Source organism: Paenarthrobacter sp. CC6 (assembly GCF_040560085.1).
In the GTDB taxonomy this organism is placed as follows: Bacteria; Actinomycetota; Actinomycetes; order Actinomycetales; family Micrococcaceae; genus Arthrobacter; species Arthrobacter nicotinovorans.
On the sequence record NZ_JARDAN010000009.1, the window covers coordinates 1 to 57,671 of the forward strand.

The window sequence follows — 57,671 nt, forward strand, 5'->3', positions numbered from 1 at the left end:
ATCCACTCAGGCTTACGTTCAACCGGAACCGCAGAATTACGCTGCTCAACGCGCAGCAACTTACGGCCTTCAGGTGCCAAGGTCACTGGAGTGCTCCTTCGGGGGTGGAAACGAGTGCTTCTTCATGCTTGCGGAATTCTTCCACGAAGCGGTCAACGATATCGGCGGGATTGATGGTCCGGCCGGTTTCCAGCGTCATGGTGGTGACGCTGGCGTCAGTGATTCCACAGGCAATGATTTGGTCGTAGGGTGCCAGGTCATTGCTGCAGTTGATGGCGACGCCGTGCATGGTGACACCCTCCAGGACGCGGATGCCGATTGCGGCTATCTTCCGGTCCGGTCCCTTGTCGTCGGCAAGGATCCATACTCCCGCGCGGCCCTTGACGGTGACGGCCTTGATTCCGTAGTCGACCATGACGGCGATCATGATGGCCTCGAGGCGCTCGACGTAGTCGCGGATGCCGGCTCGGTTTTTCAGTTTGAGGATCGGGTAAGCGATCAGCTGACCGGGACCGTGCCACGTCAGTTTGCCGCCACGGTCCACGGGAACAACGGGGGTTCCATCGAAGGGCCGCTCGTGATCTTCCGTGAGCTTGCCGGCAGTGTAAACGGCGGCGTGCTCCAGAAGCAGGACGGTGCTGTTCTGCTCACCCGCAACAACTTTGTTGTGGATCTCGCGCTGCAGGTCCCAGCCCTGTACGTAGTCAACGAAATCCGGGGCAAGACCCAGTTGTGAAAACTCAAGAGTCATGCGTTCAAGCTTAGACCCAGCAGGGGATTGCCCATGGTTTTGTGGTGAAGCTCTCAGTCGCATCACGTGCTGTCGTGACAAGTGCGACAACGGCAAAAGTGCCGTGGCTGTGGATAACTTCTGCAGAGAATCGCAAGGTCCGGTAGACCTGATCCATGGAAACTCTGGAAACCGCCAATGCCGTGGCACCCCTGCTTCCGGGCTACGAAATTTCCCGACTCCTGGGTCAGGGCAGCAGCTCCGACGTCTGGCTCGTCAACCGGCTCAGCGACCGGACCCTGTTGGCGGTCAAATGTCCGCGTGGAGAAGTGCAGGCTGAAGACTTGGGGAGCGCCGCCCGCGAGGTCACGCTGCTGTCGCACCTGGTGCACCAACATCTTGTGCGCATCCACGAGGTCCTCCCAGCGGATGATGGTTCCGGCGGGACGGCCGGGATCGTTATGGATTACGCCGCAGGGGGATCGCTGGCGAACCTGGTGCCGGGGAGGAAACGGTTGAGCGTTGGCGAAACAGTGACGGTGCTGACGCCCATCGCACAGGCGTTGGACTATTTGCACCTCAACGGCATTGTGCACGGTGACGTTTCGCCGGGAAACGTCCTGTTCACAGCGGTGGGCATGCCGGTCCTGGCGGATCTGGGCCTTGCAGTGAGGGTGGGGGATACGCATCAGAACCTTGATGCCGGAACCACGGGATTCAAGGATCCGTTCAGCCCGGTATCCACGCATGGGACCTCAGAACATGGGCTGCGGCCGCAACGGGACGTGTACTCCTTGGCGGCAGTCGGCTGGTACTGCCTGACCGGCGTCGTACCCGGGCCGCCCCAGGTGAGGCCACCATTGTCAATGCTGGTTCCTGACGTGCCGAAAGGCTTGGCCGCAGCCCTTGAGGCCGGGTTGGCACCGGACCCGCAGATGCGGCCGACGGCAAAGGAGTTCGGCACGGCTATCTTCAGGAGTGCTGCCCCGGAGACCCTTGACCTGTCCGGAGCGGTGCATGATTCCGTGATTCCTGAGTTGCTCACCCGGCGCGAAGTGCACGGTCGTCAGGCACGCCGGGCAAGCCGTGGGCACTCCTGGATGCGCAGGCTCCTGCCGTTGCCCCGGGTGGAGGGACAATCAGGAGCCCGACGGCCCGGTACCTCCAGGAGCGTCCTGGCTGTCCGCGTGGCTCTGGTGGGGGTGGGCGGCACGCTGATCGGCGTCATGGCTTGGAACCTGTGGCAAGGGGGTGGTCTCGAGCCAAGGAATTTCCAGGCTGAGCCAACGGCCAGCCCGTCTGCCGGTCCCGGTCCATCCATGGAGCCTGCAAAGGCGGATGATCTTCCGGAAGAGCTCGCCGGAGCCCTCACAGCCGATGATCCAGAGGTCGCTGTGGGTGCCCTCTCAGCTGTTCGTGACTTCGCGCTGAGGGAAGGGCGGCTCCAACTGCTGGACCTGGTCAATGCCCAGGGTTCCCCGGCTGCGGAGTCGGATCACGGGCTTCGCGAACAGCTGCGGCTGTCCGGCACGACGTTCGGGGGGTTCACTACTGAACTGTCGGGAGCATCGGTTGGCGCATCACCGGAAGTGGACCGCGTACAGGTAGACGTCACGGCCACGATCTCGGCTTATGAGGAACGTGATGCGTCGGGCGCGGTGGTCCGGACGCAAATAGCCGGCGCATCCCAAGCCCTTCGCCTGACCTTGATCCGTGCGGATGGACGCTGGTGGCTTACGGAAGTAGCCGGGCCGGGCAAATGACCGCATCACAGCCGGCCGTCCGGGAACCCTGCTGCGCTTAGTGGTCAGTGTCCCTACGCAGCCACTCCATGGCTTCGGCCAGGGACGGGTGTTGCCAGTGGAAGCCTGCTTCGGCCAGGCGGGAGGGCTCCATACGTTGGTTGGCCAGCACGAGTTCATCCGCCAGCTTCCCCAGGACAAGACGCAGGGCAGGGCGGGGCACCCGGCAAAACGCCGGCCGGTGATACGCCTTCGCCAGCGCCTTCACGATCGTGTTGACGTCAGCACTTTCCGGGGCGCAAACGTTGACCGGACCTTCGAGTCCGGACCTCAGGAGGAAAGCGAGGGCAGCTGCCTCGTCCTGCAGGGTGATCCATGGCCAGTACTGGCGTCCGTTCCCGAAAGGACCCCCGAGCCCAAGCTTCAACAGGGGGAGCAGGGGCCCCAACGCTCCGCCCGCGGAACTCAACACAACACCCGTTCGGGGAGTCACTACCCGGACGCCCGCCGGTGCCGTCCTGGCAGCGCCTTCCCACTCGACGCAGAGAGGGCCCAGCACGCCGCCGCCGGCTGGCGAATCCTCGCGGAGGACGCCTGTACTGTCCGCTCCGTAATAACCGGAGGCGGATTGGCTGATGAAGGCAGCGGGCGGGTTGGCAAGGCGCCCCATGGCCGCTGTGAGCGTGTGCGTGGTTTGCAGTCTGGAATCGCGGAGGACTTCGATCCGTTTCTTCGTCCATGGCCGGTCCCCGATGCCGGCGCCGGAGAGGTTGACCACAGCATCCACGCCATCCAGGACTGCTTCGTCCAGCTCGCCCTTGGCGGGGTCCCAGGTGAATTCACCGGGCGTGTCGGCGGGCCGGCGCACAAGCCGGACAACCTCATCGCCCTGTGCGGCCAATTGCCCGGCCAGGGCGGTTCCAATCATTCCTGAAGCTCCGGACATCACGATGCGCATGACCCATCTCACCATAAGGCCAACGTCTGGCGGAAACGCCTGTCGTTGCCGCCGAGGGCAGGTGCCTCTTGACTATGATCGAACAATGACCTCCTCCAGCTACCTCCGTTTCCCGCATGTGCACGGCGATCTGGTCACTTTCGTGGCCGAAGACGACGTCTGGGTCGCACCGCTCCAAGGGGGCCGCGCCTGGCGGGTCTCCTCCCAGCAGCTTCAAGCAAGGAACCCGCGGTTCACCCCGGATGGAAAACGGTTGGTGTGGACGGTCGTGGTGGGAACGTCCCCGGAAGTCGTCACGGCCAACGTCGACGGCGGAGGGTACCGGCAGCTGAGCTACTTCGGGCACAGCACCACGAAAGTCAAGGGATTCACGCCGGCGGGCCACGTAGTGGTTACCAGTGCCTTCCAGCAGGCGGAAGGCCGCCACACGCACGCCTACAGCCTCCCGCTCGACGGCGGCGCCGCCGTCGAACTTCCTTTTGGTCCGGTAGAGGCTGTTGCTTTCGGGCCGGAGATCGGCGACGAGAAGCCGGTGGTTCTGGCGAGCGTTCTTTCCCGCGAACCCGCCTGGTGGAAGCGTTACCGTGGCGGCACTGCCGGCAAGCTGTGGATCGATGCCGACGGCAACGGTGAGTTTGAACGGCTGATTCCGGAGATTGATGGAAACGTCACCGACCCCCTGTGGGTCAAGGGCAGGATCGCTTTCCTGTCGGACCACGAAGGTTACGGCAATCTCTATTCAGTCCTTCCCGATGGCTCCGGGTTGCTGCGGCACACGGATCACGAAGACTTCTATGTCCGGCACGCCAGCACGGACGGCCAGCGGGTCGTCTTCGAGTCTGCCGGCGAGCTGTGGGTCCTTCCTTCCCTCGATGCTGAGGCGCAGCCGGCCAAGCTGGAGATCTCGCTCGGCTCAGCTTCACCGGCGCGCCGTCCCGCACCCCTCAAGGCTTCCGCGCACCTCGGCGATGTCTTCCCGAATGCCGGAGGCACGGCCAGCGCCGTGGAAGCGCACGGTACGATTCACTGGCTTCGGCACAAGGACGGCCCCTCGCGGGTGGTGGAGGCCACGCCCGGTGTCCGCGCACGCCTGCCCCGTCCGCTCACCGACGGCAGGATCGCCTACGTGGCGGACCACGGGGGAGTCGAAGCGCTTTACATCAAGCGCATTGCGGCACGGCTGACTGCCTCGGTGGAGGTATCCAAGGATGCTGAGGCGCCGGCGCCGGCGAAGGAAGACGATTCCCTGCCGAAGCCGGTTTCCGCCTCAAACATTTTGGGACAACCGAAAGCGGCCGGGGAGGCAGCCGCACCGGTAACGCTTTCCGTCGCCAACGCCGACACTCCTGCCAATGCCGCGCCCTCGCCCGATACGGCCGCCGGCGTCTCTACCTCTGATGCAGTTCCTTCGCCTGAGGGCGCCGCCCAGCTCCGCATCGACTTTCCGCAGCCCACTCGAACCAGCGCTTTGGAGCCGAGCCCTGATGGCCGCTGGATCGCCGTCGGGACCTCCTTTGGTGATGTTTTCGTCGCTGATACGTCGACCGGGAAGCTGGTCAAGCTCGTCAGTGTGGGCGATGGCAGCATCGAGCAGTTCGCGTGGTCGGGCGACTCGCAGTGGCTCGCCTGGTCCGAACCGGTCACGTCCTTTGGCTCACGCAGCAAGTTGAGGATTGCCCGCCCAGGCGAGCCCAGCCCGGGCATCATTGATGTCACTGACGGCCGCTTCTGCGACGAATGGCCGAGGTTCACCCCGGACGGCAAATTCCTGGCATTCCTGTCCAACCGGAGTTTCGACCCCGTCTACGACGGTCACTCCTTCGACCTCTCCTTCCCCAGCCCCATCAAGCCGTACATGGTGGCGCTGGCGGCGGATACGCCGTCGCCGTTCGGACCCTCGGTAGATACGCTTGAGGATGCGCCGCTGGATGCCGGAAAGTCCGACGACGGCGACATCCCGGACGTGCGCGTGGATGCCGAAGGACTGGCCCACAGGGTCATCACCGTTCCGGTTCCGCAGGGTAACTATTCCCACCTCGCCGTCGGCGAGGGCGCACTGCTGTGGTTGGACACTGAACTTTCAGGCGTTACCGGCGAGGGCAAAGGCACGCCCCAGGATAAGAAGTCTGCGCCATCCTTGGTGCGTTATGACCTCGCCAAGCGCAAGTCCACCACCATCGTTCCTGCAGTGGACAGCTACCGGCTATCCGGTGACCTGCGTCGGGTGGTTTACATCCTGGACAAGAGCGTCACCTCGGTGCCCGCCGATAGCAAGGTGGAGGAGGATTCGGCAGAACACGTGAAAGTGGAGCTCAACAGGATCCGCGTGACCCTCGACCCGGTCGCGGCCTGGGGACAGGCATTCGATGAAGCCTGGAGGTTGCAGCGCGACTTCTTCTGGACCGCGGACATGGCAGGCCAGGACTGGGACTCCGTCTACAAGAGGTACCGGCCGATCGTGGACCGCCTCGGCTCCCATGACGACCTCGTTGACCTGCTGTGGGAGCTCCACGGCGAGTTGGGAACCTCGCACGCCTACGTGCGTCCGGCAGCCGTCAACGAACCGGGGCGGAATGGCCAGGGGCGGCTGGGTGCCGAGCTGCAGCTCAGTAGCAAGGGTTGGGAAATCACCCGGATCCTCGCAGGGGAATCATCGGATCCGTTGGCTACCTCGCCCTTAACGCGACCCGGTGTGGACGCGAAGGTGGGCGACGTGCTCCTGGCTGTTGACGGCGTCGGGCTTTCGGCAGCCTTGACGCCGGCGATGCAGCTGGTGGGCGCAGCAGGACGGACTGTGGAGCTGACGCTTCTGAACGGTGACGGACACGGCGGTTCCGCTGGCGCGCAGCGACGTGTGGCAGTGGTTCCCATCCGTGATGAGGAACGGCTCCGCTACCAGGACTGGGTGCGTGCGAACCGCAGGACCGTCCGTGAAGCTTCCAATGGCAAGTTCGGTTACCTCCACGTCCCCGACATGATGGCCAACGGCTGGGCCCAGCTCCACCGTGACCTGGATACCGAAACGGCACTCGACGGACTGATCGTGGACGTTCGCCGCAACCGCGGTGGACACACCTCGCAACTGGTCGCCGAGCTGATTGGACGCAAGGTGACCGGCTGGAGCATGCCGCGCGGCGAGAAGCCCCGGACCTACCCGGACCATGCACCCCGCGGACCTGTCATCATCCTGACCGACGAATTTGCCGGTTCCGATGGCGACATCATCACGCAGGTCTCAAAACTCAGGGGCATCGGGCCTGTCATCGGGACCCGGACCTGGGGTGGCGTGGTGGGAATCGACAACCGCTTCTCGCTGGCCGACGGTACGGGCGTCACGCAGCCCCGCTACGCCACCTGGTTCAGCGGCGGAATCGGCTGGGACGTTGAGAACCGGGGCGTTGAGCCTGACATCGAAGTACTTTTTCCGCCGCACGCGTACGCAGCCGGCACGGATCCCCAGCTCGAGTACGGTATCGGTGCACTCAAGGAAATGATCCAGGAGCTGCCTACCGACCGGCCCCCGCTGCGCGAAGGCTACCGGAAGCTGCGGCCGGAGCCGTTGCCTTCGCGGCCACAGGTCCGGAAGTAGAGAGCCTGGTAAGCACAAAGAACCCCGTCACCAGCTGGTGACGGGGTTCTTTTGCATCAAGCGCGGGGGTTCTGGCCCCTCTGCAATGCGCGCTTGCTGTGGCTACTCTGCGAGTGTTGCGTCCAAGGTGATTTCGATGCTGGCCAGCGCGCCCGAAACGGGGCAACCCGTCTTCGCGTCCTCGGAGATACGGCGGAAATCCTCTTGGGAAAGACCCGGAACCTTGGCGGTCATCGTCAGGTGGCTGCCGGTGATGCCGGTGCCCGGAACGAAGGTCACGTCGGCCTTGGTGTTGACTTCCTCGGCGGTGAATCCTTCACCGGCCAAGGCGTGGCTGAAGGCCATGGAGAAGCACGCGGAGTGGGCTGCAGCGATCAGTTCTTCCGGGCTGGTCTTGCCGCCGGACTGCTCCGTGCGGGCCTTCCAGGTGACATCGAACGTACCCAGGCCGGAGCTGTCCAGCGTGGTGTTTCCAGCGCCCTCAATGAGGTTGCCGTTCCATACCGTGTGTGCGGTGCGTGTTGCTGCCATGTCCACTCCTTGGGTCGTTATATTCCGGCACCCGGCCTCCGCCGCGTGCCACCGCTTTCAATCCTAGGGATTCGGTCCAAGGACTGCACGGTCATTCCGCTGTCGGTGGATTGTGACCCCCTAAACTGGCGCCATGGATACAAAAGAACACGTAACCGGCGTGCAACGCCGAGGCCCAAGAATCGCCTCGATCATGGTCAATGCAGTGGATGCGGCCCGACTCTCCGCTTTCTGGTCTGAACTGCTGGACATACCCGTTTCAGCGGAGCACGAAGGTTTTATCTGGCTGCGTCCAGCCGAACCGGGTTTTCCCCAACTGGCGTTCCAGCAGGTCAACGAACCTACCGAAGGACGGCGCCGGCTTCACCTGGACCTTCACGACGCCGATGCCGCTGCCTTGCGGCGAAAGGCGGAGTCCCTGGGCGCTACTTTCATTGAGGGGCACGACGTAGCGGATTTCCACTGGGACGTCATGCATGATCCTGAGGGAAACGAGTTCTGTATCGCCCAGGAGTAGCAGCGTACTTAACGGCGGAGGCCGTCCCACCGGGCTGTGCGCACGGTGGGACGGCCTCTTGCATCAGGATGCAGGCGTGGGAGCTAGTTCCAGAGAGTGGCGATTGCTATGTTCACCAAGGCAAGCCCGCCCACACCGTGAGCCAATCCGGTAGACACAGCTTCACCGTTCTTGACCTTGCGCGAGCCGATGACCGCCAGCACGGCCACGGCCACGGCAATGGCGAACTTGACGCCGAGCTTGAAGTAGTTGGGATCGGCGTCCGGCAAGAAGGGGATCACACCCATCATGGCGATGCCGGTCAGGAGCTGAAGGAACGCACCATCGCGCTGGCGCGGGTGGACGGTTGGCTCCCTGAGGGTGGCGATCCAGTAGCCCACGATCATGGCTGCGCCGACGATGTGCAAGAACACCAGAATGTTGAAGAGAATACTCATGGCCCTAGCTTATCCAGTCGGTTCTACGTCCTGTAGCAAAGCCACGCGCTGGTGTTAAAAGCGGAAGGGGCAGGTCCCCGGGTTTCCCCGGCAACCTGCCCCTTCCGGATCTGCGGGAGTACCTGCAGACGGAACTACTTAGAGACCGAGGTCTGCTTCGAACGCGCCCTCTTCAAGGCGTGCCTTGAGGGTCTGCAGGAACCGGCCGGCGTCGGCGCCGTCCACCAGGCGGTGGTCGTACGTCAGCGACAGGTACATCATGGAGCGGATGGCGATCGAGTCGTCACCGTTTTCGTCAGCAACCACAACAGCGCGCTTGACGATGGCACCGGTGCCGAGGATACCTACCTGCGGCTGGTTGATGATCGGGGTGTCGAACAGGGCGCCGACAGAACCGATGTTGGTGATGCTGAACGTACCGCCGGACAGCTCATCCGGGCCGATCTTGCCGTCGCGGGTGCGGCCTGCAACATCAGCGATCTTCCCGGCAAGGCCGGCGAGGTTCAGGTTGCCGGCGTCGGAGATGACGGGAACCAGAAGGCCCTTGTCAGTGTCGACGGCGATCGCCAGGTGTTCGGCGTTGTGGTAGGTGATTTCCTGCTTGGACTCGTCGTAAGCAGCGTTCAGCTTGGGGTGCTGCTTCAGTGCCTCGGCCACAGCCTTGGCGATGAACGGCAGGAACGTCAGCTTGACGCCGTTCTGGGCCTGGAACGAGTTCTTGGCCTTGAGGCGGAGCTTGGCGATCTTGGTCATGTCGACCTCGTGCACCTGGGTCAGCTGGGTGGAGACCTCAAGAGACTCGCGCATGCGGCGGGCGATGACCTGACGGATGCGGGGAGCCTTCTCCGTGGTGCCGCGCAGCGACGACGCAACGACCGGTGCAGCAGCCTTGGCTGCGGGCGCAGCGGCAGGAGCGGGGGCAGCCGGTGCAGCGGCAGCCTGCCTGGCTTCCGCGGCGGCAAGCACATCCTGCTTGCGGATACGTCCACCAACACCGGTGCCGGAGACAGATGCAATGTCAACGCCGTGCTGGTTGGCAAGCTTGCGAACCAACGGAGTGACGTAGCCGGATTCGGAGGAGCCAGCCGATTCGGCGGCAGGAGCAGCAGGTGCGGCGGCCGGAGCGGCGGCGGGAGCCGGGGCGGCGGCGGGAGCCGGGGCTGCTGCAGCGGGGGCAGGTGCTGCCGGTGCTTCTGCAGGAGCGGCCGGAGCCGGAGCGGCAGCAGGGGCGGCCGGAGCCGGAGCGGCAGCAGGAGCGGCCGGAGCCGGAGCGGCGGCCGGGGCGGCTGCGCCCGAGCCGATGATTGCCAGGACGGAACCGACTTCAGCAGTCTCGTCCTCGTTGACGCGGATCTCCTGGAGGGTACCGGCAACGGGGGAGGGGATCTCCGTGTCGACCTTGTCGGTGGATACCTCAAGAAGGGGCTCGTCGACCTCAACGGTGTCACCGACGGCCTTGAGCCAGCGGGTGACGGTGCCTTCGGTGACGCTCTCGCCCAACGCGGGGAGGGTGACTTCGTGGCCTTCGCCGGACGAAGCGGCGGGTGCTTCCGCAGCCGGAGCTTCTTCTGCGGCGGGAGCTTCTGCGGCGACCGGTGCGGCCTCTTCCGCGGGAGCGGCAGGTGCTTCCTCAGCCGGTGCCGCAGGTGCGGCCTCTGCAGCTGAGCCGGAGCCATCGCCGATGCGGACCAAGGGTGCGCCAACTTCAGCCGTCTCGTCTTCAGCGACGAGGATTTCTTCGATGACGCCTGAGATCGGAGAAGGGATTTCGGTGTCTACTTTGTCGGTTGAAACCTCGAGCAGCGGCTCGTCGATCTCCACCCGGTCACCAACCTGCTTGAGCCAGCGGGTGACGGTTCCTTCGGTGACACTCTCACCGAGGGCGGGCAAGTTAACGGATTCAGACATGTCGTCCCCGTTCTCCTTATTGATCTTTGTGCGGATGAATTCTGCTGGTCCGGGCCGGGTGCATCCGGCAGATTCCGCCGCATGCACCCGACCCGTTTGTCTTGGGTAAAGACTTAGCCGTGGAGCGGCTTGCCCGCGAGGGCGAGGTGGGCTTCGCCCAAAGCTTCGTTCTGGGTCGGGTGGGCGTGGACCAGCTGGGCCACGTCCTCCGGGTAGGCTTCCCAGTTCACGATCAGCTGGGCTTCACCGATCTGTTCACCCATACGTGAACCAATCATGTGGATACCAACTACGGGGCCATCCTTCTGGCGGACAAGCTTGACGATGCCGCCTGTGCCGAGGATGGAGCTCTTGCCGTTTCCGGCAAGGTTGTATTCCTGGGTCTGCACCTGGTCGTCGCCGAACTTCTCCTTGGCGGCCTTTTCGGTGTAACCGACCGTGGCGATTTCAGGTTCGCAGTACGTGACCTTGGGGATGTTTATGTCTTCGACGATGGCCGGGTTCAAGCCGGCGATCTCCTCGGCAACGAAGATGCCCTGCTGGTAGCCACGGTGTGCGAGCTGGACTCCCGGGACGATGTCGCCCACGGCGTAGATGTTGCCGACACCGGTGTGGAGGCGCTCGTTGGTGATGACGAAGCCACGGTCGATGGTGATGCCGGCTTCTTCGTAGCCCAGGTTGGCGGTCACGGGACCGCGGCCTACTGCAACGAGCAGGAGGTCTGCTTCGAAGGTCTGGCCATCAACCAAGGTGACCTTGACGCCGTCGTCGTTCTGCTCGACGCCCTGGAAGAAGATGCCCGTGGTGAACTTGATGCCGCGCTTCTTGAACGCACGCTCGAGGTTCTTCACGATCGAGGCGTCCTCGTTGGGGACCAAGGAGGGGAGGCCTTCGATGATGGTGACGTCCACGCCGAAGGACTTCCACACGGAAGCGAATTCGACGCCGATGACGCCGCCGCCGAGGACGATGGCGCTCTTGGGGATGTAGTCCATGGTGAGGGCCTGGTCGGAGGTGATGACCTTGCCGCCGATTTCAAGGCCCGGGAGCGACCGCGAGTAGGAACCGGTGGCCAGGACAATGTTCTTGCCCGTGTAAGCCGTGCCGTTCACTACGACGGTGTTGTTGCCCTGGAGCTTGCCTTCACCCTCGATAACGGTGATGCCCTTGGACTTGATGAGTCCCTGGAGGCCCTTGAACTTGCCGGCGATGATGCCGTCCTTGTAGGCGTTCACGGCCGACATGTCGATGCTGTCGAGCGTGACGTTCACGCCGTACTTGGCGGAATCGCGTGCATGGTCAGCCAGTTCGGCCGAGTGCAGGAGGGCCTTGGTGGGGATGCAACCATTGTGCAGGCAGGTTCCGCCGAGCTTTGCCTTTTCCACAAGGCCAACGGTGAACCCAAGCTGCACGGCCCGCAGGGCAGTGGCGTAGCCGCCGCTGCCGCCACCGAGTACCAGGATGTCGAATTCTTGCGCAGTTGCCTGATCGGCCACTAAAACGCTCCCTCGCGTGAATGATGACACGGGACTGCGTGCCATCTGGTCTTTGGAACTTGTTCTGCCGTGATTATGCCAGCACCTAAGTTCTCTTGCATTTGTGACTATCGAGTTCACCTTAGCGAACCACCTACCCATGCTCCACCCTCTGCGGGTGTTTGTGGAGCGCTTGTGTCGAGACTCACGTTCACTTGTGACACAGCGCTACACGCCGCATAATTCCGGGGTTGCGTGGCCCCTGCCGGGTCATCGCCCGGACCACGCAACCCCGGAGGAAGCGGGGAGTGTGCCGCTAGGCGGAAACCGCCAAAAGGTCCTCGGCGTAGGCAACCAGGGTGCGGACGGTGCATCCGGTGCCCTGCTTGGGTGTGTAGCCGTAGGGGCTGCCGTTGTTGAAGGAGGGGCCGGCAATGTCCACGTGGGCCCACGGGATCTGCTCGCCGGAATCGTCCTTGCCCACGAACTCGCGCAGGAACACCGCGGCGGTCATCATGCCACCGTTGCGCTCACCAATGTTGGCGATGTCTGCCACCTGGGAGTCCAGGCTTGGGCGGAGTTCTTCCGGCAGCGGCATCGGCCACACCAGTTCGCCTGCGCGGTCGGCGGCGGACTTGAGTGCAGCCGTGACGGAATCCGAACCCATCACACCAGCGGTGCGCAGGCCCAGGGCGATCAGCTGCGCGCCCGTCAGGGTGGCGACGTCAATGATCACATCCGGCTTCTCCAGGCTGGCGGCGACGAGTCCGTCGGCCATCACAAGGCGACCCTCGGCGTCGGTGTTCAGTACTTCCACGGTCTTGCCGCCGTGGATGGTGAAGACATCGGCGGGCCGCGCTGCGGCACCGGACGGCATATTCTCTGCGATGCAGAGCCAGGCGGTTGCCTTGATGGGCAGACCCAGCGAAGCCAGCGCCAGGACAGTATTAAGGACGACGGCGGCGCCCGCCATGTCGCTCTTCATGTCGCCCATGCCGAGGGCGGGCTTGATGGAGATGCCACCGGTGTCAAAGGTGATGCCCTTTCCGACGAGGGCAATCTTCCGGGTGGCCTTGGCGGGAGCGTATTCCACCTTGACCAGGCGCGGCTGGCGGGTGGAGCCCTTGCCGACGCCGAGGATGCCGCCAAAGCCCTCCTTCTCCAGGCGCTTCTCATCCCAGACGGTTACCTTGACCGGAAGGCCCTTGGCGAGTTCCTTGGCGGACTCGGCAAACGACTCAGGGTAGAGGTGGCTGGGCGGTTGGTTCACCAAGGTGCGGGTGGCGTTGACTGCCCTTGCCAGGACAACTGCCCGATCGAGCGCAGGCTGGGCCGTCTTTGCATCCACGTCAGAGAAGATCAGTGCCTTGGCCACCGGCGCCTTCAGGCCATCGGTGGAGGAGCGGTGCTCAGTGTAGGAATAGGCGCCCAAAGCGGCACCTTCGGCGACCGCTGCCACATCCGTGAGTGCCGGCGTCGGGAAAGCCAGTGTCACCGACGGCAGCCCTGCAAGCTGGCGCACTGCCGATCCTGCGGCCCGGCGCAAAGCCTCTTCGCTGAGGTTGCCGCCGTTGGCAAGTTTGCCCACGCCCGCCAAGACCAGAACTCCGGCGCCCGTTTCGGGCAGTCCGGGAAGGCGGTGCACCTGGTCGGCCGCGCCGCTGATCCCCAGGAGCTTCAGGGAGCCTGCCACAGACTCGGCAGACTTGGCACTGAGCGGATTGGGAAGCAGCACCGGCCCATCCGTGCCTTGTGCAACTCCGATCACGAGTGCGTCGCTGGGGGACTTTTTCAGGTCCTTGGCAATGATGCCCAGGATGATGTCAGTAGTCTTGACCACGAGGATGTGTCCTCACTTCTCTCTGCATTGCATGGCGGGGCCGCATGTTAGGCGGCCTGCCCCGGTACGCGCCCGACGTCCACGTGCGACGGCGGCCTTGGTCTTCAGGCCGGGCGTCACTGGAGGACGTCGGCCCGTTTCGATCGTAGTCTCTCAGCGACCGCTGACAGCAATTAAATGAGAGCTGCCGCACATCGGGGGCAGGAATGCCAGCTCCGCGTGCAGCGTTGTAACCATACAGACCATCCCGAACCACAGAACCGAACTTGCCCCGTGAAAGGAATACGCCGTGTTTGAACGGATATCCGGCACCCTCCTGGACCCTGAAGCGCTCTACGCGAGCAACATCGAGACCTTCCACAGCCCCGAATTGCGCGGTCTGGACATGGTCATGGGCTTCACGGGGTTTGCCGATGCCGGTCATGTAGTCCGGCAAATCAATGCGGAACTGTTGGACGAGCTCGATGCCGAGGTCGTGGCCATGTTCGACGCCGACCAGCTCATCGACTACCGCTCGCGCCGTCCCCACATCAGCTTTGTGGAGGACCACCTCCAGGATTACCAGGCGCCCAAGCTCGGCCTGTACAAGCTGACGGACGGGCTGGGACAGCCTTTCCTCCTGCTGGCCGGTTTTGAACCTGATCTGCAATGGGAGCGGTTTGCCCGCGCCGTGGTCGGAATCGTGGAGAAACTGGACGTCAACCTCGTCACGTGGATCCACTCAATCCCCATGCCTGTGCCGCACACGCGGCCAGTGGGTGTGACGGTGCACGGCAACAGGCCCGAGCTCATCGAAGGAATCTCCAGCTGGAAGCCCACCGTGGAGGTGCCGGCAGCCATTGGCCACATCCTTGAGCTTCGGCTCACCGAGGCCGAACGCAGCGTCGCCGGCTACGTCATCCACGTGCCGCACTACCTGTCCGAGGCCGAGTACCCTCCCGCGGCAGTGGCGGGCTTGGAATACCTCGGGGCGGCGACGTCCCTGATGCTCCCCACTGACCGCCTGCGCGAAGCGGGGCGGGAGGTTGGCCGGCAGATCGCTGAGCAGATCGCAGCTTCCGAAGAAGTGCAGGCGGTGGTGGCGAACCTGGAGACCCGCTACGACGAGAAATCCGAGGGAATCGTCCGCCGCTCCCTGCTTGCCGACGAGAACGACGAACTGCCCAACGCCGAGGACATCGGAGCAGCTGTGGAAGCGTACCTGGCACGTAAAGACACGCCTCAATAAATCAGCTTTATCCGTTGACCGGCATAATTGAGGTGTGACTTCTCCCCGCGCCTGGCTTATTTGGACCATAGGCATCTTCGCCTACCTCGTGGCTGTAGCGCAGCGGACTTCCTTCGGCGTGGCAGGTTTGGAGGCAACTGAACGGTTCCACGCCAGCGCCTCAGCCATCTCCTTCTTCACCGTCCTGCAGTTGTTGGTCTATGCAGGGCTGCAGATTCCGGTGGGCGTACTGGTGGACCGGTTCGGGTCGCGGGTCATGGTGGCCGGCGGTGCTGTCCTCATGGCCGCCGGACAACTCCAGCTTGCTTTCGCTGAGAGCATTCCCGGCGGTGTCCTGGGCCGCGTTCTCGTAGGGGCGGGCGATGCCATGACGTTCATCTCGGTAATCCGCCTTGTTCCCCTGTGGTTCGCCCCGGCAAGGGTTCCCCTGGTGACCCAGTTGACTGGCATGTGCGGCCAGCTGGGCCAGCTGTTCAGTGTGGTCCCGTTCGCGTTGTTGCTGCATTCTGCCGGATGGACGCCAGCGTTCCTGACACTGGCTGCGATGTCGGTGCTGGCAGTTGTCCTGGTCCTTTGCCTGTTGCGGGACGCCCCTCCAGGCCACCCCGCCAAGGCTTCGGCCCAAGGCCTGCGGGCCACGGGCGTTTCCCTGTCCAGCGCCTGGAAACAGCCCGGGACCAGGCTGGGCCTGTGGAGCCACTTCACCGTACAGTTCAGCGGCAACCTCTTTGCGATGACATGGGGATACCCGTTCCTGCTCTCAGCCCAGGGACTGGACGCCGGAACGGTGTCCGCCCTGATGGCGCTCTTCGTGGCAACGGCCATCGTTGCCGGACCAGGACTAGGACGGTTCGTCTCCAGGCACCCCATGCGCAGATCGGCAATGGTCCTTTTGATCACCACCGCCACGGCCATGGCGTGGGCGGCCGTGCTCCTTCTTCCTGAGCGGGCTCCACTCTGGCTTCTGGTTCTCTTGGTCGTGGTGCTTGCCATCGGTGGCCCGGGCTCCATGATCGGCTTTGACTTCGCCCGGACGTTCAATCCTTCACACCGGATCGGCACGGCAACAGGAATCGTCAACGTTGGCGGCTTCATCGCCGCCCTCATTGCCATCTACCTCATTGGCCTGGTGCTCGACCTCCTGAACGCCAGCGGATTCTCCGGCGGAGAGTTGTACGGCCTCGCACCGTTCCGGATTGCCCTCAGTGTCCAGTTCCTGCTGCTCGCGATCGGAACCGTCTTGATTCTGGTCACCCGGCGGAAAGTCCGGCGCCAAATGGCAAGCCAGGGCATCCACGTCCCACCATTGGCAACCGCGCTCGCAAGGCAGCGGCGTGAGCGCCTGGAGCGCCGGCGCGAGGCACGCTCCAAGGCGGCGGGGACTAGAGCGGCGGGGGAGTAGAAGGCGCGCAGCAGCCGCCTCCGCACCCTGACGGCTTTTCCACATAGCTGGGTTTGTGCCTGTTCCTTGTCTTCGCCGGTGCGCAGGCTTGAGGCATGACCACCAACAAAACTCTTAACATCCACCAGCCCGAAGACATCCTTGGCTACATACCCCACATGCTGGGTTATTGGCCCGAGGACAGCCTCGTGGCCATCACGATGCAGGGAAAGCTCCTGGGCGCAACCCTCCGGGTAGACCTGCCGGTGTTGTCCTCCCACGCAGCCATGGCCCGTTTCGCTGAACATGTGCGCCAGTATCTGATTGCCGATGAGGCTGCCAATGGCGTGGTCCTCGCCGTGTATACCGATGGCGGTTGGCAGGACGGCTCAGTGGTTGGCCGGATGACGCCCTTGCTCGATGCCCTCAGGGCCAGCCTCGACTGCGTCGATCTCTCAGTGCGTGACGCTTGGTTGGTGGGTGCCGAATACTGGCGGGGAGCCTACTGCGTCGATGAAGGCTGTTGCCCGCTTCCCGGGTTCGCCGTTGAACGGATCAAGGAAAGCCGGCTCAGTGCGGAATTGGTGTACCAGGGGAATGCCATCGGACCGTCCCCACGAAAAGGCTTTGAAGGGCTGGGACTCGCCTTGTCCGGCCCGCACGGATCCCGGGTATCGGAAGCGGAGGTGCAATTCGGTCAACAGATACTTGGCAGCTGGCGCAGCGAGGCCTGCTTCGATGCTGTCCTTGCTGTGTGGCGGTACGTCATGACCAGGGCCCTCCGGAATGCTCCCCTGGACCCGGCCGCTGATGCGACGCTCATCGGATTTCTTAGGACCACGCTGAAAGTGACGGCGTGGCGGGACGCGGTGGTGGTGATGGCCGCAGCCGGCACGGATGCTGCAAAGTCCGGCGCTGAAGAATTCGGACTCTTCGTCGAGGATGGGCTGGACAGCCCACCTTTTGATTCTCGGGAACTGGGCGTGCCCGATGTCGGGCCAACCACCGAAAACCAGTCGGGGGCCGCCCGTACTGAAGGATCCGGGGAGCCCGCCGACGTTTACACCTACGGCGATGTCCTGTTGGGCATGCATCCGGAGGTGCCCTGCTGGAGCGACCTCGACGTGCTGCAACAGGCCCTTGCCCTACTGACCATCGAGGGCGAGCTGGGAGAAGTGGCAGCCGCTGCGCTGACCCTGCAAGGGTGGATTTTCTGGTGCAGGGGCAACGGCTCCCTCGCACACGCCTGCCTGAGCCGGGCCGGAGACGCCCAGCCAGGCTACCGCTTGGCCGAGCTGCTCATGGAGATTCTGGGGGAGGGCGTTCTGTGTGGGTGGGCGCGCCGCCCCGACTCCGCATGGAAGGGGCCGGGCAATGCACCTGCCTAGTTTCCTTGGCACTCAACAGGCGTACGTTTCGCAAAACCGTGAGACAATGGATGCCGAGACCCGGTTGGGTCCGCGTTTGAATGCCTGGATGGGCCCGGAGACGGGAACAATCCAGTGTCGCCGGTAGTTGTAATCAAAGACTCTGCAGGCGGTGATCGCATTTGAAGTTGATCGCGGACTTGACAGGGTCATAGTGGTGTTGCCCGTATGGTGATTCCACAGACCGCCGCTAGAAAGGTTTTCTGTGACCCCGTCTTCCGTCGAGAAGGAACCCGCCGCCCAGGCCGAATTGTCCGCTGAGGAAAAGAAGGCGGCCACATCGGCAAAGCGCGCTGCGACACGTGCTGCCAACAAGGCTTCAGAGGGCGACTCTGACAAGCCTGCCCCGAAGAAGCGTGGACCCAAGCCCGGTGCGAAGGCCGCTGCCGAAGCAGCGAACAGCTCCTCCGCCACCGACGCCGAGGAGCCCAGCGCCGAGGACGAAGACTTCGACCCCGCAGCAGCGGAGGAAGTCGAAGTCGGAGACGACGACACCGAGGACGGCGCGACTGCCGCCAAAGACAAGGCTGCCCCGTCCGGCTCAGGCTTTGTCTACTCGGATGCCGATGATGACGACGCACCTGTACAGCAGGTCATGTCAGCTGGTGCAACCGCAGACCCCGTCAAGGACTACCTGAAGCAAATCGGCAAGGTGGCCTTGCTGAACGCCGAACAGGAAGTCGATCTGGCCCTCCGCATCGAGGCCGGGCTCTTCGCTGAGGAAAAGATCAACGCGGATGACGGGTCCATGGATCCCAAGCTCAAGCGCGAGCTCGAGTTCGTCATCCACGATGGCAAGCGTGCAAAGAACCACCTGCTCGAGGCCAACCTTCGCCTGGTTGTATCGCTCGCGAAGCGTTACACCGGACGAGGCATGCTGTTCCTGGACCTGATCCAGGAAGGCAACCTGGGCCTTATCCGCGCCGTGGAGAAGTTCGACTACACCAAGGGCTTCAAGTTCTCCACTTACGCCACGTGGTGGATCCGCCAGGCAATTACCCGTGCCATGGCTGACCAGGCCCGCACCATTCGTATTCCGGTGCACATGGTCGAAGTCATCAACAAGCTGGCCCGCGTTCAGCGCCAGATGCTTCAGGACCTGGGCCGCGAGCCCACGCCCGAGGAGCTGGCACTGGAACTGGACATGACACCCGAAAAGGTCGTCGAGGTCCAGAAGTACGGTCGCGAACCCATCTCGCTCCACACCCCGTTGGGCGAGGACGGCGACTCCGAGTTCGGTGACCTGATCGAGGACTCCGAAGCAGTTGTTCCGGCTGACGCAGTGAGCTTCACGCTCCTGCAGGAGCAGTTGCACTCAGTTTTGGACACCTTGTCAGAGCGTGAAGCAGGCGTGGTCGCCATGCGCTTCGGCCTCACTGATGGCCAGCCGAAGACTTTAGACGAAATCGGCAAGGTCTACGGAGTGACGCGTGAGCGCATCCGCCAGATCGAATCCAAGACCATGTCCAAGCTGCGGCACCCGTCCCGCTCGCAGGTCCTGCGGGACTACCTGGACTAAAATTCCAAGCAAGTGCGTCAGCACCAAAGCGGCCCAGTCGGTTATCCGGCTGGGCCGCTTTCTTGTTGACCGCCCGGACATCAATCCACGGCGGAACCGGCATTAAGCAGCGCCCTGTGGAAGCAGACGGATACAGCAAAAAGGACCCCTCCCGGTGGGGAGGGGTCCTTTGGCTCGATGTGGTTCCGGACTCTTGCCGGTTGCATTGTCCAGTCGACGTGTACGTTAGTCGACGGGTACGGGTGCCTTCTCATTGAGGCGCTCGGTCTCATCATGCCAGTCGGAAGTCATGGGCCGGAGCGTGGCTTCAACTGCACGTGCGTGGTGGCCGCAGAAGAGCAGCTCACCACCGGAGGACTCGAGTACAACGCGGACATACGCCTGGGCTCCGCAACGATCGCACCGGTCAGCGGCGTTCAGTGTGCGGTCTGCAACTGCTGTTGTCATGTCGGCCTCCTTAGTAGTTCTGTACATCCATATAACCAGCATTCGACGCAGATCCATGGCAAGGATGGGTCACTTTCGCTGTCCGCGTATCACATGTGCGTAACGTAACGATGCGGATCATCGGACGCCGGGAGTGGCAACCAGTACCTAAGGGCCGCGGCGGCTAGCCTAGTATGGGCAGTGTTTGCCTTGAATTACCAGCGAAATACCAGCGATATACGGCTGGGAAGCACCCTGAGTTATACCCCCGAAGGAGCACACCCCCACGTGGCACCGAGTTCTGAATACAACGCCCGGCATTTGTCTGTCCTGGAGGGCCTGGAAGCGGTCCGCAAGCGCCCGGGCATGTACATCGGCTCCACCGACTCACGTGGCCTCATGCACTGCCTGTGGGAAATCATCGACAACGCCGTGGACGAAGCCCTGGCCGGCTTTGGGCACGACATCAAGGTGATCCTGCACGCGGACAACTCAGTGGAAATCCATGATGACGGCCGTGGCATTCCCGTGGACGTCGAGCCCAAAACCGGCCTGTCCGGCGTCGAAGTCGTCTTTACCAAGCTGCATGCGGGCGGCAAATTCGGCGGCGGCTCCTACACGGCGTCCGGTGGCCTGCATGGCGTGGGCGCTTCCGTGGTCAATGCACTGTCCAGCCGCCTCGATGTCCAGGTGGACCGCGGCAGCAAGACCTATCAGATGTCCTTCCGCCGGGGTGAACCTGGCCGCTTCCTCGATGCCGGCTCCAAGACCGGACCTGATTCGCCGTTCGAACCATTCGTTGAGAATTCGGTACTGGACGTTGTGGGCAAGGCCAAGCGGGGCGTCACGGGAACCCGTGTGCGCTACTGGGCGGACCGCCAGATTTTCACCCCCGACGCGAAGTTCTCCTACGACGATCTGGTGGCCCGCGCCCGCCAGACGTCCTTCCTCGTGCCCGGCTTGCGGATCACGGTCCGCGACGAACGAAAGCTCGCCGGCACCCCCGGTGAGCACGGGGTCCACGAGGAAGTGTTCCACCACGACGGCGGTATCAGTGAATTCGTTGAATTCCTGGCAGCCGACTCCGGCGTTACCGATGTGTGGCGGCTTCACGGATCCGGGAAATTCAAGGAAACCGTTCCTGTGCTGGATGAGAACGGGCACAGCAAGATCGCCGAAGTGGAACGTGACTGCGAAGTCGATATCGCACTGCGTTGGGGGATCGGCTATGAAACCACCATGCGCAGTTACGTCAACATCATTGCAACGCCCAAGGGTGGCACGCACCAGTCGGGCTTTGAAGCTGCTCTCCTGAAGACCTTCCGTAAGGCCGTTGAAACCAATGCCCGCAAGCTCAAAGCGGGCAACGACAAGATCGAAAAGGACGACATTCTTGCCGGCTTGACGGCCGTCCTGACTGTTCGCCTGGCTGAGCCGCAGTTCGAAGGGCAGACCAAGGAGATTCTTGGAACCTCAGCGGTTCGGGCGATCGTTGCCAAGGTGGTTGAAAAGGAAATCACCGCACGCTTGTACTCGGCCAACCGTAATGACAAGGCACAGTCGGCCCTCCTGCTGGAGAAGATGGTCAGCGAGATGAAATCGCGCATCTCAGCCCGCGTCCACAAGGAGACCCAGCGCCGCAAAAACGCGCTGGAGACTTCGTCGATGCCCACCAAACTGGCTGATTGCCGCACGGATGATGTGGCACGGTCGGAATTGTTCATCGTGGAGGGTGACTCCGCGCTCGGAACAGCGAAGCTTGCGCGGTCCTCGGATTTCCAGGCGCTGCTGCCGATTCGTGGAAAGATCCTGAACGTCCAGAAGGCGTCGGTGGGAGACATGCTGTCCAACGCTGAGTGCGCTGCCCTGATCCAGGTGGTGGGCGCCGGTTCCGGCCGAAGCTTCGACCTTGATGCGGCGCGCTATGGCAAAGTCATCCTCATGACGGATGCCGACGTTGACGGTGCCCACATACGTACTCTGCTGCTGACGCTGTTCTTCCGGTACATGCGGCCCATGGTCGAAGCCGGCCGGGTGTTCGCCGCAGTCCCGCCGCTGCACCGCGTGGAAGTCATCAACCCGGGCCAGAAGGCCAACGAGATGATCTACACCTACTCCGAAGCCGAGCTTCACGTGCTCCTCGCGAAGCTGGTCAAGGAAGGGAAACGGTATAAAGAACCGATCCAGCGCTACAAGGGCCTTGGCGAGATGGACGCCCAGCAATTGGCGGAGACCACCATGGATCCCCGGCACAGGACCCTGCGGAAAGTCGGTATCGACAGTGCGCAGCGGGCGGAAGAAGTCTTCGACCTGCTGATGGGCTCGGATGTGGCACCACGCAAGGAATTCATCATCGCCGGCGCAGCAACCTTGGACCGGGAGCGTATCGACGCTTAGCCCCACCAGGGGATCACCGTGGCTCCCGGGCGGACGCTGCGTGGCTGGGGGCAGCGGCGGGCGCGGCGAACGCTGCCGCTCCCACCAGAACTGCTAGCGCACCCAGCCCCCAGGGCAGCCCTGCGGCAACGGCGATACCACCTACCAGTAACGGACCCCCGGCGTCGCCGAGTTCCCGCCCGAGCTCGGCCGAGCCCATGGTCCGGCCGAGCCTGGCCTTGGGTGTGGAATCTGCAAGATGGGCGAACGCGAGCGGCGTCGCCACGCCAATCCCGACTCCAATGAGCAAGGCCGCAGCGTAGATCCAGAGTGCCCCTGGCAAGGTGGCCGCGATCAGGATCCCCACGGCGATGCATGACAGTCCGGCGATCATCCCCGGCCTGTCGGTAAGTATGCCGCGATCCCGCAGGGCGCCAATACGTGGCTGGACTGCGGAGGACACAATGGCCAGGACAGTCACGACGGCGACGCTCCCGGCAGTGCCCAGTCCGTCCCTGGCGGCAAGGGCCGGAAGGAAGCCAACAGCAGCCCCGAGCGCCCCTGTGGCCGCTGCGAGCACCAGTGTGGAGCCCAGGAACGTCTTCCCGGTGCTCTGCCGCCACACGTCCGCCAGGGTGTACCGGGTCCTGGGCAATGGTTCCAAACGCGGCATGGAGATGAGGACCCATACGGCCACCACAAGGGCTACGCCGGACAGGACGGAGAACAGGAGCCCGAAACCGCCCGCCAGGATGGCAAAGGCGCCCAATAGCGGCCCCAGGGCGTAGCCGAGGCCTTTCCAGGAGCCGTAACGCCCAAAATAGCGGCCGGTATTGTTGCCCGCGAGCCGGGCGACACTGGCGGAGGAAGCCGGTGAAAAGGCCGATGCTGCCACGCCTTGACCGAGCCTGGCCGCGGCGAGCATGCCGGGTTGTTCAGCCCAAAGACCCGCCAAAGACGCGGCGGCGAAGGCCAGAAGCCCGCCCACGATCACCGGCTTGGGCCCGATGCGGTCGCTCAGTGCGCCGAAGACAGGCTTGAGGAAGACTTCGGCAACGTCATACAAAGCGAGCAGAATACCCAGTCCGAGAAGGCTCAGTCCGATGTCCTGGCTTTCGGCGCCAAGACCTGCGGCAACAGCATGCGCCCCGAAAGCTGTAGTGAAGCCCGCAGCATAAAGGGGCCACCGCTGGTAGGGAGACCTGCGCGCAGGGCCGGTCTTTTCGGGCGGATTCACGCCCCTAAATGTAACAAGGCGCTGTGGTGTCCTTAGGAAGCTGCGCTGCTGGCACTGTGGGCGGAGCCCATCCCTGCCGGCTAACCGAGCAGACCGGGCACAATCAACAGCGCTGTGGGAACGGCCAGCAGCATCGCCGAGGCAGCAAGGACCAGCACCCTCAGTCCCTTGGTGAGGGGCGGCTGCGGCGAGAGCAGCCGACTGACGCGTGACGCCGTCGTGCGCGGTGAATCGGCACCTCCGGTGGCGCTGACGCCGTTGCCTTCGACGACGGCGCCGCCACCTTTCAGTGCTGCGGCGCTGACGGCCGGCTGCGAGCTGCCGCTGGCAACGATGGCGATTGCCTTGATGAGCGTCCCTTTGCTTTCGGTCCGAAGCGCAACGTCGTCCGCCAGCATCTCGATCAGGGAGTTCACGGCTGTCTGGGCGAGGCGGGTTGTGGGAAACCAGGGGAGGGCCTGGCGCCAGGCAGCGAAGGCCCACAGCAAAAGATCGTGCCGCTGGGAAAGATGGGCGTTCTCATGGATGAGGACGGCCCGCAGCTCGGCTGGATCGAGTGCGGCCATGAGGCCATCGGACAGGACCGTGACCGAACGGGCGCCGCCGGGCAGGCAGTAAGCAACCGGGGACTCATGGTTGATCACGACGGTCCCGGGACCGTCGTCGGAGGGTGATGCCAGCAGCGCGAGAAGTTCCCGGTGCCGGCGACGCTGGCGCTCGATCTTGTAGTACGTCAGCAACAGGGTGAAAACGAGATGCGCGGTCAGGAGTGCGGCGGCGGAGAGGGCAAAAAGGTGCCAGAAACCCAAAGCAGTGGTGGGCTCATTATTGAACACCATTCCGGCCAGGCTCCTGAGGCCGGCAAGGAGGTTGTCGCCAATCGGTTCCAGACCGTAGACCAGCATGGCGCCGATCATCGACAATCCACCGGCAAGGGCTATGGCCTGCCACAGCACCATGGCGGTGAAGGGCGACCGTGCCGGCCACTGTGCGCGCGACAGCAGGACGGGAACCGGCCACGCCAGAATCAATGCCAGGACCGCAAGCAGGTATGAGGTCCAGAACATAGTGGCTAATTGTAGCCGAGCAGTTTGCGCAGGGTAGCGGCTTCACTTTCGGTGACGGAGCCGATGAAGCGGGCAAGGACAGCCTCACGGTCCGGAGCGGAGCCCAGGACTTCGTGCATCAGTTCCGCAGTGTGGTCGGCGCGGCTGGAGACTGCCTGGTAACGGTGCGGGCGTGTTCCCCGCTCGCGTTCCACCAGACCCTTCTTTTCCAGGCGTGACAGCACGGTCAGGACGGTGGTTACTGCCAGGTCTTTGCCTTGATGGCCTGCGGTGCCGTCGCCGGCCTCCGAGTCCTGCGCCAGAAGATCGCGCAGCGTATTGGCGGTTGCAGCTTCCTGGCCTGCCCAGAGCAGATCCATCACTGCCCGTTCCAGTTCCCCAAGACTTGCCATCGTTACTTCCCTACCTTCCGCTTCCTGCTGCAGGGTTACTGCCGCGGGGAGCGATGATCCAACATTCCACAATAAATCTACCGCTTTTCCTACGCTGATTCTACGTGAGGTAGAACTGTCGGCGCGCCGCCACGCCCGGTGGCCTCTTGCGCGTGGCCGATGCCACTTGAAGAATGGGTTTCGTTGCCCGGCATTTGTTCTACACTGTGTAGAAGAGAAGTTTTCTACGCCATGTAGAACTAACGTCATCGTACTTCGGTCCACCGCACAAAGGACAGCCATGGACGCCTTGGAAATCGCACGCTGGCAATTCGGTATCACTACCGTTTACCACTTCATGATGGTGCCCCTCACCATTGGGCTGGGTTTGGTCGTGGCCATCATCCAGACCATGTGGTACCGCACGGGCAAGCCCGAGTACCTGCGCATGACCAAGTTCTGGGGAAAGCTCTTCCTGATCAACTTCATCATGGGCGTGGCCACCGGCATCGTCCAGGAATTCCAGTTCGGCATGGCCTGGAGTGAGTACAGCCGCTTCGTCGGTGACGTGTTCGGGGCGCCCCTCGCTCTCGAAGCGCTGCTGGCATTCTTCGTGGAGTCCACGTTCCTTGGGCTTTGGATCTTTGGCTGGAAGCAACTGAAGCGCGGCGTCCACCTCGCCTGCCTGTGGATCGCGGTCATCGGCTCGGTCTTCTCTGCCTACTTCATCATTGTGGCCAACTCCTGGATGCAGCACCCCGTGGGAGTTGAAATGGTGGACGGACGCCCCGTCATGACCGACGCCTGGGCCGTCTTCACCAACAACACTGCCCTGGTAGCGGTGCCCCACACCCTGTTTGGTGCGCTGGCCGTCGCCGGAGCCTTCCTCCTGGGAATCGCCTGGTACCACCTGTGGCGTCGGCGCCACGATGGGATCGACACCGTGGGCAAGGACGGCCGGATCATTCCCGGTGATGCGCCGCAGATCCCCGGGCGGGACAAAGCCGACTACACAGTCTGGATGAAGTCCCTGCGCATCGGCGCCGTCGTGGCCATGATTTCCTTCGCAGGAACGGCCTTCACCGGCGACCTCCAAGGCAAGCTCATGTTCGAACAGCAGCCCATGAAGATGGCTGCAGCGGAAGCGGCCTGCCACGATGGAACAGGGTTCTCGATACTGAGCGTCGGAAACGTGGGCTCTTCCAACTGTGAAGATGTCGTGGCCGTCATCGAAGTGCCGGGCATCCTCTCCTTCCTGGCCAAGGGAGACTTCACCACCGAGGTCAAGGGAGTCAACAGCCTGCTCGGCGAGTACAAAGAGAAGTACGGCACCAATCTGCCGGACAACCCGCTCTACGGCGACCGTGCCGGACAGGAAATCCAATACGTTCCCGTCATGGAAGTGACCTACTGGGGCTTCCGCATGATGATCGGATTCGGCGGCGTCGCAGCCCTCGCCGCGCTGCTGGCCCTCTGGGTAACGCGTAAGGGCGTAGTCCCGGAGTCCAAGTGGCTCATGCGGATTGCGGTCTTCGGAATCCTGGCGCCCTTTGGCGCCAACGCCGCAGGCTGGATCTTCACCGAAATGGGCCGGCAGCCGTTCGTCGTTGCTCCTAATCCGGATATGAACGGCATCGACCAGGTCTTCATGTTCACCGCCGCTGCGGTGTCCCCAGGGGTCAGCGCAGGGGAGATCCTGACTTCGCTGGTAGTGCTTACGGCAATCTACGCGGTGCTGCTGGTGGTGGAAGTGAAGCTGCTGGTCAAATATGTCCGCGGTGGCGTTGCTTCCGCGATGCCGGAACTGGGGCATGGCAAAGACAAGGACGGGTCCCCGAACGGGGATGGCAAAGACAACGACACTCCGGACAAGTCCGGCGACGACGTCCTGGCATTCGCTTACTAGGAGCAGGGGAAACTGACAATGGAACTGTTGCCAACCATTTGGTTCGTGGCCATCGCCGTCCTGTGGACCGGCTACCTCTTCCTTGAGGGCTTTGACCTCGGCGTGGGCATGCTCATGAAGCTGTTCGCACGAAACAACACCGACCGCCGGGTACTGCTGAACACCATCGGTCCGGTCTGGGACGGAAACGAGGTGTGGTTGCTGACCGCAGCCGGCGCTACCTTCGCCGCCTTCCCGCTCTGGTACGCGTCTCTGTTCTCCGCCCTCTACCTGCCGCTCCTGGCAGTCCTGGTTGCCTTGATTTTCCGGGCCGTTGCCTTCGAATACCGGGGCAAGGTCGATTCCGAACGCTGGCGCAACCGCTGGGACTGGGCCATCGCCGTCGGCTCCTTCGTTGCCGCTTTCGGCATCGGTGCAGCACTTGCGCTCACCACCACGGGCCTGCCCCTGAACGCCAACGGAGACCGGGAGGGCGGCCCGATGTCCTGGTTCAGCGGCTACGCGCTTCTGGGTGGCTTCGGAGTGGTGGCCTTCGCCCTGGTGCACGCCCTGGCATTCCTTGCCCTCAAGACCGACGGCGAGGTGCGGCACCGTGCCCGCCGCTGGTTTGTGCGGTTGGTCCCGGTCGCGGTTCTGCCGATGTTCGGGTGGATGGTGGCAGTCCAGTTCCTCAGCGGCAAGCCATGGACGTGGGCTCTGGTAGCTGCCGCCGTCATCGCAGTGGTCCTGGCCTGGGCACTGGCCCGCGCAGGCTCCGAGGGACGGGCCTTTGGAGCCCTGGGTGCATTCATTGTCTGCGCCACTGCCTCAATCTTCGGAGCGGCATTCCCGGTGGTTATTCCCTCCACGATCGATCCCGCCTTCAACCTGACCATCTCCACGGCTTCTTCCTCGGACTACACGCTGGGCCTGATGAGCATTGTGGCTGCCGTGGGGCTGCCGTTGGTGATCGCCTACCAGGCCTGGACCTACTGGGTCTTCCGGCGGCGTGTCAGCGCGGCACACATTCCTGAGGCACACGGCTTCCTCCCCGCCATCGCGGCAAAAGTACTCGTTTCCAAGGAAGGCGCCTCCTCCAACCCTGCGCAACCGGGAAAATAGCCGCCTCATGAAACCGGTGTTTCCTTCCGGACAGGCCACCCGCTCGGCGCTCTACGTCCTGGGGCTGATGTCCGCGCTCAAAGCGCTGTCCCTTGTCTTGATGGCGCAGGCTGTGGCCACAATGCTCGCCGGTCTCGCAGCGGGTTCCGGTGACTGGAACAGTGACCTGCTGTGGGGTGCGGCCGGGGCCGTGCTGCGGTCACTGACCGTGTGGGGACAAGGAATTGCGGCACGTCACGCCGCTCTGGGTGTCAAAGAGGAACTACGCGTGCGGCTGCTCAGGCGGTCCCTGGGCGACGGCGGTTCGGCCCCTGTTGAAGGAATGAACGACGGCGGCCTGGCGATACTGGCGACGCGCGGGCTGGATGCGCTGGACGACTACTACACCCAGTACCTTCCCGCTTTGGTCAATTGCGCCACGGTTCCCTTATTGATCGGAGCGCGGATCCTCTTCGCCGACTGGGTAAGCGCCGTGGTCATCGTCCTGACTGTGCCGTTGGTGCCCCTGTTCATGGTGTTGATCGGACGACACACCGAAGACCGCGTCCGGGATGCGCAAACCACCCTGCGGAAACTCTCCGGCCACATCCTGGAACTGGCCAAGGGGCTGCCCGTATTGGTGGGGCTCGGCCGCGCCAGCGAGCAACGCGCCGCATTGGAAGACATCTCCGAGCAGTACCGCAGCAGGACCATGGGTACGCTCCGTACTGCTTTTCTCTCCGCGCTTGCCCTTGAACTCATCGCCACCATCTCGGTAGCCGTGGTTGCAGTATTCATCGGTGTCCGGCTCGTAGCAGGGGACATGGCCCTGGAAGCGGGCCTCCTGGCCTTGATCCTCGCCCCTGACTGCTACCTGCCACTGCGGGAGCTCGGCACCGCGCATCACGCCAGCGACGACGGCCGGGCAGCCCTCGAAACAACCAACGCCGTACTGGAAGCTCCCCGGCACCGACGCGTCACGGACGCGACGCGCCGTACGGAGCCCGCCGACGTCGTCGTCAGCGACTTGTCGGTGACGTACCGCGGCAGGACCGCTGCCGCCGTCGGACCCCTCGACTTCACTGCCCCGCAGGGGAGCATCACAGCCCTCGACGGCGACAGCGGCGCCGGAAAGAGCACCGTCCTGGGAGTGCTGGCGGGACTCATCGGCAACGGGCCGGGAGCCCGCGTCACAGGTACCGTGGCGGGGGTGGCTCCTGCAGCCGTGGCATGGGTTCCGCAGCATCCCGTCATGGCAGCCGACAACGTGCAGAAGGAGATCGAGCTTTACCTTGACGGGTTCGAAGGCAACACCGCCGAAGCGGTGGCCAAGATCCTCAGCAGGGCATCCGCCGGACACCTGGCAGCGAAGCACCCGGCTGAACTGAGCCCGGGCGAACTGCGCCGTGTGGCCTTGGCCCGCGGTCTGGCCCGCGTCGAGGCAGGCGCAACGCTGCTGCTCCTCGATGAGCCCACCGCTCACCTGGACGACGACTCGGCCGCCGCCGTCCGTCGCGCCATCGAATCGCTTCGCGGCACGGCCACCGTCATCCTGGTGGCCCACGACTCCGCCACCCGTGCGCTCGCTGACCACCTTGTAGCCATCGGACACAAGGCAACACCTGTCGGGACAGCCGCCGCGGCCGCCGCGCAGCCGGTCGCCTGGACCGCAACGGGCACCGGAACGGGCACCGCGCGGGAACCGGCTGAGGCCCTCGGCAGCGCCGGGCCGTTCAACGTCACGGACCGGTCGCGTGCCGGCAGCGTTCGCCTCCTGGCGGCCATCCTCAAACCTGTCCGCTGGAAGTTCGCAGCCGCCGGCGTCGTGGCGGTGCTGGCCGCACTGTTCGCTGTCGCCCTGTCCGGCCTGTCCGGCTGGCTCATCATCAGGGCCAGTCAGCAACCACCCATCCTCTACCTGCTGGGCGCCATCGTTGGCGTCAGGTTCTTCGGCATCGGACGGGCCGTGCTGCGGTATTGCGAACGTCTCCTGACCCACGACGCCGTGTTCGCGGCCATGACACGGCTTCGCGGATCGCTCTGGTCAACCCTGAGCCAGCGGGCGTTGTCGCTGCGGCGCCTGCTGCAGGGCGGAAACGTTTTGGGATCGATCGTGGACGATGTCGATACACTCCGCGACCTCCTGCCCAGGGTGGCCCTGCCACCCCTTACTGCGGTAGGAGTTGGCGGCGCGGCCATCGCAGCGACCGCCATCGTCGTGCCTGCCGCGTTGCCCGCCGTGGTGATCGCCGCCGTGGTGGGACTGGTGGTTGCTCCTGTCCTGGCTGTCCTGGCTGACCGGAACGCCGCACAGGCCGAACGACAGCTGCGTTCGGTGGTGCTCCGGGGAGTTGCTGCGGCACTGGATGCGAGGGCTGAACTGAGTGCAAACAACGTCAGCGAACCTGTGATCGGATCACTGGAGGGCAAAGACCGGGCCGCCACCGTGTCGGCCAAGCGCGCCGCATGGGCCGAGGGTCTGGGCCAGGCAGTGATCGTCCTCGCGTGTTCTTTGTCGGCACTCTGGGCAGGCGCTCTCAGCGCTCCCTCCGTGCTCGAGGGTACGGTGGCTCCGGAGCTCGCCGCTGTCATTGTCCTGATGCTGCTGGCCCTGGTGGAACCCTTCGCGGGCATCGTCTCCGCGACGCGTCAGGCACCGGCGCTCGCGGCCGTCCTGGGAAAGGTGGCCTCCTCCGGCGCTTTGGACTCAACGGACGGTCCCCGGGGCCGGGAAAACCACGACGACGGTCCGCTGCCTTTGCCTGACCGGCCCGGCAAGGAGGGACTCGAGTTGCGCGGTGCGGCTGCAGCGTGGCCAGGAGGGCCCACCGTCATCTCCGGACTCAACGCCGTGGCCGCACCGGGCCGCTGGTTGGCCGTCACGGGACCGTCCGGGGCCGGCAAATCCACACTGCTCTCGGTCCTGCTGGGCTTCCTTCCCCTCACGGAAGGAACGGCAAAGCTGAGCGGTACTGCCGCGTGGTGCCCGCAGGAAGCGCACCTCTTCGACTCCACAGTGCGGGGCAATCTCCTTCTTGGCCGGCCAGCGGCCGAAAAGCCCGGCGAAGCGGACATGTACAAGGCGCTGGCCGCCGTCGGGCTTGATGCCGTAGTGGCGGCCCTGCCGGGGGGCCTGGATGCGCGCATCGGGCCGGGTGGTTCCTTCCTCAGTGGTGGCGAGCGGCAGCGTCTCGCCATGGCCAGGACACTGCTGACGGGCGCCTCCGTCCTGTTGCTGGACGAACCAACAGCACATTTGGACGCAGGCTCTGCGCGGGAAATGATGGCTGTGCTTCGCAAGGGTCTGAAGGACGTCACCGTGGTCCTGGTGACCCACAACCCTGATGACATAGACCCCTCGGATGCGCGGCTTGAGCTGTCCGCCGCAGGAACCGGTGCGTAGGCCGGGCGCGGCGGAACTGGTGGGAGGGCCTACTGCTCAGTAACCTGAGGGCATGCCTTTCAAAGATGCAAGCCATGCCATGCCCGACCCGGAGGTCACCGGCCTCCAGTGGCGCCCTGCCAGCATGGCGGACCTGGACGGTTGGGCCGGACTGATCGCCAGGACGGCCGCCGTCGAACAACCGGTCTGGTATGAAAAACGCGGCGACCTCGTCCACATCCTGGAGTCCGGCAAGAATCCACCCGAAGCGAACACCCTGCTGGGCATGGACGCCAAGGGCGTGCCGCGTGCCTACGGCCGCATCGCCAAGAACCCCGGCGGCGACAAAGCAACCGGGATGGCGTGTGTTGACCCCGAATGGCAGCAACGTGGCATTGGCTCGGCGGTCCTTCTCTGGCAGGAAGAGCAAACGCGCAGCCGCTTCGAGGCGGACGCGGCCGACGGCCATCCTGTAACCCCGCCCCGGCTCCGGGTCCAAACCGAAGAGAAGCACGAGCACCAGGCGAAACTCCTGATGGGGCACGGTTATGGTGCCGTGCGATGGTTCAACGAAATGCACAGACCGTTGGCTGGCCGGATCCCGGATGCGCCGTTGCCCGCCGGGCTGGAACTCCGGACCCTGGATTCCTCCCTCTTCGAGGAAGTGCGCCTGGCCCACAACGATGCCTTCCGGGACCACTGGGGGAGTGAACCACGCGACGAGGAATCGTGGCGCTTCACCATCGAGGAACCCACAGGGCGGCACGACCTCAGCGCCGTAGTGATCGACAGTTCCACGGGTGCCGTGGCCGGGTATCAACTGACCAGCCATGATCCCCAGTCCGCCGTGGAGCGCGGCTTCAAGGAAGGCTACACCGAGCTCCTTGGCGTCCGACGCTCCTACCGGGGCCGTGGCATCGCCCAGGCTTTGCTCGCGGACGCCATGCGCCGCTACGCCCTGGCAGGGATGGACATAGCGTCCCTGGACGTTGACTCTGCGAATCCCACGGGAGCGCTGCAACTGTACCTGGGCATGGGCTATGCCCCGGTGAACCGCAGCATGACGTGGGAAAAGATGCTCTGACGACTACCCATCCACGTCGTGAAGGTGATGGACAACGTCGTGCAGGAAGTACTGGGAGAACGTCAGCACAGTAAAAGCTGAACCGTTGCTCCGGGTCCCGGTGCGCTGCCAGTCGTCCTCCACGACGCGCGCAAAGGACTCGGCGATCACGGTGCCTTCCGCCTCGAGTTCATCAGCCACGGCACGGGGATCAGCGGAATCGTATTCACCGTCGATCGCGGCCTGGTCCTGGTCCCAGTTGGCGAAACGGGCGTCGTCCTCTGCGAGCATCAGGTTCAGGCGCTGGTCGAAAAGGCTGAAGACGTCGCGGACGTGGCACGCGTATTCCAGGGGCGACCACGTATGGTCGTTCGGGCGCACGGCTGCGTCTTCCCGCCGCAGGACGGCCCGCCACCGCGGAAGCATGTTCAGGACGGTGCCTGGCACCGTTGCAGGAGTCACCGTTGAGGGGTCGAAACCACATTCGGGGCAGGGCTCGGAGAGGACCCAGGTCCAGTCCTTTTCATCAGGGATGATCGGCATGCGGCCAGTCTAAGCTCATCCCGGCCACAGCCCGTTACAGGTCAGGAAATATGCTGCCCTATTGCGATTTCTTCCCATACCGGCCAGGAGTAAAGTTCGTTCCGGGGGGAGAGCCGGAAAGAGAAAACAATGCTCAAGGATCAGCAGGTTGGTGCCGTTCTCCCGGCACAGGACATAGCCCGGGCCCGCGCTTACTACAGCGAGAAGCTCGGACTGGAACCCGAAAATCCGGACGCCGACGACAACCTCCAATACAGGTGCGGCGACGGGACCGGATTCTTCGTGTATCAGACGCCGAATGCGGGGACGGCGAAGAACACCCAAATGGGCTGGACCGTCAGTGACGTCAGGGCCACGGTGGAGGAGTTGCGCGGCAAAGGAGTCACGTTCGAGGACTACGACTTCCCCGGACTGAAGACCGAAGACGGCGTGGCGACCATGCCCGACGGCAGTGCCGCAGCGTGGTTCCTCGACAGCGAAGGAAACATACTGAGCATCAACCAGAACGGCTAGCCCGGCTGGCGGCCTCGCGGCCGCTGCGAGGCAGAGGCTGGAGGTCGTCTGGAACCTCCGGCCTCTGCCATGCCCGGTGCGGGCACTATTCTGAGGCGTCAGCCCACGTCATGCTCGGACCAATGGCTTCAACCGGCTGTGACAACGGGACGCCGGAGCCATCGCGCCTTCCGTGCTCGTGGGGGAGGGCGCGTGCCACCCCTGCCGCGGACGACGCCTTGGCCGGTCCATGCCCGGCCCACGCCAGAAGCAGAGTGTCTTCGCCCTTAAGGAAACGGTGGACGCGGACGCCACCGGTGGCGCGGCCCTTTGCCGGATACTCCTCGAAAGCTGTCACCTTCGCGGTACCAGGGGCCGTGCCCGGCAGCGCACCCGTGGTGCCGGCGATGGTCACCACGACGGCGGCGGAATCGTTGGTGCGCACGGCACCGAAGTGGATCACCTCGTCACCGGCGGCAAGCTTGATACCGGCCATACCGCCGGCCGTGCGTCCCTGCGGGCGGACGTTGGAGGCACTGAACCGCAGCAACTGGGCTTGCCTGGTCACGAAGACGAGATCGACGTCGTCCTCCTGGGCGGGCTCCACGGCGAGAACCGAGTCCTTGTCCTTCAGGGCGATGATCTCCCAATCCTCGCGGTTCAGCGGGTAGTCCGGCTGAACGCGCTTCACCACTCCCTGCCGCGTACCGACGGCCAGAACCGCGTCCAAGGGGACAAACGCGATGAGCGTTTCTCCCTTGAGAAGCGTGATGAAGTCCTTGGCAGGAACGCCTCCAGCCAGGTTGGGAAGCCCTGAGACAGGCGGCAGCACCGGCATATCCATGACCTGCAGGCGCAGCATCCGCCCCTGCGATGTCACGGCACCGATTTCTCCACGGGCAGTGGTCTTGACCACGGAGCGGAACACATCGTGCTTGACGCGCGGACCGGCTTCAACCAACGGCTCCTGGTTGGAGGTCCTGGCAATCTGCCCGGAGGTGCTGAGCAAGGCCCAGCAGGGGTCGTCCGGAATCTCCAGGGGAAGGGCTGCTGCCTTCCCCTTGGGACCTGGCGCGGCGGCCAGGGCGGCGGCAACCGTGGGGGATACGGCCTCGGATTCCAGGAGCACAGTCCGCCGTGGCGTGCCGTACTTTTCGGCGACGACGCCCAGCTCTCCCGACACGAGGTCGCGAAGCAATTCGTCGGAGGCCAGGATGGCTTCGAGCGCCTCGATTTCCCGGCGCAGTTCGTCCTGTTCCTTCTCCAGTTCAAGCCGTGAATACTTGGTCAGCTGCCGCAACCGTAGCTCCAGGATGTAGTTCGCCTGGATCTCGGTGAGGTCGTAGATGGACATGAGCCGTTCGCGGGCGGCCGCTGCCTCATCCGAGGAGCGGATGATCTGGATGACCTCGTCGATGTCGACAATCGCGATCAGCAGACCTTCCACCAGGTGGAGGCGGTCCTTCTTCTTACCGAGGCGGAAAGCTGTCCGCCGGCGGACCACGTTGAGGCGGTGTGCCACATAGACCTGGAGCAGTTCCAGGAGGCCGAGCGTCTGCGGTTGCCCATCCACCAGCGTGACATTGTTGATCCCGAAGGAATCTTCCATGGGCGAGTAGCGGTACAACTGCTGCAGCACGGCATTGGGATTGAAGCCGTTTTTGAGCTCGATCACCAGACGCAGACCGTGGTTGCGGTCCGTGAGGTCCACGACGTCGCTGATGCCTGTCAGCTTCTTGGCATTGACGGCATCCTTGATCTTCTCGATGACCTTTTCGGGGCCCACCATATAGGGGAGTTCCGTGACCACCAGGCCGGTGCGGCGGGCGGACAACTGCTCCACCTCCACCTTGGCACGTGTCTTGAACGATCCACGACCGGTGGCATAGGCATCCCGGATCCCGTCCAGACCCACGATGCGGCCGCCCGTGGGCAGGTCCGGACCGGGGATGAAGCGCATGATCTCATCAAGGGTGGCGTCGGGGTTGGCGATCAGGTGCCGGGCGGCCGCAATGACTTCTACCAGGTTGTGCGGAGCCATATTCGTCGCCATGCCAACGGCAATGCCGGTAGTGCCGTTGACCAGCAGGTTGGGGAAAGCTGCAGGAAGGACTTCGGGCTGCGTGAGCTGGTTGTCGTAGTTCGGGACGAAGTCCACCACGTCTTCATCGAGGTGGTCGGTCATGGTCAGCGCAGCAGCCGCCAGGCGTGCCTCGGTGTAACGCGGAGCCGCCGGGCCGTCGTCGAGCGAGCCGAAGTTGCCGTGGCCATCGATCAGCGGCAGGCGGAGCGAAAAGTCCTGCGCCATGCGGACCATGGCGTCGTAGATGGCCGCGTCGCCGTGGGGGTGGAGCTTTCCCATGACCTCGCCCACAACACGGGCGCTCTTGACGTGACCCCGGTCAGGGCGCAGGCCCATGTCGGACATCATGTACAGAATTCGCCGTTGGACAGGCTTCAGGCCGTCGCGCGCGTCCGGAAGGGCGCGCGAGTAGATCACCGAGTAGGCGTACTCCAGGAAGGAGCCTTCCATCTCGGACGTGACGTCAATATCGACGATGTTCTCGGTGAAATCGCCGAGCGGTTCGGCTTTGCGTGCGGAAGATTGGCTGCGGGCCATGGGGTCGGTGGATCCTTGAGAGTTGTACTGCGGATGTTTTAGCTAGGCTAAGCCTATGGTGGATCAGCCCGGCGTCGGCATTTATCCGGAATATTGGGAGGCCGATGTCGTGCTGCGCGACGGCGGAACGGCCCACCTCCGCCCGATCAGGCCCGAGGACGCCGAGGCTTTGCAGGCTTTCCACGCAGGTCAGTCGCAGGCGTCCATCTACATGCGGTTCTTTTCCTTCAAGCCCAAACTGTCCGGCAAGGAAGTGCGGCGCTTCACCGAGGTCGACCACATCAACCGCGTGGCGTTCGTGATCACCATCGGTGGCGAAATCATGGGAATAGGCCGCTACGACCGGCTCGATGATCCCAGCGAAGCCGAGGTGGCCTTCAACATTTCCGACGCCCACCAGGGGCGCGGCATCGGTTCGATCCTCCTGGAGCACCTCGCCGTGGCCGCCCGGGAGAACGGCATCCGGCGGTTCACCGCCGAGGTCCTGCCGGACAACCGCAAGATGCTGATGGTCTTCGCCGACGCCGGGTATGACCTCAAGCGCCACTTTGACGACGGCGTGGTGAGCGTCGAGTTCAACATCGACCCCACGGAAAAATCGCGGGCAGTCATGGAGTCCCGTGAGCACCGCGCTGAGGCGCGCAGCGTACGCGACCTGTTGTCGCCGTCGTCGGTGGCTGTCATCGGTGCCAGCCGCAAATGGGGGACCGTCGGCTATCAACTGCTCGAGCACATCATTGAAGGCGGCTTCAAGGGACCTGTCTATGCAGTCAATCCGGAGGCGTTCGAGCTCGCCGGCATGATCTCGTTTTCGAAACTGTCCGAAATTCCAGGGCCCGTCCAGCTGGCCATCATCGCCGTTCCCTATGACGAAGTGCCCAAGGTGGTGGACGAATGTGCCGCCACAGGAGTCAAGGGGATCGTTGTGGCCACGGCAGGATTTGCCGACGACGGCGAGCGGGGCCTGGCACGCCAGCATGAGCTGGTTCGGCGGGCACGGGCCAACGGCATGCGCGTGATCGGTCCGGAATCCCTCGGGATCCTGAACACCCACCCGGCCGTTTCCTTGAACGCGTCCATGGCCCCCGCCATGCCGCCCCGGGGAAGCCTTGGCCTGTTCAGCCAGTCGGCCGCCGTGGGTGTGGCGGTGTACGCGGCCGCCAGCCGCCGTCGATTGGGGTTGTCCTCGTTCCTGTCCGCAGGCAACCGCGCTGACGTTTCGGGTAACGACGTCATGCAGTACTGGGAGGACGACGCCGACACGTCCGCCGTGGGCCTCTACCTTGAGTCCATTGGCAACCCGCGCAAGTTTTCGCGGCTGGCGCGCCGCCTGTCGCGCAACAAGCCGGTGATCGTCGCCAAATCCGACGTCACTGGCCTCAGCCTGCCGCCCGGGCATGAGGTCCGGACCACGCAGGCGCCCGCTGCGGCCCTGGATGCCATGATGCGGCAGGCGGGCGTGATCCGCGTGGACACCATCGAGCAACTCATGGACATCGCCCAGATCGCCTCCTCCCAAGCGCTGCCGCAGGGCCCGGGATTGGCCGTGTATTCGAACTCGGTTGCGCTGGCGAAGGTGGTGGCGGACAGTGCCGTGCCACTGGGCCTGGACGTCAACCGCCTGGTGACCGACGTGGACCTCGATGCCGGAATGTCCCTCGCTCTGCCGGCGCTCAGGGCCAGTCTGCTGGAGAGCCTCGCGGACACCTCCGTCCATGCTGTGGTGGCTGCCCTCCTCCCGGCCCGCGGCCTGACAGTTGAGGCCTTGGCCAGCGTCCTGGCCGAGTGCGCTGCGGAGGCGGGAAAGCCCATCATCGCGGCCTTCACGGGAATCCTGGACCCCTCCGTCCACGTCGAGGGAATGGTAGGAGCTGACGGTAGGCCACCGCTGCCCTGTTACTCCAATGCCGGGGCAGCTGTAGCTGCGTTGGCGTCGATTGTCCGGTACGCCCAGTGGCGGGACCGCGACCAGGGACTCTTCGTTGAACCTGAAGGCTGCGACGTCGACGGCACCAGGGACACACTCGCGGCGATGCTCGCCGGTGTCACGGGTGAAAAGATCAGGAAGCTCGACGCCGGTGCAGCTGCGGCCCTGCTGGCCGGCTACGGTATCGAGGTGCTGCCCAGCTTCGGTTTCGGCACGGATGAGGAAGCCGTCAGTGCCGCGGACAAGGCGGGCTGGCCCGTGGTGCTGAAAACTACCGACCCGGCGCTTCGACACCGGCTTGACCTGGGCGGCGTGCGGCTGGACATCCAGGACGCCGGATCCTTGCGCCAGAACATCGCACAGATGCGCCGGGCCCTGGAGCCCTACGGCTCTCCGTCGCTGGAAGTGCAAGCCATGGCCCCCGTGGGGCAGGCGTGTACCTTCCGTGCCATGGAGGACCCGCTCCTGGGGCCCGTCGTGTCGTTCGGACTGGCCGGTGACGCGGTGAACCTCCTGGATGACTGGGCCCACAGGGTGCCGCCACTTTCGGCCGCGGATCTTCACGATGTCATTCGATCGCCTCGTGCCTCCAGGAAGCTCTTCGGTTACCAAGGGCTCCCGGCCGTTGATGTCGCTGCCCTTGAAGACATCGCAGCCCGGCTCGCCAAACTCAAGGACGACCACCCTGGGATTGCATTGGTTGAGTTCAACCCCGTACTTGCAGGCCCGGCAGGCGCCACGATCCTCGGAGCCGAGGTGTGGATCGGCAACGCGGCCCAGCGTACCGACAGTGCCCGCCGTGCGATGCGAAGTTAGCCACAGGGGCACGGTGCGCGGTTAGGAAGTCACCATGCGATCTGTGAAAATGGGGGAATGAGCACCCAGTCTCCGACGCCTCAGTCCCGCCCGTCCTCCACCGGGAACCACGCAGGACACCACCACAGTTCCCAAGGACAAAGCCTGGAGCAGGCCCTGCAGCAGGCCGGGTTCTACCCGCGTTTGGTGGCCGACGTCGTTGACGATGCCCTCGATGGCCGCGAGTGCTTGTCGCACTTGGTCCACCTCGAGACGCACTTCGACCGCGCGGAGGTCCGCCGGCACATCACCGTGCTTGTCCTCACGGAGGACATGCTGGTGATTACCCATGTGGATGACCAGCAACTGGACGAGGCCGGTGAGCAGATCGTTGCCCAGATCTCCACGGAGTCGGTACCTGTTGCCCAGATCCGTTCGGTGGTCCTTAGTTACATGTACTCCCAGCCGCAAAACTACAAACCATCCGATCCCGTGCGCGAGTTGACGGTATCCATAGCCTGGTCCGGCGGACAACGGCTGGACATGGGCCCTGCAAGCTGCGGAGACCCCCAGTGCGAAGCTGACCACGGCTACAGCGGAACCATCGCCCAGGAAGACATCGTTCTGCGTATCAGTGCAGAAGCCGATGGACTGCAGGCCGTCCAGGACGCCAAACTCTTCGCCAGGGCGCTGCGCGCAGTCAACACGGGAAATCCCGCCCCGGTCCAGCACTCCGGCATTCCGGCCCCCAGGCCGCGTTCGGGCGTCTTCAGCAGCCGCCTGAGCCGTGGGCACCAGCGTTGAGGGACACCGCGCAGACCCCCGCGCCGGTGGACTCCGCGGCAGCTGACCTTCCAGCTCCACCCCTTTACGGGACAAAATCGATCGCTGAAGTCTTGACGAGTTCCGCGGCGGCGCTCAGGGTCCCCGGTTTCAGCAACCAACTCCAGCTGCCGTCCACCCACCGGGTCTGTGTCGTGCTGGCCGACGGCTTGGGAAGGAGCCTGCTCAAGCAAAAGGCTTCCCACACGCCGTTCCTGCGTTCGGTCATTGCGGCGGGCCAGAGAAGCGTCCCGCAGTGGATTGACTCCGCCTTTCCGAGCACCACGGCCGCTTCCCTTGCCAGCCTTGGCACGGGGCTGGCCGCCGGGCAGCACGGGATGGTGGGGTACGACGTCCTGGACCCTGGACAGGACAAGGTGGTCAACCTCCTTGGGAACTGGGACCCCCAGGTGGATCCCGCTCTCTGGCAGCCCAATGCCACGGTCTTTGAACGCGTGGCCGCCGAGCTGGACGTTGTCACGGTCAGCCTGCCCCAGTTTGGGAATTCACCCATGACCCAGGCTGCGCTCCGGGGAAGCCGGTTCATTGGAGGGACCAGCTTGCACGCAAGAACTGCTGCTGCGGCTGAAGCCATGTCCGGTGGTGGCCGGTCCTTGATGTACTTCTACGTCAATGAACTCGACAAAGCCGGTCACCGTTACGGCTGCCAGTCCGATCGCTGGGAGCACCAGCTCGAAGAGCTTGATTCCACGGTGAAGCGGCTTTCCGCCACGCTGCCGGCAGGGACCACCATCCTGTTGACCGGTGACCACGGCATGCTCGACGTCCCTGCATCCCAGCGGATCGACTACGCGGCCGATGCCTCGTTGGTGGCCGGTGTCCGGCACACAGCCGGGGAACCACGCATGGTGCACCTCTATCTGGAACCTGACGCCACAGAGGCACACCGCGATTCGCTGGTTGATGCCTGGCGCCGGCGCTTTGGCGAACGGATCTGGGTCTTCACCCGCGACCAGGCAGTGGCAGCCGGCTTGTTTGGCGACGTCCTTCCCGAGGTAGCTCCGCGCATTGGTGACCTCATGATTGCCGCCAGGGACACCTTGGCCCTGTACGACACCCGCCGTGCCCGACCAGCCTCGCTTGAGGTGGTGGGCCAGCACGGTTCACTGACCCGCGCCGAACGCGAAGTGCCGCTTCTCTGCTTCCCTGCGGCGGGCAGGCAGGGCAAACGTGGCTGAGCTGGTCTTCTTCTCCGGCACCATGGACTGCGGAAAATCGACGTTGGCCCTCCAAATGGACCACAACCACCGTGCCCGGGGCCGCGGTGGGGTCCGGTTCAGCTGCAACGACAGGGCAGGTGATTCCACGATTTCCAGCAGGCTGGGGCTCCAGACCGATGCCGTGGAGGTGGGGGGCGACACGGACTTCTGGGACGAAGTCGTAATCCGCCGCACCAGCGGACTTCGCGTGGATTACCTCATCTGCGACGAAGCACAGTTCTACTCACCGGTCCAGGTGGAGCAGCTGGCGCGGGTAGTGGACGAGATGGACGTCGACGTTTTCGCTTTTGGAATCACGTCCGATTTCCGCACCAGGCTGTTCCCGGGATCCCAGCGGCTCATCGAGTTGGCCGACAAGGTTCAGGTCCTGCAGGTCGAGGCACTCTGTTGGTGTGGCCGCCGGGCAACCCAGAATGCGCGCACACTCAACGGCATCATGGTGGTGGAAGGCGAACAGGTCATGGTGGGTGATGTCGCTCCCACCGCCTCAGACGCCGATGCGCAAGACCGGGCCGATGCCGGCGTCGTCGGTTACGAGACTCTGTGCCGACGCCATTACATGCGAAGGGTCACGGCCCACGGGGCCAACCTCATGGCGGGCGGCGATCAGCCGTTGCCGTTCGACATCGATGCGTGCCTCTGGCCGGGAGCCGGACAACAGGCCCAGCGCTAGTCTCCGCGCGCTCCGAACACGATCTCATCCCAGCTGGGGATGCTGGACCTCTTGGGGCGTGCTGGTTGGCGTTCGGCAGGGGCGTCGGCGGGTTGCGGTGCCCCGGGCTCGGTGGATTCATCCGCCGCTGTTTCGTCCGTGGACGTCTCCTGCTGGCGCCCGGCAGCAGGGGCTGGAGTTTCGCTGCCCGGGCCGCCACCCAGGAGCTCGTCGAGACCGGCCGGCTTACGGCCGGTCAGTGAAGTAACAGGACGAACCGGGCCGGCCACCACCGTGATTTCGCGGGTGTCAGTGCTGACGCCGTTGTGAAGCTTCAGGGAATCGTCATCGTCATCAGCCTCGACGTGCCGGGGGGCAAGGCTCAGCCGGGAAAGCATTGAGGGTCGTCCGTCCTTGCGTGCAGGTTCCTCGGCAACGGGGACACTGGAAGCGCCCTGGGAAAGAACGTCGTCCTCGGGGGCATCAGTAGCGTCGTCGCCAGGTCGGGGATGGGCCGCAGGCACGTTGCTCAACAAGACGGCCAACGCGTCGTCGCCGTCTTCGTCGACGCCCAAGCGCTGTCCCCGGCGTGAACGGAGCATTTCCAGGAGGCTGTCCGATTCCTTCGCCGAGGCACGGGCGGCAGTTTCGGCATCGGTCTCAAAATCGAAAGGGCGGTCCGAGACGGCGGCGAGCCGTCGGGCAGGCACCGGGCCATCCAGTGGTTCAAGTTCGCTGAGCTGCTGGGCCCAACGGTTTGCGTTTTGCAGTGACTTGCGTTGCGGACTGAACGTCCACATGGCGGGAGGTTCCTCACCAATGCTGGCGTGCGAGCCTGGAGCGGTCTCGAACCTGGCAACCACTGTCCAGGAACCATCAGGGCGGCGCCAGGAATCCCACTCGAGCGTCGATGAGTCGATGCCGTGGGCGGACAGCCTGTGGTCCACCATTTCACCAAGGGTGGCGGGGGCATCCCCGAAAGCCGAACGGTAGGCGTCGTGGCCCGGAGCGGGGGACGCCACTTCGATGGCACGCGCTTGCCGGGCAACGTACTCGCGCTCGGCGAGGACGGGTCCCTCGTAACGCTGGACATTGGCGAGAGGGAGCCCTGACAACTCGGACACTTCGGCTGCTGTTGCCCCGCTGCGGATCCTGGCCTGGATGTCCCTGGGGGACATGGCGATCGGCGTGTTGGAGGCGCGGGCGGCCACCTGAGCCGGGGTACGGCTCGCTGCCGCCCTCAGAGCTTCGTCGATCGGCAGCTGGAACATCGCACCGCCCGGGCCGCTTAAGAGCAGGTGCCCGCCGTCGTCGTGGACGCCTACCAGCCGTAGATCCTGCATAACACCCTCCACCACATGGCATAACTGACATTCGAAACTCTGCCATCAGCGGGGGCCTTTTCCTACTAGGAGCGAGGGCGTGCCGTGATATTCCGCAGAAACCGGCCGGATTCGACCCCATGCTGTGCTGCGGCGGGGGGCTATGGACTTTTGCCGGACGCCGGAGGACAATCTGGCCGATATCGGGCACAAATCCCGTGCGTCCGGTGTTGCACCCATACACCGGTGGCGGACAGGGAGCCGTCCCGGATCCCACCCAGAGCAGGTATGGAGGACGAAGAAAGACCATGGCCACGGATTACGATGCTCCTCGAAAGACCGAGGAAGACGTCAGCGAGGATTCCCTGGAGGAACTCAAGACGCGCCAATCGGGGAAACAGTCCTCAGCAGTGGACGTCGATGAGACCGATCTTGCCGATGGGTTCGAACTCCCGGGAGCCGACCTCTCCGGAGAAGAGCTCCTGATTCAGGTCATGCCACCGCAACCTGACGAGTTCACCTGTTTCAACTGTTTCCTGGTCAAGCACAGGTCCCAGATCGCTGCAGAACGGGGCGGTCACCTGTATTGCACGGAATGTGAAAGCTAGGCGGCCCGTGCCCGCGGGCAGGAACTAGGCGCGGGGTGTGCTGAGGGCAGCGACGAGCTCGTCGGGCCGGCGGGAGGAAGCGAGCCAGTAAGGGGTGCGGTCGGCCGGGTCCGTGATTTCGATCTTGACCACGGGGTCGATCCAACCCCTGAAGCACATGTAGGCCAGCCCGTTCAGGCGCGGTCCGCGTTCGGCGGTTGCTTCGGCTTTCTTGAACGCCTGGACCGAACCCACGAACGCGCGGTCGATGCTGGCACGCCCCACGCGCACAGTGTCTGCGGTGACGGTGATGGTGGGAGTGGAAAGTACCAGCATGGTGGTCATGATGGCCAGCAAGGCGAGGGCTGCGATAATTCCGGCCATAGGGCTGATCGGTCCGAACATCAGCAGGCCTGCGCTTGACAGGCCCAGGACCACAATCCAGATCCACAACGACGGCCACAGCTTCTCCGTGTACAGGACCCCGGAAGTTGCTGGGGTGTTCCGGGCAGGCACGGGGGAAGACTGGTCAGGCGTAGGCATGTACCCAGCTTATCCGGCGGCTGACACCACTGCGTGCATGCCTGCGGGGCCGCAACCGGAGCAGGCAGCGCCAATAACAGTAGAATGAACCACTGTGAGTAACGAGACCGCAGTATTCAGTACAGACACCGCCAGCCCTGATGCGGAGACCACCGCAGCGTACGGTTCCCCGACCCTGGACGTGCAGCTGAAAATGCTCGACGCCGGCCTGGAAGCCCCGTCCTACGCCCACCCAGGCGATGCCGGAGCCGACCTTCGCGCCCGCGAGGACGTGCATCTGGCCCCGGGGGAACGGAAGCTCGTTCCGACGGGGGTCTCCATCGCCTTGCCCGACGGCTTCGTCGCCCTCATCCATCCGAGGTCGGGACTCGCCACCAAACACGGGCTGACTGTCGTCAATGCTCCGGGAACCGTCGATGCCGGATACCGCGGCGAGATTGCCGTGACACTGCTCAATACCGATCAAAACAGCGCCATCAGCCTCAAGCGCGGCGATAGAATTGCACAGATGGTGATTCAGCGTGTGGAGTACGCGCGGTTCGTTACCGTGGACCAGTTGTCCGATTCCGTCCGCGGCACCGGCGGCTTCGGTTCCACGGGCGGATTCAACGCACCGAAGGCCTGAGCCGACTACTCAATCGGCGCGTGCTGCCGACTGCCCTCTGACGCTGTTGCGCGGTTAACGTGGATTAACGTGGTTGCGGTTTACTTGGGGACAGACCACTACTAAGGAGAAAACCCAATGCTTTTTGGGCGCGGCAAGAAGTCCAAGGCCGAGCGGTCTGACACCGCCGGCACCGTCGAGGTATCCGGTGCCGAGGCGCAAGATCCCCAAACCAGTGAGTCCCCGGCGCGGGGTGACTTCCGTCTGGGCAAAGGTCCCCTGGACGTGGATGAAATCGACAGTCGCGAGGGGTACGTTGACCTGGGTGCCCTGCTGATCGCGCCCGCCGAAGGTCTCCAGCTCCGCCTTGAGGTGGAAGAAGCAACCCAACGCGTGGTGGCAGTGACGCTGGATCTGGCAGGTTCCAGCCTGCAGTTGCAGGCATTTGCTGCACCACGTTCGGAAGGGCTGTGGGATGAAATCCGGGAACAGATCACCCAGTCCGTAGCAAGCCAGGGCGGCGAAACGGAAGAAATCCAGGGAGACTTCGGTACCGAACTCGTAGCCAAGCTGCCGGCCGAGGCCGCCGATGGAAGCAAGGGATTCCGCGCAGCCCGCTTCATGGGCGTGGACGGGCCCCGCTGGTTCCTGCGCGGCGTGCTCGGTGGGCAGGCTGCCCTGGAACGTGACGCCGCAGCAGGCCTGGAGGAGCTCTTCCGCCGCGTAGTAGTGGTCCGCGGCGACAATCCGATGCCGCCACGAGAACTGCTGCAGCTGCGCTTGCCCAAGGATGCAGCCGTTCCCGGCCCGGCCGCCGCTCCCCAGGGAGCCGTGCCGCCGTCGGACTCCACCCTTCAGCAGCCCGAGCGAGGCCCGGAGATCACCCAGATTGGCTGACTCGCCGGGCCACGGGGGAGTGGCGTCGCAGCGCCCCGGGGACCGGGGGATCCGTGATCTTCCCGAGCGGGGAAGGGCAGTATGCACGGGGATCATCGAGTCGGTGACGCACCAGCCACCCAGCGAACAGCCATTTTTCTCCGCTATGGTGGTGGACGCCCTCAGGCCGGGAATCCAGCCCTCCGCGACGAGCGGGGGAGCCAGGAAGCCCTACGACCGCCTGCGCGTCATCTGGCTCGGCCGGACACGTGTACCGGGAATCGAAGCCGGCGTGGAACTTCGCCTCAACGGCATGGTGACGCAGCTTGACGGTTTCCCGGCAATGTTCAACCCGCGCTACGAAATACTTTCCCGTCAGGAGCACCTATGACCGTCGCCAACGGATCAGACCCCAAGGACACCGGACCGTCTTCGCCCCAACGCGGCGAGGGGCCTGGTCTGGAGGCACCGGCGCCCGACACGGATAAGCCGCGCATGTCCGACATCGCCGCCGGATACGCCGAAAAAGCAGGACTTCACCGCAACAGCGCCGGCCACGTGGACATGTTGAAGTCGGCCGGTGGTGTGCAAGGCATTGCCGAGAGTATCCTGCCGGGGCTTGTCTTCCTGGTGACCTTTACCATCACCCGGGACCTGACGCCGTCGCTTGTTGCCGCCCTGGCGACTGCAGCAGTCTTTACCGTCGTCCGCCTGATCCAGCGGCGCCCCCTGACGCAGGCGCTGGCAGGCGTGGTTGGAGTCGGTATTTCCGCCTGGCTGGCGAACACCACGGGGAAGGCCGAGGACTTCTACGTGCTCGGGTTCTTCACCAACCTCGCGTATATCGCCGCCATGGTCCTTTCCATCGTGCTCAAATGGCCCGTGGCCGGCCTGCTCTTCGGGTTCGTCCGCAATGAGGGCCTTGAATGGCGGAAGGATCCGGAGCGGCTCCGCGCTTACAAGCTCGGCACCTGGATCGTGGTGGCTGTGCTCGCCCTGCGCCTGGTAGTGCAGGTTCCCCTGTACTTCATGGGCGAGGACGGGTTGACCGCACTTGCCACCACCCGGCTCCTGATGGGTGCCCCGCTCTACATCCTGGGGTTGTGGGTGGCGTGGCTGGTCACCAAGCCCGGAGTTCAGCCGTCGAAGCCGTCGTCGTCGGACGCTTGAGCCGTTTCCGCGGCGTGTTCGCCGGAGTCTTCGCCGGCGCCTGAATTCTTCGACAACAGTGCCCGCAGACCATCTTCCGCCGCGATGGTGGTGACGAAGAAGAGCTCGTCGCCACCATCGAGGACGTCGTCCCGCGTGGGGGTGATGGGGGCCTGGTCGCGCAAAATGGCCACAAGTGTTGAATCTTCGGGCCATTCAATGGCACCCACGGTGCTCCCAATCACATGGGAGTCGTGCGGAACCGTGAACTCCACGATTGATGCCACACCGGTTTGCAGGGTCAGCAGGCGCACGATGTCGCCAATCTCCACGGCTTCCTCGACGAGGGCCGTCATGAGCTGCGGAGTATTGACCGCCACGTCAACACCCCAGGAGTCGTTGAACATCCAGTCATTCTTCGGGTTGTTGACGCGTCCGACGGTGCGTCCGACGCCGAACTCGGTCTTGGCGAGAAGCGACACGACCAGATTTACTTTGTCGTCGCCTGTGGCTGAAACCACGACGTCGGCATCGTCAAGTTTGGCGTCCTGCAAGGTGCTTAGCTCACAGGCGTCGCCCACCAGCCACCGGGCACCGCGGAGTCCGCTGCGCCCGATGACCTCGGGTTTGAGATCGATGAGCAGGATCTGGTGATGGTGGGCCAGGAGCTCGCGCGCAATGGACGAGCCGACGCTGCCTGCGCCAACAATGACAACTTTCACTAAGACTCCTTGGCGGGTGCTTTGGCGAGGATCCGGCTGATCTCGGATGTTCGGTCCAGGCTCAGCATGGCGTGGACTGTATCGCCTTCCTGGTAGGCCGTGCCGGCCTGCGGAAGCAGGCCCTCTCCGAAGCGGGTAAGAAAGGCGATGCGTATACCGGCGGCCTCTTCGATGGAGCTGAGCCTGTGGCCGATCCAATCCTGGTGCAGGTCCACTTCAGCCAGGACCAAACGGCCTGAGGGTTCGCGGTAATCGCCTGCCAGGTGTTGTTCGGGCAGGATGCGGCGAAGGACCTGATCCGCACTCCAACGCACGGCGGCAACGGTGGGGATGCCCAGACGCTGGTAGATCTCGGCGCGTCCCGGATCGTAGATGCGGGCCACCACGTGGGCAACGTGGAAGGTCTCGCGGGCCACCCTGGTGGCCAGGATGTTCGAGTTATCGCCGCTGGAGACCGCTGCGAAAGCGTAGGCTTCCTCCACGCCGGCCTGCTTGAGGGTGTCCCGGTCAAAGCCCACTCCGGTGACCTTGCGCCCGGTAAAGGACTTCCGCAACCGGCGGAAGGCCCGCTCGTCCTGATCGATGATGGCCACGGAATGGCCTGCATCCTCCAAAGTGTGTGCCAGAGTTGCGCCAACACGCCCGCAACCCATGATCACGAAGTGAGCCACCATGTCTCCTAATGTGTGTTGTCCCTGCCGCTCGGTATGACTTTACCGTCGCCGGCTGGCTAAGCACGCCTTCGTCGTCATGACATCGCAGGGTATTCAGAGTAGCTTTGCGGAGTGCTGACAATTTTGAATGCCGCGAAGCGGGTGCTGGTGGGCCGGCCTGTCCGGAACGACCGCCTGTCCCACACGCTGTTGCCCAAACGCATCGCATTGCCGATCTTCGCCTCGGACGCCCTGTCGTCGGTGGCGTACGCCCCGGATGAAATCCTGCTTACGCTCGCCTTGGCCGGGGTCAGCGCCGTGGCGTTCTCGCCCCTGGTTGGCCTCGCCGTCATGGTGGTGTTGCTCACAGTGGTGGCCTCGTACCGCCAAAACGTCCATGCCTACCCGTCCGGTGGCGGCGACTATGAGATCGCGAACGTCAACCTCGGCAAGTATGCGGGCCTTACGGTTGCGTCGGCCCTGCTGGTTGACTACGTCCTCACCGTCGCGGTGTCCATGTCGTCGGCTGCGACGTACCTGACCACCGCCATCCCCTCGCTCCACGGCCAGCAGGCGTTGATCGCCACCATAGGTGTCACCATCCTTGCGTTGGTCAACCTGCGGGGAATCAAGGAAGCCGGCACGGTCTTCGCCATTCCTACCTACATCTTCATGGCGTCCATCCTGGGCATGACGGCCGTTGGAATCTTCCAGGCGGCGACCGGACAACTGGGGGAGGCCCCGTCAGCCAACTTCACAATCGTTCCCGCGCCCGGATTCGATGAAGGCCTGGTGGGACTTGCCGGCGCCTTCCTGCTGCTTCGGGCCTTCTCCTCGGGAGCCGCGGCCCTCACCGGCGTCGAAGCCATCAGCAACGGCGTACCCAACTTCAAGAAGCCCAAGAGCAAGAATGCAGCGACGACGCTGCTGCTCCTGGGTGTCATTGCCGCTTCGATGCTGGCTGGAATCCTCTACCTGGCCAATGCCACGAAGGTGCACATCGTCCTGGACCCGGCAAAGGAGTTCCTGGTGGACGGCAAGCCGCTTCCCGAGGGCTACATCCAAACCCCGGCCATCAGCCAGATCGCCGATACGATCTTCGGCTCCGGCTCCATCCTCTTCTACATCGTCGTTGCAGCCACCGGCATCATCCTGGTGTTTGCCTCCAACACCGCCTTCAACGGATTTCCCGTACTGGGCTCCATCCTGGCGCAGGACGGCTATCTTCCGCGCCAGTTGCGGACCAGGGGTGACAGGTTGGCGTTCAGCAACGGTGTCCTGGCCCTGGCAGCCGGGGCGTTGGTGCTCATCCTCGCGTTCAACGCCGATGTCACCAAGCTGATCCAGCTTTACATCGTGGGCGTCTTCATCTCCTTCACCGCAAGCCAGCTGGGCATGATCCGCCACTGGGGCCGTGAGCTGAAGCTGGCCAAGGACAAGGTTGTCCGGCGGCGCATCATCAAATCCCGCACCATCAACATGATGGGCTTCGGGATGACGGCACTGGTGCTGGTGATTGTCCTCATCACAAAGTTTGAACAGGGTGCCTGGATCGCCCTGCTCGCGATGTTCATCCTCTTCCTCATCATGTGGAGCATCCGGGCCCACTATGACAATGTCGCCAAGGAACTCGCAGTCGACGAAGACTCCTCTCCCCGCGCACTGCCTACCCGGGTCCATGCCGTACTTCTCGTCTCGCACGTGCGTAAACCGGTCCTGAGGGCTCTGGCCTATGCCCGCGCATCAAGGCCATCACGTTTGGACGCCGTCACCGTGGACATCAACTCCGAAGAGACGGAACACACCGTCAGGGACTGGGAAAAACTGGAAATTCCCGTTCCCTTGACGGTTTTGGCCAGCCCCTACCGTGAAACTGTCACGCCCATCATGGACTACATCAAAACCATGCGCCGGGACTCTCCACGCGACCTCATCGTCGTGTACATCCCGGAGTATGTGGTGGGCAAGTGGTGGGAACAGCTGGTCCACAACCAGACAGCACTCAGAATCAAGACGAGGCTCCACTTTGAACCCGGAGTCATGGTTGCCAGCGTTCCGTGGCAACTGAAGTCGTCAGAAGAAGCAAAGGCACTGCAGGATACCCAATGACCCCCCACAGCAATCCGCCCCGCACGGGGCACAGCGACACTCACGGAGCCCAGGCAGCGGACGGTGATGAACTCGTCGTCAGCGTCGGTCCGATCGCCCACGGCGGGCATTTCGTCGCACGTCACGAGGGCCGCGTTATTTTCGTCCGGCATGCCATCCCCGGTGAGAAGGTCCGCGTCCGGTTGACCGACTCGGGTGACTCGTCGCGCTTCTGGCGCGCCGACGTCGTGGAGGTCCTGGACGCTTCGCCCGACCGCGTTCCGCACTTTTGGAAGGCGGCGGATTCCCTGGCGTCCTGGAACCGGGGTGCCCCGCCGGTCGGCGGCGCCGAACTGGGGCACATCTCGCTCGAGCGGCAGCGTGGCCTGAAAGCAGAGGTTCTCGCCGAACAGCTGAAACGGCTCGCCGGCCTGGATCTCGCCACCGAGGTGGAGGCAGTCGGCGGGAACCACGACGACGGACTCGGCTGGCGTACGCGCGCCAGCTTCGCGGTGACCTCCAACGGACGCTTGGGCATGCATGCCCACCGCTCGGACATGGTGCTTCCGGTCAAGGAAATGCCGTTGGCCCTCCAGGGGATCAACGACCTCCGGCTTTGGGACATTGACCTTTCCGGCATAGCCCGCGTGGAGGTCGCTGTCCCAGCCAACGGTTCCAGGCCCCTGATCCTCCTGGCTCCGGAGGAAGGCACCAGCCCCAAACGCTTGCACAGCATCGTCTCCCAACTGCCAAGCGACGTCTCCGTGGCGGGATTCGATCCCATCAAGGGCGAGGTCCAGCAACTGCGGGGGAGGACCTGGGTCCAGGAGAGTGCCGCAGGCCACGACTACCGGGTAACAGGAGAGGGTTTCTGGCAAATCCATAAGGACGCACCGGACACCCTGGTTGGAGCTGTGACGGACTATCTTTCCCGCGGCGGGTATCTGGAGCCCGGTGCGGCGGTCGCCGATCTCTACGCCGGCGCCGGGCTGTTTACGGCCCCTCTGGCGGACGCCGTAGGGATCACTGGTTCGGTCCTCTCTGTCGAGGGCTCGCCGGGCACCAGCCGGGACGCCCGCAAGAACCTCCATGGAGCGCCCCAGGTGGAAATAGTCCAGGGCCGCGTGGAGCGGGTCCTGCACCAGCGGTCCCGCAGCTTCGACTCCTTGGTGCTGGATCCGCCCAGGGCCGGCGCAGGCAAAACCGTGGTCAAGCAATTGATGGCCACCGGCCCGCGTGCAATCGCCTATGTGTCCTGCGATCCCGCTTCCTTTGCGCGTGATCTGGGTTACTTCCATCAGGGTGGATGGCGGCTGGAGTCGCTGCGGGCTTTTGATCTCTACCCCAACACCCATCATCTCGAAACGGTTGGCTTGATCGTTCCGGCCGCCTAGCTGGGCCGGTCCCCGTCCGCGCGAGACTGCGGACGGGGCGGCTTTGGCGGATGGCTGCCCGTGGCGGAGACAATGCCACTACGATGGGCGTAGTAGTCCCGCTCCGCAGGAATGAACACCCCCGGGGTGGGGTGACCAACAGAGATGCCGCGCGGCTAAGTAAGGTCCACCTAACTGGCTAGCGGCCAACCACGCGACAAAGATGAAACTGTTGCGAGAGGAGTCCTGCCATGAGCACTGTGGACAGCTTCGGTTCCAAAGGCGTACTGAATGTAGCCGGCACCGACTATGAAATTTTCCGGTTGAACTCCGTAGAGGGCGCAGACAGCCTTCCGTTCAGCCTCAAGGTATTGCTTGAAAACCTCCTGCGGACTGAGGATGGCGCCAATATAACGGCTGACCATGTCCGCGCCCTGGCCGGTTGGGATCCCAACGCGGAGCCCGACACGGAAATCCAGTTCACCCCGGCACGTGTCATCATGCAGGACTTCACTGGCGTTCCCTGCGTTGTTGACCTGGCCACCATGCGTGAAGCCGTCAAGGAACTTGGCGGCGACCCCAAGCGCGTCAACCCGTTGGCGCCTGCGGAAATGGTTATCGACCACTCCGTCCAGATCGACGCGTTCGGTAACTCGGGCGCGCTGGAACGCAACATGGAGATCGAGTACCAGCGCAATGGTGAGCGCTACCAGTTCCTTCGCTGGGGCCAGACCGCGTTCGACGACTTCAAGGTCGTTCCCCCGGGAACCGGTATTGTCCACCAGGTCAACATCGAGTACCTGGCACGCACCGTGATGACCCGCGAGGTTGACGGCGTCGTCCGTGCCTATCCCGACACATGTGTGGGCACTGACTCCCACACGACCATGGTCAACGGCCTTGGCATCCTGGGTTGGGGCGTCGGTGGCATCGAAGCCGAGGCAGCAATGCTCGGCCAGCCGGTCTCCATGCTCATTCCGCGTGTTGTCGGCTTCAAGCTCAACGGCAGCATTCCGGCCGGCGCAACCGCTACGGACGTCGTCCTGACCATCACCGAAATGCTGCGCAAGCACGGTGTTGTGGGCAAGTTCGTCGAGTTCTACGGCGAAGGCGTTGCGGCTGTGCCGCTGGCCAACCGCGCCACCATCGGCAACATGAGCCCGGAATTCGGTTCCACGGCCGCCATGTTCCCGATCGACGACGTCACCTTGGACTACCTGCGCCTGACGGGCCGCTCAGAAGAGAACGTCGCCCTGGTGGAGGCGTACACCAAAGAGCAGGGCCTCTGGCACGACCCGTCCCGCGAACTGCGTTTCTCAGAGTTCCTCGAGCTGGACCTCTCCACCGTTGTTCCGTCGATCTCCGGCCCGAAGCGTCCCCAGGACCGCATCGAGCTCACGGATGCCAAGGAGCAGTTCCGCAAGGACATCCACAACTACGTCTCCATCGAAGACGGCAGCGTGGACGAGGCCTTGGACGAATCCTTCCCCGCTTCCGATTCGCCGTCCTTCACGCACGCCGACTCGCACACCACGGAGACGGCACGCGTTGCGTCCGCCGCCAATGGTGCGAACGGCCGTCCGTCGTCGCCGGTTCACGTGAAGACCGCTGACGGACGCGAATTCGAACTGGACCACGGCGCAGTGTCGATCGCCTCGATCACGTCCTGCACCAACACGTCCAACCCTTCCGTCATGCTGGCTGCCGCCCTCCTGGCACGCAACGCCGTGGACAAGGGCCTCACCTCCAAGCCGTGGGTCAAGACGTCCGTCGCCCCCGGCTCCAAGGTGGTCACGGACTACTACGAAAAGTCCGGCCTGACCCCGTACCTCGAGAAGCTCGGCTTCTACATCGTGGGTTACGGCTGCGCCACGTGCATCGGCAACTCCGGCCCGCTTGAGCCGGAAATCTCCGAAGCAATCCAGGCCAACGACCTCTCCGTGACGGCAGTCCTCTCGGGCAACCGCAACTTCGAAGGCCGCATCAACCCGGACGTAAAGATGAACTACCTGGCTTCGCCGCCGCTGGTCATCGCTTACGCACTGGCTGGTTCCATGGACTTCGACTTCGACACCGATGCCCTGGGCACCGACTCCGAAGGCAACGAGGTGTTCCTGAAGGACATCTGGCCGAACCCGACCGAGGTGCAGGAAGTCATTGACTCCTCCATCGACGAGGCCATGTTCGCCAAGGGTTATGAAGGCGTCTTCGACGGCGACGACCGCTGGAAGGCACTCGACACCCCTGCCGGTGACACCTTCGCCTGGGCCGAGGACTCCACCTACGTGCGGAAGCCCCCATACTTCGAGGGCATGAAGGCGCAGCCGGATCCCGTCAAGGACATCTCGGGTGCCCGCGTGCTCCTGAAGCTTGGCGATTCCGTCACCACGGACCACATCTCCCCGGCCGGCTCCTTCAAGTCGGACACCCCCGCCGGCCAGTACCTCCTGGCCAACGGTGTGGAGCGCAAGGACTTCAACTCCTACGGCTCACGCCGTGGCAACCACGAAGTCATGATCCGCGGTACCTTCGCCAACATCCGCATCAAGAACCAGCTCCTGGACGGCGTCGAAGGTGGCTTCACCCGCGACTTCAGCCAGGAAGGCGCACCGCAGGCCTACGTCTACGACGCCGCCCAGAACTACCAGGCTGCGGGAACGCCGCTGGTTGTCCTGGCAGGCAAGGAATACGGTTCCGGTTCGTCCCGTGACTGGGCAGCCAAGGGCACTGCGCTCCTGGGTGTCAAGGCAGTCATCGCCGAGAGCTACGAGCGCATCCACCGCTCCAACCTGATCGGCATGGGTGTCCTTCCGCTCCAGTTCCCGGCCGGTGAGTCGGCTGCAACGCTGGGCCTGACCGGTACGGAAACCTTTGCAGTTGAGGGCGTCACCGAGCTGAACAACGGCACCACGCCGAAGACGCTCAAGGTCACGGCAACGGCTGAGGACGGCACGTCCAAGTCCTTCGATGCTGTGCTGCGTATCGATACCCCGGGCGAAGCGGACTACTACCGCAACGGTGGCATCCTGCAGTACGTTCTGCGTCAGATCTCCGCATAACGTAATCCGGCTGGTTTCAGCCGATTACGGTGCCATGCAGCCCCGGCTGGTCGATTGACCGGCCGGGGCTGCTGGCGTCCGGGATAATTCCGCCCCGCCGAAGCGGTGGCCGGGGGAACGCGCGGCACCGGGCACGCGCTAAAGTTAACGAGCACGTCATTCACCCTAAGGAGGGCCGTTGGGACTTTTGGAAACCGTCAAGGATCCACAGGACCTGGCCAAACTGTCCGGCAAAGAGCTGGAAGAATTGGCTGGCGAAATCAGGAAGTTCCTGATCACCAACGTCGCCGCGACAGGCGGCCACCTCGGTCCGAACCTGGGCGTGGTTGAACTTACCCTTGCAGTCCACCGGATGTTCGATTCGCCGCGCGACAGCATCGTCTTTGATACCGGCCACCAGTCCTATGTCCATAAACTTCTGACGGGTCGCCAGGACTTCAGTACCCTCCGTCAACAGGGTGGGCTCTCCGGCTACCCGGAGCGGGCCGAGTCCGAACACGACATCGTGGAAAGCTCCCACGCCTCGTCGTCCTTGTCCTGGGCCGACGGAATCTCCCGCGCCCGCCAGCTCACCGGTGAAGGTGACCGGTTCGTCGTCGCGGTTGTCGGCGATGGTGCGCTGACAGGTGGCATGACATGGGAGGCCATCAACAACATTGCCGCTGACAAGCGGCGACGCGTCGTGATCGTGGTCAACGACAACGGACGTTCCTACGCGCCCACTGTCGGTGGTTTTGCCGACTACCTTGCCTCGTTGCGCCCCACGATCGATTCGCTCCGCACTGCCCCCGCGTACGAGCGGATGCTCGACTGGTGGAAGAAGAAGCTGCAGAACGGCGGCCCGGCCGGCCAGTTCACCTACAAGAGCCTGCACGCCATGAAGAAGGGCATCAAGGACTGGTGGGCCCCGCAAGGCATGTTCGAGGACCTGGGGATGAAGTACATCGGCCCCGTCGACGGACACAACCTCCAGGCCATGGAGCATGCCCTCAACACGGCCAAAGCCTACGGCGGGCCTGTCATTGTGCATGCCATGACCGAGAAGGGGCACGGGTACGCACCCGCCCTCGCCAACGAGGCGGACCAGTTCCACGCCGTGGGCATCATCGACCCCGAAACAGGGGAGTCCACTGAAATCCCCGGTGCCAGGTCGTGGACCTCGGTGTTCGCCGAAGAGATCGCGGACATTGCTGACGAGCGCGAGGACATCGTCGGCATCACCGGCGCCATGCTCATCCCGGTTGGGCTGCATAAGTTCGCTGAGCGCCACCCTGAACGCGTCATCGATGTCGGCATCGCCGAGCAACATGCCCTGACCTCGGCCGCAGGAATGGCCTTCGGCGGCCTGCACCCTGTGGTTGCCGTGTACGCAACCTTCCTGAACCGTGCCTTCGACCAGCTCCTTATGGACGTTGCGTTGCACAAGGCCGGTGTCACCATTGTCCTGGACCGCGCCGGAGTGACCGGACCGGACGGGCCCAGCCACCACGGCATGTGGGATATGGCCATGGTCCAGATTGTTCCTGGCCTCCATTTGGCTGCCCCCCGCGATGCCACCCGGCTCCGCGAAGAACTCCGTGAGGCTGTTGCCATCAACGATGCTCCCACCGTTGTGCGCTTCTCCAAGGGCAGTGTCGGTTCCGAAGTTGAAGCCATCGAACGGCTCCACGACGGCGTGGACATCCTTGCGCGCAGGCCTGCAGGCTCCACTGAGAACGACGTCCTGATCGTCAGCGTAGGTGCGATGTCCGAGTTGGCCTTGGACGTGGCCGACCGCCTGGGCGCCCAAGGCATCAGTTCAACGGTGGTGGATCCGCGGTGGGTCCTTCCCGTCCGGAAATCAATCATCGCCCTTGCAGCCCGTCACCGCCTGGTGATCTGCATCGAGGACGGCGTACGTGCCGGTGGCGTTGGTTCCCGCATCCGTCAGGAAATGCGTGCAGCCGGCGTGGATACTGCCCTGAACGAGGTCGGCTTGCCGGTGGAGTTCCTGGTGCACGGTTCCCGGAGCCAGGTGCTGGAACGCGTCGGGCTCACCGCGCAAAAGATAACGCACGACGTCGTTGCCCAGGTTTTGGGGACCAAGGTCCCCTTTGCACGCCCCCTCCCGGGTCAGGAGCACCCCACTACAGGCAGCTTGCCCACCCTGTGAGGGACGATCGCGGACCGGGCGCCCTGCAGCCTGGAGACCTTGTTGTGGCGCGGAACAGGAAGTGGGACGGCACCGCCCACTGGGTTGTTCCCGGCCGTTATCTTGGTGAGGACATTTACGGCTGGTGGATATTCCAGGGCGCAGGGGAGTTCTGTTCCCGCCCGGGGGCAGCGTTCTACACCGCTTCTGATGCCATCTTGCTTGTACCCAGGACAGGCGAGTACGTGGCAACGTTCTACGATGACAGCTACCCGGGCGACTTCCGCATTTATGTGGACCTGGCCACCGCCCACGCCTGGACTCCCATCAAAGCCGGTGTGACCGAGTTCCACATGATCGACATGGACCTGGACGTCATCCGTTCCACCACGCACGGGGTGTTTGTTGATGATGAGGACGAGTTCGAGGAACACCGGGCAGCCATGGGCTATCCGGGACAAACAGTGGACGCCATGCGTACCGAATGCGCAGCGCTATACGAAGCAGTGGACACCATGAAACCACCGTTCGACGTTCTGGGGTTCAACAGTCCCAGCGCCGAGTGGTTCAGGAAAGGACGCGCATGACCGGGATTATCCGGACGTACAAGACAGACGACGAGGGTGTACTGCACTTTCGCGAAGCCTGGTACGACGACGAAGACCAGCAGTTCGTGGTTAACCACGGGGTAGTTGGCCACCAGAGCAAGACCAACGAAACCGGAGTGGATGACGAGTCCGCTGTCGAAGGTTTGATGACCGCCTTTGCCGCCCAATGCGAGGAAGACGGCTACGCCGAGATTCCCGAGTCCGAGCAGTTCTGGGTGGTGGCGCAGATTGCGCTGAAGACCAAGGACGGCACAGAACGCGACCGCCATCTGGAAAGGAAGGCGAAAGCGGCCCTTACCGGCGAACTGGCGTGGCGTGGACTGGGGATCGTGGACCGCTCTGAGATCGGCAACGGCCACCTCAACATCTTTTGCCTGTGCCCGGATGTCAACAAAGCCGTCAACGCCATCAAGATCTGTGTCCGCGGCGAAGACTTGGACTTCACGAAGCTCACCGTGGCTGCCGCGCCCCATGGAGATCCCGCAGCGTTCAAGGTGAAGCACTCGCCGAAGCAAGGTATGGGCTTTAGTCTCTAAGTAGCACCCAATGCACGAGAAGGGAACCCCATGTCGTCCAAGAGCAACTGGCCCGGACATACACCTTTGCCCAAGGGCCTGGCAGCACCGGCCAAGCGCGCACTGGCCCATCAGGGCATAGAAACATTGGAGCAGCTG

General features: G+C 63.9%; 46 protein-coding genes (1 of these 46 running past the window's edge). 29 read left to right on the top strand and 17 right to left on the bottom strand.

All coding sequences use genetic code 11. From position 1 onward, the window contains the following. Positions 1–82: 82 nt before the first annotated feature. Entirely contained in the window at positions 83–751 is a 669-nt protein-coding gene (gene lipB, locus PV760_RS10290) for a lipoyl(octanoyl) transferase LipB (protein WP_018778719.1), read from the bottom strand. A 155-nt stretch (positions 752–906) separates the two neighbouring features. On the opposite strand from lipB, the gene PV760_RS10295 reads away from it, so the two are divergent. Beyond that, positions 907–2,493 (top strand): serine/threonine protein kinase, encoded by a 1,587-nt coding sequence (locus PV760_RS10295; protein ID WP_354627677.1) that lies wholly within the window; start codon positions 907–909, stop codon positions 2,491–2,493. A 37-nt stretch (positions 2,494–2,530) separates the two neighbouring features. Here PV760_RS10295 and PV760_RS10300 read toward each other — a convergent pair whose 3' ends face one another. Beyond that, on the bottom strand, positions 2,531–3,430 hold the full coding sequence (locus PV760_RS10300) for a TIGR01777 family oxidoreductase (protein WP_354627678.1): 900 nt from the start codon (positions 3,428–3,430) through the stop codon (positions 2,531–2,533). Positions 3,431–3,515: 85 nt separating this feature from the next. Between PV760_RS10300 and PV760_RS10305 the strand changes: the two genes are divergently transcribed. Continuing rightward, a complete protein-coding gene (locus PV760_RS10305; protein WP_354627679.1) occupies positions 3,516–7,019 on the top strand; it encodes a S41 family peptidase in 3,504 nt (1,167 codons plus the stop codon). Positions 7,020–7,121: 102 nt separating this feature from the next. Here the strand turns inward: PV760_RS10305 and PV760_RS10310 are convergent, their stop codons facing one another. After that, a complete protein-coding gene (locus tag PV760_RS10310) occupies positions 7,122–7,550 on the bottom strand; it encodes an OsmC family protein (RefSeq protein WP_018778715.1) in 429 nt (142 codons plus the stop codon). A gap of 133 nt (positions 7,551–7,683) precedes the next feature. Here PV760_RS10310 and PV760_RS10315 point away from each other — a divergent pair, with 133 nt between their 5' ends. Continuing rightward, positions 7,684–8,067, top strand: coding sequence for a VOC family protein (locus tag PV760_RS10315; RefSeq protein WP_039240759.1), 384 nt, complete (start codon positions 7,684–7,686; stop codon positions 8,065–8,067). Positions 8,068–8,150: 83 nt separating this feature from the next. Here the strand turns inward: PV760_RS10315 and PV760_RS10320 are convergent, their stop codons facing one another. The 4 genes from PV760_RS10320 to PV760_RS10335 form a co-directional block, all read right to left on the bottom strand. Continuing rightward, positions 8,151–8,504, bottom strand: coding sequence for a hypothetical protein (locus tag PV760_RS10320; protein WP_018778713.1), 354 nt, complete (start codon positions 8,502–8,504; stop codon positions 8,151–8,153). 138 nt (positions 8,505–8,642) lie between these two features. Next, the gene (gene sucB / locus PV760_RS10325; RefSeq protein ID WP_354627680.1) at positions 8,643–10,412 is read right to left on the bottom strand and encodes a 2-oxoglutarate dehydrogenase, E2 component, dihydrolipoamide succinyltransferase; all 1,770 of its coding nucleotides are present in this window, start codon (positions 10,410–10,412) and stop codon (positions 8,643–8,645) included. A gap of 113 nt (positions 10,413–10,525) precedes the next feature. Further along, positions 10,526–11,908, bottom strand: coding sequence for a dihydrolipoyl dehydrogenase (lpdA, locus tag PV760_RS10330; protein ID WP_018778711.1), 1,383 nt, complete (start codon positions 11,906–11,908; stop codon positions 10,526–10,528). 295 nt (positions 11,909–12,203) lie between these two features. Beyond that, complete coding sequence (locus tag PV760_RS10335; protein ID WP_354627681.1) at positions 12,204–13,727, bottom strand: leucyl aminopeptidase; 1,524 nt, start codon at positions 13,725–13,727, stop codon at positions 12,204–12,206. A 289-nt stretch (positions 13,728–14,016) separates the two neighbouring features. Here PV760_RS10335 and PV760_RS10340 point away from each other — a divergent pair, with 289 nt between their 5' ends. The 4 genes from PV760_RS10340 to PV760_RS10355 all read left to right on the top strand — a co-directional run bounded on the left by PV760_RS10340 (position 14,017) and on the right by PV760_RS10355 (position 19,282). Continuing rightward, the gene (locus tag PV760_RS10340; protein WP_018778709.1) at positions 14,017–14,955 is read left to right on the top strand and encodes a proteasome assembly chaperone family protein; all 939 of its coding nucleotides are present in this window, start codon (positions 14,017–14,019) and stop codon (positions 14,953–14,955) included. A 34-nt stretch (positions 14,956–14,989) separates the two neighbouring features. Next, positions 14,990–16,357: an MFS transporter gene (locus tag PV760_RS10345; protein ID WP_018778708.1), complete on the top strand. Its 1,368-nt coding sequence runs from the start codon at positions 14,990–14,992 to the stop codon at positions 16,355–16,357. A 95-nt stretch (positions 16,358–16,452) separates the two neighbouring features. Continuing rightward, positions 16,453–17,724, top strand: a complete 1,272-nt coding sequence (locus tag PV760_RS10350; RefSeq protein WP_354627682.1) for a DUF4192 domain-containing protein — start codon at positions 16,453–16,455, stop codon at positions 17,722–17,724. A gap of 244 nt (positions 17,725–17,968) precedes the next feature. Continuing rightward, the gene (locus PV760_RS10355) at positions 17,969–19,282 is read left to right on the top strand and encodes an RNA polymerase sigma factor (RefSeq protein WP_018778706.1); all 1,314 of its coding nucleotides are present in this window, start codon (positions 17,969–17,971) and stop codon (positions 19,280–19,282) included. 225 nt (positions 19,283–19,507) lie between these two features. Here the strand turns inward: PV760_RS10355 and PV760_RS10360 are convergent, their stop codons facing one another. Further along, complete coding sequence (locus PV760_RS10360) at positions 19,508–19,729, bottom strand: DUF7455 domain-containing protein (RefSeq protein ID WP_018778705.1); 222 nt, start codon at positions 19,727–19,729, stop codon at positions 19,508–19,510. Between the two features lie 267 nt (positions 19,730–19,996). Between PV760_RS10360 and PV760_RS10365 the strand changes: the two genes are divergently transcribed. Next, positions 19,997–22,105: a DNA gyrase/topoisomerase IV subunit B gene (locus PV760_RS10365; RefSeq protein ID WP_354627683.1), complete on the top strand. Its 2,109-nt coding sequence runs from the start codon at positions 19,997–19,999 to the stop codon at positions 22,103–22,105. A gap of 13 nt (positions 22,106–22,118) precedes the next feature. On the opposite strand, the gene PV760_RS10370 is transcribed toward PV760_RS10365, so the two are convergent. From PV760_RS10370 to PV760_RS10380, 3 genes are all read right to left on the bottom strand, one after another. After that, complete coding sequence (locus PV760_RS10370) at positions 22,119–23,321, bottom strand: MFS transporter (protein WP_354627684.1); 1,203 nt, start codon at positions 23,319–23,321, stop codon at positions 22,119–22,121. A gap of 80 nt (positions 23,322–23,401) precedes the next feature. Next, positions 23,402–24,388 (bottom strand): M56 family metallopeptidase, encoded by a 987-nt coding sequence (locus tag PV760_RS10375; protein ID WP_039240773.1) that lies wholly within the window; start codon positions 24,386–24,388, stop codon positions 23,402–23,404. A 5-nt stretch (positions 24,389–24,393) separates the two neighbouring features. After that, entirely contained in the window at positions 24,394–24,780 is a 387-nt protein-coding gene (locus PV760_RS10380) for a BlaI/MecI/CopY family transcriptional regulator (RefSeq protein ID WP_011774471.1), read from the bottom strand. 280 nt (positions 24,781–25,060) lie between these two features. On the opposite strand from PV760_RS10380, the gene PV760_RS10385 reads away from it, so the two are divergent. From PV760_RS10385 to PV760_RS10400, 4 genes are read left to right on the top strand one after another with little or no spacing between them, the layout of a single operon-like run. Then, positions 25,061–26,665 (top strand): cytochrome ubiquinol oxidase subunit I, encoded by a 1,605-nt coding sequence (locus tag PV760_RS10385; protein WP_018778700.1) that lies wholly within the window; start codon positions 25,061–25,063, stop codon positions 26,663–26,665. 18 nt (positions 26,666–26,683) lie between these two features. Beyond that, entirely contained in the window at positions 26,684–27,766 is a 1,083-nt protein-coding gene (gene cydB, locus PV760_RS10390; protein ID WP_079581350.1) for a cytochrome d ubiquinol oxidase subunit II, read from the top strand. Between the two features lie 7 nt (positions 27,767–27,773). Next, a complete protein-coding gene (gene cydD / locus PV760_RS10395; RefSeq protein WP_354627685.1) occupies positions 27,774–31,148 on the top strand; it encodes a thiol reductant ABC exporter subunit CydD in 3,375 nt (1,124 codons plus the stop codon). A 52-nt stretch (positions 31,149–31,200) separates the two neighbouring features. After that, positions 31,201–32,211, top strand: a complete 1,011-nt coding sequence (locus PV760_RS10400) for a GNAT family N-acetyltransferase (RefSeq protein WP_354627686.1) — start codon at positions 31,201–31,203, stop codon at positions 32,209–32,211. 3 nt (positions 32,212–32,214) lie between these two features. Here the strand turns inward: PV760_RS10400 and PV760_RS10405 are convergent, their stop codons facing one another. Next, complete coding sequence (locus PV760_RS10405; RefSeq protein WP_018778696.1) at positions 32,215–32,733, bottom strand: DinB family protein; 519 nt, start codon at positions 32,731–32,733, stop codon at positions 32,215–32,217. Positions 32,734–32,862: 129 nt separating this feature from the next. On the opposite strand from PV760_RS10405, the gene PV760_RS10410 reads away from it, so the two are divergent. Beyond that, on the top strand, positions 32,863–33,246 hold the full coding sequence (locus PV760_RS10410) for a VOC family protein (RefSeq protein WP_018778695.1): 384 nt from the start codon (positions 32,863–32,865) through the stop codon (positions 33,244–33,246). 85 nt (positions 33,247–33,331) lie between these two features. Here the strand turns inward: PV760_RS10410 and PV760_RS10415 are convergent, their stop codons facing one another. Next, entirely contained in the window at positions 33,332–35,845 is a 2,514-nt protein-coding gene (locus PV760_RS10415) for a DNA gyrase/topoisomerase IV subunit A (protein ID WP_018778694.1), read from the bottom strand. A gap of 55 nt (positions 35,846–35,900) precedes the next feature. Here PV760_RS10415 and PV760_RS10420 point away from each other — a divergent pair, with 55 nt between their 5' ends. Genes PV760_RS10420 through PV760_RS10435 form a run of 4 tightly spaced genes read left to right on the top strand, consistent with a single transcriptional unit; the run spans position 35,901 to position 41,303 of the window. Then, on the top strand, positions 35,901–38,588 hold the full coding sequence (locus tag PV760_RS10420; protein WP_193590417.1) for a bifunctional acetate--CoA ligase family protein/GNAT family N-acetyltransferase: 2,688 nt from the start codon (positions 35,901–35,903) through the stop codon (positions 38,586–38,588). 57 nt (positions 38,589–38,645) lie between these two features. Next, on the top strand, positions 38,646–39,371 hold the full coding sequence (locus tag PV760_RS10425) for a DUF5998 family protein (protein WP_018778692.1): 726 nt from the start codon (positions 38,646–38,648) through the stop codon (positions 39,369–39,371). Then, positions 39,368–40,588 carry an alkaline phosphatase family protein gene (locus PV760_RS10430; protein ID WP_354627687.1) on the top strand — a complete coding sequence of 407 codons (1,221 nt, stop codon included), beginning with the start codon at positions 39,368–39,370 and terminating at the stop codon, positions 40,586–40,588. The genes PV760_RS10425 and PV760_RS10430 overlap by 4 nt, the downstream gene beginning before the upstream one ends. Further along, entirely contained in the window at positions 40,581–41,303 is a 723-nt protein-coding gene (locus PV760_RS10435) for a thymidine kinase (RefSeq protein ID WP_018778690.1), read from the top strand. The genes PV760_RS10430 and PV760_RS10435 overlap by 8 nt, the downstream gene beginning before the upstream one ends. Here the strand turns inward: PV760_RS10435 and sepH are convergent. Continuing rightward, positions 41,300–42,625 carry a septation protein SepH gene (gene sepH, locus PV760_RS10440; RefSeq protein WP_018778689.1) on the bottom strand — a complete coding sequence of 442 codons (1,326 nt, stop codon included), beginning with the start codon at positions 42,623–42,625 and terminating at the stop codon, positions 41,300–41,302. The genes PV760_RS10435 and sepH overlap by 4 nt on opposite strands. A 287-nt stretch (positions 42,626–42,912) precedes the next feature. Here sepH and PV760_RS10445 point away from each other — a divergent pair, with 287 nt between their 5' ends. Further along, on the top strand, positions 42,913–43,212 hold the full coding sequence (locus PV760_RS10445) for a DUF4193 domain-containing protein (RefSeq protein WP_018778688.1): 300 nt from the start codon (positions 42,913–42,915) through the stop codon (positions 43,210–43,212). 24 nt (positions 43,213–43,236) lie between these two features. Here the strand turns inward: PV760_RS10445 and PV760_RS10450 are convergent, their stop codons facing one another. Continuing rightward, positions 43,237–43,734 carry a DUF3093 domain-containing protein gene (locus tag PV760_RS10450; RefSeq protein ID WP_018778687.1) on the bottom strand — a complete coding sequence of 166 codons (498 nt, stop codon included), beginning with the start codon at positions 43,732–43,734 and terminating at the stop codon, positions 43,237–43,239. Positions 43,735–43,828: 94 nt separating this feature from the next. Between PV760_RS10450 and dut the strand changes: the two genes are divergently transcribed. The 4 genes from dut (at position 43,829) to PV760_RS10470 (ending at position 46,384) form a co-directional block, all read left to right on the top strand. After that, complete coding sequence (dut, locus tag PV760_RS10455) at positions 43,829–44,359, top strand: dUTP diphosphatase (protein WP_354627688.1); 531 nt, start codon at positions 43,829–43,831, stop codon at positions 44,357–44,359. A gap of 117 nt (positions 44,360–44,476) precedes the next feature. Further along, positions 44,477–45,235, top strand: a complete 759-nt coding sequence (locus tag PV760_RS10460; RefSeq protein ID WP_354627689.1) for a DUF3710 domain-containing protein — start codon at positions 44,477–44,479, stop codon at positions 45,233–45,235. Further along, positions 45,228–45,605 carry a hypothetical protein gene (locus PV760_RS10465; RefSeq protein WP_018778684.1) on the top strand — a complete coding sequence of 126 codons (378 nt, stop codon included), beginning with the start codon at positions 45,228–45,230 and terminating at the stop codon, positions 45,603–45,605. Before PV760_RS10460 ends, PV760_RS10465 begins: the two co-directional genes overlap by 8 nt. Continuing rightward, on the top strand, positions 45,602–46,384 hold the full coding sequence (locus PV760_RS10470; RefSeq protein WP_018778683.1) for a DUF3159 domain-containing protein: 783 nt from the start codon (positions 45,602–45,604) through the stop codon (positions 46,382–46,384). The genes PV760_RS10465 and PV760_RS10470 overlap by 4 nt, the downstream gene beginning before the upstream one ends. Here the strand turns inward: PV760_RS10470 and PV760_RS10475 are convergent. Beyond that, positions 46,351–47,085: a potassium channel family protein gene (locus PV760_RS10475; protein WP_018778682.1), complete on the bottom strand. Its 735-nt coding sequence runs from the start codon at positions 47,083–47,085 to the stop codon at positions 46,351–46,353. The genes PV760_RS10470 and PV760_RS10475 overlap by 34 nt on opposite strands. Continuing rightward, a complete protein-coding gene (locus PV760_RS10480) occupies positions 47,085–47,756 on the bottom strand; it encodes a potassium channel family protein (RefSeq protein ID WP_026267290.1) in 672 nt (223 codons plus the stop codon). Before PV760_RS10480 ends, PV760_RS10475 begins: the two co-directional genes overlap by 1 nt. Positions 47,757–47,870: 114 nt before the next feature. On the opposite strand from PV760_RS10480, the gene PV760_RS10485 reads away from it, so the two are divergent. The 7 genes from PV760_RS10485 to PV760_RS10515 all read left to right on the top strand — a co-directional run. Continuing rightward, on the top strand, positions 47,871–49,847 hold the full coding sequence (locus tag PV760_RS10485; protein WP_039240785.1) for an APC family permease: 1,977 nt from the start codon (positions 47,871–47,873) through the stop codon (positions 49,845–49,847). Continuing rightward, on the top strand, positions 49,844–51,220 hold the full coding sequence (locus PV760_RS10490; protein WP_354627690.1) for a class I SAM-dependent RNA methyltransferase: 1,377 nt from the start codon (positions 49,844–49,846) through the stop codon (positions 51,218–51,220). Before PV760_RS10485 ends, PV760_RS10490 begins: the two co-directional genes overlap by 4 nt. Positions 51,221–51,450: 230 nt before the next feature. Beyond that, a complete protein-coding gene (locus PV760_RS10495; RefSeq protein ID WP_018778678.1) occupies positions 51,451–54,258 on the top strand; it encodes an aconitate hydratase in 2,808 nt (935 codons plus the stop codon). Positions 54,259–54,436: 178 nt separating this feature from the next. Continuing rightward, positions 54,437–56,410, top strand: coding sequence for a 1-deoxy-D-xylulose-5-phosphate synthase (dxs, locus tag PV760_RS10500; protein ID WP_018778677.1), 1,974 nt, complete (start codon positions 54,437–54,439; stop codon positions 56,408–56,410). After that, complete coding sequence (locus PV760_RS10505) at positions 56,407–56,976, top strand: DUF402 domain-containing protein (protein ID WP_354627691.1); 570 nt, start codon at positions 56,407–56,409, stop codon at positions 56,974–56,976. Before dxs ends, PV760_RS10505 begins: the two co-directional genes overlap by 4 nt. Continuing rightward, positions 56,973–57,533: a hypothetical protein gene (locus PV760_RS10510; RefSeq protein WP_039240788.1), complete on the top strand. Its 561-nt coding sequence runs from the start codon at positions 56,973–56,975 to the stop codon at positions 57,531–57,533. The genes PV760_RS10505 and PV760_RS10510 overlap by 4 nt, the downstream gene beginning before the upstream one ends. Before the next feature lie 30 nt (positions 57,534–57,563). Then, positions 57,564–57,671: the 5' portion of a helix-hairpin-helix domain-containing protein gene (locus PV760_RS10515; protein WP_018778674.1), read on the top strand. It continues 117 nt past the right edge of the window; the window shows 108 of its 225 coding nt (coding positions 1–108); the start codon lies at positions 57,564–57,566; its stop codon lies off the right edge, out of view.

Excerpts from the sequence above, each read along its gene's own strand:
- PV760_RS10510 (WP_039240788.1), top strand. The coding sequence starts at position 56,973 with ATGACCGGGATTATCCGGACGTACAAGACAGACGACGAGGGTGTACTG.
- PV760_RS10315 (WP_039240759.1), top strand. The coding sequence starts at position 7,684 with ATGGATACAAAAGAACACGTAACCGGCGTGCAACGCCGAGGCCCAAGA.
- PV760_RS10425 (WP_018778692.1), top strand. The coding sequence starts at position 38,646 with ATGAGCACCCAGTCTCCGACGCCTCAGTCCCGCCCGTCCTCCACCGGG.
- cydB (WP_079581350.1), top strand. The coding sequence starts at position 26,684 with ATGGAACTGTTGCCAACCATTTGGTTCGTGGCCATCGCCGTCCTGTGG.
- PV760_RS10490 (WP_354627690.1), top strand. The coding sequence starts at position 49,844 with ATGACCCCCCACAGCAATCCGCCCCGCACGGGGCACAGCGACACTCAC.
- cydD (WP_354627685.1), top strand. The coding sequence starts at position 27,774 with ATGAAACCGGTGTTTCCTTCCGGACAGGCCACCCGCTCGGCGCTCTAC.
- PV760_RS10405 (WP_018778696.1), bottom strand. The coding sequence starts at position 32,733 with ATGCCGATCATCCCTGATGAAAAGGACTGGACCTGGGTCCTCTCCGAG.
- PV760_RS10295 (WP_354627677.1), top strand. The coding sequence starts at position 907 with ATGGAAACTCTGGAAACCGCCAATGCCGTGGCACCCCTGCTTCCGGGC.
- PV760_RS10385 (WP_018778700.1), top strand. The coding sequence starts at position 25,061 with ATGGACGCCTTGGAAATCGCACGCTGGCAATTCGGTATCACTACCGTT.
- PV760_RS10375 (WP_039240773.1), bottom strand. The coding sequence starts at position 24,388 with ATGTTCTGGACCTCATACCTGCTTGCGGTCCTGGCATTGATTCTGGCG.
- PV760_RS10310 (WP_018778715.1), bottom strand. The coding sequence starts at position 7,550 with ATGGCAGCAACACGCACCGCACACACGGTATGGAACGGCAACCTCATT.
- PV760_RS10400 (WP_354627686.1), top strand. The coding sequence starts at position 31,201 with ATGCCTTTCAAAGATGCAAGCCATGCCATGCCCGACCCGGAGGTCACC.
- PV760_RS10420 (WP_193590417.1), top strand. The coding sequence starts at position 35,901 with ATGGTGGATCAGCCCGGCGTCGGCATTTATCCGGAATATTGGGAGGCC.
- sucB (WP_354627680.1), bottom strand. The coding sequence starts at position 10,412 with ATGTCTGAATCCGTTAACTTGCCCGCCCTCGGTGAGAGTGTCACCGAA.
- PV760_RS10495 (WP_018778678.1), top strand. The coding sequence starts at position 51,451 with ATGAGCACTGTGGACAGCTTCGGTTCCAAAGGCGTACTGAATGTAGCC.
- PV760_RS10410 (WP_018778695.1), top strand. The coding sequence starts at position 32,863 with ATGCTCAAGGATCAGCAGGTTGGTGCCGTTCTCCCGGCACAGGACATA.
- PV760_RS10380 (WP_011774471.1), bottom strand. The coding sequence starts at position 24,780 with ATGGCAAGTCTTGGGGAACTGGAACGGGCAGTGATGGATCTGCTCTGG.
- PV760_RS10470 (WP_018778683.1), top strand. The coding sequence starts at position 45,602 with ATGACCGTCGCCAACGGATCAGACCCCAAGGACACCGGACCGTCTTCG.
- PV760_RS10350 (WP_354627682.1), top strand. The coding sequence starts at position 16,453 with ATGACCACCAACAAAACTCTTAACATCCACCAGCCCGAAGACATCCTT.
- PV760_RS10300 (WP_354627678.1), bottom strand. The coding sequence starts at position 3,430 with ATGCGCATCGTGATGTCCGGAGCTTCAGGAATGATTGGAACCGCCCTG.
- PV760_RS10415 (WP_018778694.1), bottom strand. The coding sequence starts at position 35,845 with ATGGCCCGCAGCCAATCTTCCGCACGCAAAGCCGAACCGCTCGGCGAT.
- PV760_RS10460 (WP_354627689.1), top strand. The coding sequence starts at position 44,477 with ATGCTTTTTGGGCGCGGCAAGAAGTCCAAGGCCGAGCGGTCTGACACC.
- PV760_RS10450 (WP_018778687.1), bottom strand. The coding sequence starts at position 43,734 with ATGCCTACGCCTGACCAGTCTTCCCCCGTGCCTGCCCGGAACACCCCA.
- lipB (WP_018778719.1), bottom strand. The coding sequence starts at position 751 with ATGACTCTTGAGTTTTCACAACTGGGTCTTGCCCCGGATTTCGTTGAC.
- PV760_RS10320 (WP_018778713.1), bottom strand. The coding sequence starts at position 8,504 with ATGAGTATTCTCTTCAACATTCTGGTGTTCTTGCACATCGTCGGCGCA.
- PV760_RS10360 (WP_018778705.1), bottom strand. The coding sequence starts at position 19,729 with ATGACAACAGCAGTTGCAGACCGCACACTGAACGCCGCTGACCGGTGC.
- PV760_RS10305 (WP_354627679.1), top strand. The coding sequence starts at position 3,516 with ATGACCTCCTCCAGCTACCTCCGTTTCCCGCATGTGCACGGCGATCTG.
- sepH (WP_018778689.1), bottom strand. The coding sequence starts at position 42,625 with ATGCAGGATCTACGGCTGGTAGGCGTCCACGACGACGGCGGGCACCTG.
- PV760_RS10445 (WP_018778688.1), top strand. The coding sequence starts at position 42,913 with ATGGCCACGGATTACGATGCTCCTCGAAAGACCGAGGAAGACGTCAGC.